The organism is Yersinia bercovieri ATCC 43970, assembly GCF_013282745.1.
In the GTDB taxonomy this organism is placed as follows: Bacteria; Pseudomonadota; Gammaproteobacteria; order Enterobacterales; family Enterobacteriaceae; genus Yersinia; species Yersinia bercovieri.
Genome location: NZ_CP054044.1, coordinates 1,149,856 through 1,207,526, shown reverse-complemented (window position 1 = coordinate 1,207,526; position 57,671 = coordinate 1,149,856). Strand labels below are relative to the sequence as shown.

The window sequence follows — 57,671 nt, the reverse complement described above, 5'->3', positions numbered from 1 at the left end:
AAAAAGGCCAGTGCTACAAGATGTCGCTGATATGGTGGGAGTCACTAAAATGACTGTCAGCCGCTATTTGCGTAATCCAGAACAGGTTTCCGCACTCTTGCAGGAAAAAATCGCGCTAGCACTAGATGAACTGGGCTATATCCCCAACCGCGCCCCCGATATCCTTTCAAACGCGACCAGCCATGCCATTGGTGTGTTGCTGCCGTCATTAACTAATCAGGTTTTTGCCGAGGTGTTGCGCGGTATTGAGAGTGTGACGGATGCCCATGGTTACCAAACCATGCTGGCACATTATGGCTATCAGAAAGAGCGTGAGGAGCAGCGGCTGACCTCACTGCTCTCCTATAATATTGATGGGCTGATTCTCTCCGAGCGCCACCATACTGCCCGCACATTGAAAATGATTGAGGTTGCGGGCATTCCTGTTATTGAGCTGATGGATTGTTCTTCGCCGTGCATTGATTTGGCTGTGGGGTTTAATAACTTTGAAGCCGCGAGACAGATGACGCAGCAAATTATCGCCAAAGGCCATCAATACGTGGTCTATTTTGGTGCGCGTCAGGATGAGCGGACGGTGATTAAACAGCAAGGTTATGAGCAGGCGATGCGTGAGTCAGGTCTGGTGCCGATGAGTGTTATGACCAGCCGATCCTCATCCTATTCCGCCGGGGCTGAGCTATTGATTGAGGCACAGGCGAGTTATCCGCAGATTGACAGTATTTTCTGTACCAATGATGACTTGGCAATTGGTGCGGTATTTGAGTGCCAGCGCCAGGGTTTATCTATCCCCCGTGATATGGCGATAGCCGGTTTCCATGGTCATGATATTGGGCAGTCGATGGTGCCGAAGCTCGCCAGTGTGCTGACCCCGCGCGAAAGAATGGGGCAAATCGGTGCCGAGCGTTTGTTGGCACGGCTGCGCGGAGAGGTGGTCACACCCAAGATGGTTGACGTAGGTTTCACCATCCTCCCCGGCGGCAGTATTTAACTCACTATTTGCTAAGCTATTATTGCCTAGATCACCATCGACAACAGCAGGCAACCGACCAGACCACAGACTGAAATAATGGTTTCCAGCACCGACCACGATTTAAAGGTTTCGACGATGGTCAGGTTGAAGTACTCCTTGAATAGCCAGAAACCCGGATCGTTTACGTGAGAGAAAATTACACTGCCGGAACCGACGGCAATCACCATTAGCTCAGGGCTGGCGCCGGTGGTGGCGATTAAAGGTGCTACGATACCGCCTGCGGTAATAGCCGCAACTGTCGCCGAACCCAGCGCGATACGCAGAACTGCCGCAATGGTCCATGCCATCAGAATTGGTGATAAGCCGCTGCTATTCATCATGCCAGCAATGTAATGGTCAACGCCGCTGTCGACTAAAACCTGCTTGAAAGCTCCGCCCCCGCCAATCACCAATAGCATCATCGCGATGATTTTAATGGAGTCGCTGACGGTATCCATCACTGATTCCATTGAGCGGCCACGGTTTAAGCCAAAGGTGAAAATTGCGATCAGCACAGCAATCAGTGTGGCGATGACCGGGTCACCGAAGAACTCTGCATAAGAGAGAATTGGGTGGCCTTTTGGCAAAATCATCTCTGCCACTGCCCGCAGCGCCATCAGAATGACGGGAACCAGCGCGGTACTGACACTGACACCAAAGCTCGGCATCTCTGCGTCGGTGAAGGTTTTCGGGTTATACAGCCCCTCAGGAACCGGCTTATCAATCCCTTTCAGAAAACGCGCAAATACCGGGCCGGCCAGAATCACCGTTGGGATGGCCAGTAATGTCCCGTACAGCAGGGTTTTACCCATATCGGCGTGGAAAATGGTGGCAATGGCGGTGGGGCCTGGGTGAGGTGGCAGGAAACCGTGCGTCACTGATAGTGCTGCGGCCATTGGCACGCCTACATACAGTAGCGGAATACGTGCTGAGGCTGCGATACTGAATACTAATGGCAGCAACAATACGAAGCCGACTTCATAGAACAGGGCAAAACCCACGGTGAAACCGGTCAGTACCACAGCCCACTGAATGTGTTTCTTACCGAATTTATCAATCAGGGTGGTCGCAATTCGTTGAGCGCCGCCGCAGTCGGCCAGTAATTTGCCGAGCATGGCACCGAAGCCCATAATCAGCGCCAGACTGCCTAGTGTTCCGCCCACCCCAGCTTTGATTGAGCTGACCACTTTATCGACGGGCATCCCTTGCATGACACCTACCGCCAGCGCGACCAGTATCAGGGAGATAAATCCGTTGAGCTTGAAACGGATCATCAGTAACAGCAGCATGGCAACGCCAACCGCAACAATGACTAATGGCATGGTATTTCTCCACTTACGTTAGATAGGTATCTATTTTAGTTATCGTTTTTAGCCATCTTCACAGGTAGTAGGGGAAGGAAGGTGACCCTTGTTTTATTATTTACACTCAGCCTTTTTGGCCTGCGTGATGGTGCGATTGAGTTTAATAACGATGCTCTATTCGGTGTGATAAAAGTTCTATGTGATAAAAGTCACACCGCCATTTGTTACCGGTATCATGATACCGGTAACATGGTAAAGTACGGAACCATAGAGAGCGGTAAAATTCCCATTCTGAGATAGAGATCAAAATTATGGCAGGACATAGCATTATCGTGATGGGCGTATCGGGCAGCGGTAAAACCACGGTGGGAGAAGCTGTGGCCCGCCAAATTGATGCCAAATTTATTGATGGCGACGACCTGCATCCTCGCGCCAATATTCAGAAAATGGGCAGTGGGCATCCTCTCAATGATGAGGATCGTATGCCGTGGCTGGAGCGCCTGAGTGATGCGGCCTATAGCCTGAACCATAAAAATGAAACTGGCATTATTGTCTGCTCAGCACTGAAACGCCGCTATCGCAATCGCCTGCGGGAGGGTAATCAGGGAATGGTATTTTTATACCTAAAAGGCAGTTTTGACGTCATCATGGAGCGGCTCAAAGCACGGTCCGGCCACTTTATGCCAACCGACCTACTGAAAAGTCAGTTTGAAGCACTGGAAGAGCCAGGTGCAGAGGAGCCGGATGTGGTTTGCGTGGATATTGATGCAGATATTGATGAGGTGGTGCGGCGCTGTGTGTCAGCATTGGAAGGGCGGAACTGAACCACTCTCACCGTCAACGGCTGAAAATTCAAAGCGGGCAGTGCGCCCCGCTTTGGTTATCACATTGGTGGGTAGAGCTTATTTGCTCAAATACGCCCGCACGCCATCTAAAAACATCTGCGTCGATAGCATCACCAAAATTAACCCCATCAGCCGCTCCAGCGCACTGACCCCTTTATTCCCGAGCAAGCGCAGGAACAGATTCGACATCAATAAAATCGCAGCGGATAAACCCCAGGCAATCATCAATGCCAGCACCAAGTGGCTGAGTTGATTAGGATATTGATGCGATAACAGCATCAGCGTCGCCAAAATGGATGGGCCTGCGACTAAGGGAATGGCCAGCGGCACCAGGAAGGGTTCCTCCCCAGCCGATAGCCCGGTGACACTGCTTTCGGGTGAAGGGAAAATCATCTTAATGGCGATTAAAAACAAAATGATACCGCCAGATATCGACACAGTTTCGGTTCGCAGATTCAGGAACGCCAGAATCTTCTCACCCGCAAACAGGAAAATCAGCATCAATACGAGTGCGATTAGCAATTCGCGGATCAATACCACTCGCCGCCGTTTCGGCTCCAGATGCTTGAGCACCGACATAAAAATCGGTAAGTTTCCTAGTGGGTCCATAATCAAAAACAGCAATACAGTTGCTGCAATCATCTCTGTCATTATTACCTCAAAATAATCAAAACGACTGGCGTTTCCAGCCAGTCAAAGTCACATATTAGGAAGATTGCTTTGAATCATTCTGGTATCGAATAATTTAACTTGCCACTTTGTCCATATTTTGTAAGGTGGTATGACGTCTATCTTAGTCAGTCTGCTATACCCTATACAACGTGTAGATGACAAGAGAGCTATCCATTAATCGGTGTCACCCTCCAAGGCAGGACAGTAAACATGAAAAACGTTGGTTTTATCGGCTGGCGCGGTATGGTCGGCTCAGTCCTCATGCAACGCATGATTGAAGAACGCGACTTTGACGGTATCCGCCCGGTCTTTTTCTCTACCTCTCAACACGGTCAGGTTGCGCCGACATTCACCGGCCAGCAGGGCACGTTGCAAGATGCTTTTGATATTGATGCATTGAGTGCATTGGATATTATTATCACCTGCCAGGGGGGGATTATACCAACGAAGTTTATCCAAAGCTGCGTAAAGCGGGCTGGCAGGGTTATTGGATTGATGCGGCTTCTTCACTGCGGATGCAAGATGACGCGATCATCATTCTTGACCCGGTTAACCACGATGTAATTAAGCAGGGTCTGGATAAAGGCATCAAGACTTTTGCTGGTGGTAACTGTACTGTCAGCCTGATGCTGATGTCTCTGGGGGGGCTGTTTGCGAATAATTTGGTTGAGTGGGCATCGGTTGCCACTTACCAGGCGGCATCCGGCGGCGGCGCGCGTCATATGCGCGAGTTGCTGACGCAAATGGGTATGTTGCATGCTGGGGTGGCAAAAGAGTTGCAGGACCCTGCATCGGCCATTTTGGATATTGAACGTAAAGTGACCGCCGCCACCCGCAGTGGTACTTTGCCGACGGATAACTTTGGTGTGCCGCTGGCTGGCAGCTTGATCCCATGGATCGACAAAGCGCTAGATAATGGTCAGAGCCGCGAAGAGTGGAAAGGCCAGGCTGAGACAAATAAAATTCTGAATACTGGCAGCGTGATCCCGGTTGATGGGCTGTGTGTTCGCATCGGCGCACTGCGCTGTCATAGCCAGGCATTCACCCTGAAACTGAAAAAAGATGTACCATTGCCGGAAATCGAGCAACTGCTAGCGACACACAATGATTGGGTTCGCGTTATTCCGAACGACCGCGAGCTGAGTATGCGTGAACTGACCCCTGCGGCCGTCACCGGTACACTGAACACCCCAGTTGGCCGCCTGCGTAAACTGAATATGGGGCCGGAATATCTCTCCGCCTTTACCGTCGGTGACCAGTTGCTATGGGGCGCTGCAGAACCACTGCGCCGTATGCTGCGGATTTTGCTGTAATCAGTTGTTCAGCGTGATCGGATAGCAAGAAATCACCCAAAAGCCCTGATCCAATGGTCAGGGTTTTTTTAACTTAATTGATGGTATGAATATATAGCTGGCATTTGATTTTTGCATTGAATATATATATTTAAATCATGTGTGATTAGATATGGTGGTATTATCTCGAAATATAGGGAAGAAGATGTTTATGATATAGGATGTCACCATGAAAAAAATCTATTACACATTCATTGCAATAGTAATATGTGTTATCTATTTGATTAAGTCATCACCCAAAATAATTATTCCACCACAGAATTATAATATTTTGAATCCAGGCACGGTAAAACAACCCGATTATTATCAGCAATAACCCGAGTGATCACTGCTCATCAACCATTGCTTCAGTTGATCGTGTTATTACCTTGGCTTGAGTGGGAGAGGTCACTCACTCGCCGTAATAAAGGGTAATTTAATAATAATCCGAGTGAATTTTTCCACCTCACTAATAACAGTGACGCCATACTCCTTGCCATAGCGGACTTTAATTCGCCGATCGACCAGATTCATCCCCAAACCATCACCATTAGGGCGCGGTTGATACAATCCGGCATTATCTTCCACCGCCAATATAAGTACGCTGTTATCCAGTTTACCGTGCAAGGTAATTCGCCCATGGCTGAACATCTGTGATGTCCCGTGCTTAATCGCATTTTCGACCACCGGTTGCAGGGAGAATGCGGGTAAGCGGGCCTCCATTAATTCATCCGGCAATGCTATTTCAACACTCAGACGATCAGCAAAGCGCGCCTTTTCTATTTCCAGATACGCCTTCACATGTTCAATTTCATCACTCAGCGTCACCACATCGTGGCTGCGTTTAAGATTCTTGCGAAAGAATGTCGACAGTGAGAGCACCAGCTTGCGGGCATGGTCTGGATTACGGCGGATTACCACTGACAAAGTATTTAATGCATTAAACAGAAAATGAGGATTGACCTGCGCGTGGAGCAATTTTATTTCGGATTGCGCCAGTAGCTGTTTCTGCTGTTCAAATTCACCGGCCAGAATCTGTGCCGATAGCAGGTGAGCAATGCCTTCGCCCAGTGTGCGGTTAATACTGGAGAACAATTTACTTTTTGGCTCATACAGCTTGATGCTGCCAATCACCCGATGCTCTTCGCCCCGCAAGGGGATAACCAGTGTGGAGCCAAGCTTGCAACTGGGGGAGATGGAGCAGGTATAGGGCACCGCGTTGCCATCGGCATAGACCACCTGATTCAGCTCAATCGCCCGGTGGGTGTGGTCTGAGGTGATAGCACTGCCGACCTGATGATGGTCAGAACCGGTGCCGATAAAAGCCAGCAGCTTCTCACGGTCAGTGATGGCAACTGCGCCAACACCCAGCTCCTCATACAAAATACGCGCCACCCGCATACTGTTTTGCTGGTCAAAACCATGACGTAGTAACCCCTCCGCCCGCGCAGCTATTTGCAAGGCTTTGGCTGAAAATGCGGTGGTATATTTTTCGAAAATAGCTCGCCTATCCAATAAGATGCGCATAAACATGGCAGCACCAATGGTATTGGTGATCATCATCGGCAGGGCAATGTTCTCGACCAGTTCGACGGCCTCATTGAATGGGCGGGCAACGGCCAGAATAATCAGCATTTGCAGGACTTCAGCCACCAGTGTCACCCCAGCAACTACCAGTGGTTGGAACAGCAGATCAAGGCGGTTTTTACGGATCAGATAGCTGTGAAGCAAGCCGCCTAATAGCCCTTCGGCGACGGTGGATAGCATACAGGCGCTGGCCGTCATCCCGCCCATGGAGTAGCGGTGTAACCCGCCAGTCAACCCCACCAGAAACCCGACCGACGGCCCTCCCAGAACACCCCCCAACACCGCACCAATGGCACGGGTGTTGGCGATTGAGTCCTCAATATGCAAGCCAAAGTAGGTGCCCATGATGCAAAACATGGAGAAGGTGAGGTAGCACACCAGTTTGTGGGGCAACCGGATAGTCACCTGCATTAAAGGGATAAACAGCGGCGTTTTACTCAACAGATAGGCAATAACCAGATAGACACACATCTGTTGCAGAAGGGAAAAAATCAGTTCGACCTGGCTGACGCCCATGTTAGATGACCACAATATTGTCTGGGATGGGTTATTTTGGGCGCGATTATACCCACATTTTGGTGTGGAAAATTTTAACTGCCACCCTTTTTAAGTAAAAAAAGACCTTATCTCGCCAAACATTAGTCCAGTTCCCTATTTCCACTATTTCTTAGGACGAATGCTGACCCCGCTATTTTTATGTCATGACTTAGGATTTTTATGTTAGCGGCCCACTTCCTACGGAGTGTAAACGTCGTTTTTATGCCTGATTGACGTGAGAAAAAATTTCATTAGGCATTCGCCAATTTTTTTAGCGTCCTTTGACTATGCTTAGAGTTTGGGTAAGAAAACGCGGTTGATTGCGCATTAACCTTAGAGAAAAAACGTATTTGGACATTAAATCAACTTATTGGTTGATCATTGACCTTAATCACGCTTTAAACATTAAATGGATTGCATGATGAAAAGGGCATTTTCGAATTGAATTGTTCAGAATTTGTCCAAATATCATGCCATTAATCATAGGAAGAATGCCATGCCAGTACTTCCCGATCGTCAGGTGATTAATCAAATTATTTCCGGCCACTATGCCGATCCTTTTTCCATATTGGGAATGCATCAAACTGCGCAGGGGTTACAGATTTGCGCACTGCTGCCAGATGCTAAAGAAGTCTGGTTGGTCGAAACGGAAACTGGGCGCAACCTTGTTCAACTGACCCGTGAAGACCCACGCGGTTTTTTTATCGCCAAACTTCCTCGCCGTAAAAGTCCGTTTCGTTACCAGCTTGCCGTGACCTGGCAAGAAACTCCACAGATCATCGAAGATCCCTACCGTTTCGGCACATTATTGCAGGATATTGATAGTTGGCTGTTAGCCGAGGGCACTCATTTACGTCCTTATGAGCGATTGGGCGCGCATCTGATGACTCTTGATGGCGTGGCCGGTGTCAGCTTTGCGGTTTGGGCACCTAATGCCAAACGGGTCTCGGTGGTGGGTGAGTTTAACTTTTGGGATGGTCGCCGCCATCCGATGCGGTTACGCCGAGAAAATGGCATTTGGGAGCTATTCCTACCCGGTGTAGAGGTCGGGCAACTGTATAAATTTGAAATCATTGACAGCAATGATCAGATGCGGCTGAAAGCGGACCCTTATGCGTTTAAAGCACAGATGCGCCCAGAAACCGCGTCGATAATCAGCCCATTGCCTGAGGTGGTGCCCAATACCGCCAGACGGCAAAAAGCCAATGATTTGCGCTCACCGCTCTCTATCTATGAAGTGCACCTTGGTTCATGGCGTCGCCATACTGATAATAACTTTTGGCTCAGTTACGGCGAATTGGCCGATCAACTGGTCGAATATGTCAAATATATGGGGTTTACCCATGTCGAACTGCTGCCGATAAACGAGCACCCTTTTGATGGCAGCTGGGGTTATCAGCCATTAGGGCTGTATGCCCCGACCCGCCGCTTTGGTACGCCGCAGGATTTCAAAGATTTCGTCGCCAAATTCCATGCGGCGGGGATTAACGTCATTCTGGATTGGGTTCCCGGTCACTTCCCCAGCGACGAACACGGTTTAGCCCAGTTTGATGGCACTTCGCTGTATGAATATGCCGATCCGCGTGAGGGCTATCATCAGGATTGGAATACCCTGATTTATAACTATGGCCGCAATGAAGTCCGTAACTATCTGGCGGGTAATGCATTTTACTGGATGGAGCGTTTTGGCATTGATGCACTGCGCATTGATGCCGTGGCCTCAATGATTTACCGCGATTATAGCCGGGCCGAAGGGCAGTGGGTGCCTAACTATTATGGCGGGCGGGAGAATCTGGAGGCGATTGCTTTCCTGCGCTACACCAATCACACCATTGGTGTTGAGCGCCCCGGTGGCGTAACCATGGCTGAGGAGTCGACGGACTTCCCTGGGGTGACATTGCCGCCGGATGCCGGTGGATTAGGTTTTAACTACAAATGGAATATGGGCTGGATGCACGATACGCTCAATTACATGCAGTGCGATCCGGTTCACCGCAAATACCACCATAATTTGATGACTTTCGGGATGTTGTATGCCTATACCGAGAATTTCATCTTGCCTATTTCTCATGATGAGGTGGTGCACGGTAAGCGCTCTGTGCTGGATCGTATGCCGGGAGATGCATGGCAGAAATTTGCTAACCTGCGCGCCTATTACGCCTTTATGTGGGCGCATCCCGGCAAAAAATTGCTGTTTATGGGGTGCGAGTTTGCGCAGGGGCGCGAGTGGAATTTCGATACCAGTTTGGACTGGCATCTGCTGGATGATGAAAACGGCTGGCATGCAGGGGTGCAGCGCTTCGTTCGTGATCTAAACCATTGCTATCAACAACATGCGCCACTCTATGAGCTAGATTATCAACCCGCAGGTTTTGAATGGCTGGTGGTGGATGACCATGAAAACTCCGTGTTTGCCTTCCTGCGCCGCGATGCAAACGGCGGTGAATTGATTGCCATCAGTAATTTCACCCCGGTGCCGCGCTATAACTACCGCGTGGGCATTCCGCAGGGTGGCCATTATCGTGAAGTGCTGAATTCTGACTCTGAATTTTACCGTGGCAGCAATATAGGTAATCAGGGTGGGATTCATAGCCATGATGTGCGTAGCCATAACCACGCGCACTCACTGCTGCTAACCCTGCCACCACTGTCGACGATTTATCTGTTGCGGGAGGGGTAGGATGGTCAATCTGACTCAAGGTTTCCCGACCCCAATGGGCGCACATTTTGATGGGGCGGGGATAAATTTCACCCTGTTTTCAGCTAATGCTGAACAGGTAGAGCTGTGCCTATTTGATGATAATAATCAGGAGCTGCGCATCCCATTACCCGCTCGCACCGGTGATATTTGGCATGGTTATCTCCCCGGAGGGAGGCCGGGGCAGCGCTACGGTTATCGAGTCAGCGGGCCATTTGATCCACAGCGAGGCCACCGTTTTAATCCGCATAAACTATTGATAGACCCCTGCGCCCACGCCTTAGATCATAAAGTGGCTGATGACCCGCGCTTAAGTGGTGGAGTCAATCAACCTGATGAGCGGGAGAGTGCGGCCGCAGTGCCTAAATGTATTGTGGTGCATGAAGAATATGACTGGCAGGGGGATAGGTCTCCAACCATTCCTTGGGGCAATACGGTGATTTATGAAGCCCATGTGCGCGGCTTAACCCGACTGCATCCCGATATCCCCAGTGACCTGCGCGGGACTTATGCCGGTTTGGCCCATCCGGCTATGATTAACTATTTGAAAAAACTGGGTATTACCACGTTGGAACTGCTGCCGGTGCAATTCCACGTCGATGAACCACGGTTGCAGAAAATGGGGCTGAGTAATTACTGGGGCTACAACGTGCTGGCCCCCTTTGCCGTAGACCCTGATTATGCCTCGGGCCGTGAGGGCGTCTCTCCGCTACAAGAGCTGCGAGATGCCGTCAAAGCGCTACACAACGCCGGTATTGAGGTGATTCTCGATGTGGTGTTCAACCACACCGCTGAGTTAGACGTTTTCGGCCCCACGCTGTGTCAACGCGGTATCGACAACGCCAGCTACTACTGGCTCACCCCTGAGGGCGAGTACGACAATATGACCGGTTGCGGCAATGCGCTGTGCCTTAATCACCCTTATGTGACGCAGTGGGTGGTGGAGTGTCTGCGCTATTGGGTCGATAGCTGCCACGTTGATGGCTTTCGTTTTGATTTAGGGACGGTTTTGGGCCGTACTCCGGCGTTTGATCCCCACGCGCCGCTGTTTGCTGCATTAGCCGCCGATGAGCGGCTTAGTGGCTGCAAGATGATTGCCGAGCCTTGGGATATCGGCTTGGGTGGCTATCAATTGGGGCAGTTCCCCACCGGTTTTAGCGAGTGGAATGACCAATATCGCGACGCGATGCGCCGTTTTTGGTTGCGCGATGACTTGCCACTAGGGCTGTTTGCCCAGCATTTTGCCGCCTCCAGTGCGCTGTTCGAACAGCGGGCGCGCTTGCCCTCCGCCAGCATCAATCAAATTACCGCCCATGATGGTTTCACCTTGCAGGATTTGCTGTGTTTTAACCAAAAGCACAATGAGATCAATGGCGAAGAGAACCGTGATGGCAGTGATAACAATCTTAGCAATAATTTTGGCAGCGAAGGTTTAGTGGCTGACGAGGCTATTTGGCAACGGCGTCAATCGTGCCAGAGGGCTTTACTCACCACCTTGTTGCTGTCGCAGGGAACGCCGATGTTGCTGGCCGGTGATGAGCATGGTCATAGCCAGCAAGGTAATAATAATGCGTATTGCCAAAACAACATCCTCACCTGGCTCGATTGGGGCAGTGCGGATAAAGCATTAACGGCATTTACCGCTGAGCTTATTCGGCTACGCCAGCAAATTCCGGCCTTGATCAAAGATTCATGGTGGCAGGAGGGTGATGGCAATGTGCAGTGGCTGGATAGTCAGGGGCAAGAGTTGAGTGATGCCGCTTGGGAGCAGGGTCGTCAGAAACAGCTGCAAATCTTGCTGTCTCAGCGCTGGCTGGTGGTGATTAACGCCACTGACCAACCCTGTGACATGCACTTACCTGCGGGAGAGTGGGAGGCGATTCCTCCTTTTGGGCCATCAGAGCATGAGGGGCCATTAACCGTATGGAGTGGAGCCGCGCATGACATTTGCGTGCTCGTACAGAAATCTTAAGGAGTCAGCCATGGTTAAATTCGAAAATAAAGACCCGTTGATGTTAGCCAGACAATTACCGAATAAAACGGTGGCGCTGATTTTAGCTGGTGGTCGTGGTTCGCGGCTGAAAGATTTGACCGCCACTCGTGCCAAGCCGGCGGTACATTTCGGCGGCAAATTCCGCATCATCGACTTTGCACTATCTAATTGCCTGAACTCCGGTATCCGCCGCATTGGTGTCATTACCCAGTATCAGTCCCATACACTGGTTCAGCATATTCAGCGCGGTTGGTCATTCCTCAATGAGGAGATGAACGAGTTTGTGGATCTCCTGCCCGCCCAACAGCGCCTCAGTACCGAGCAGTGGTACAAAGGCACGGCAGATGCGGTTTACCAGAATCTGGATATTATTCGCCGCTATGATGCGGAATATATTGTCATTCTGGCTGGTGATCATATCTACAAGATGGATTACTCGCGCATGTTGATAGATCACGTGGAGAAAGATTCAGAGTGCACCGTCGCCTGTATTCCGGTTCCCATTAGTGAGGCCTCTGAATTTGGGGTGATGGAGGTAGCTGACGATTTTCAGGTGACCGCTTTTTATGAAAAACCGGCTAATCCACCCGCCATGCCCGGTCGCCCTGATATGGCGCTGGCGAGCATGGGGATCTATATTTTCAATGCCGATTATCTGTTTAAGTTATTAGAAGAGGATCGGAATACCCCCGGTTCTACCCATGATTTCGGCAAAGACTTGATCCCGAAAATCACGGCGCAAAAAGCCGCGTGGGCGCATCCGTTTGATCTCTCCTGCGTCACCTCCAATGCGGATATGCCCCCTTACTGGCGTGATGTCGGCACCCTGGATGCCTATTGGCGGGCTAACCTCGATTTGGCTTCGGTCACTCCTGAGCTGGATATGTATGACCGTGCCTGGCCAATCCGCACCCATATGGAACCCCTGCCGCCCGCCAAATTTGTGCAAGACCGCTCTGGTAGCCATGGCATGACGATGAACTCACTGGTCTCCGGCGGCTGTATTGTCTCCGGCTCAGTGGTGGTGCATTCGGTGCTGTTCCCTCGGGTGCGGGTGAACTCATTTTGCACTATCGACTCCACTGTGCTGCTACCGGATGTCAATGTCGGGCGCTCGTGCCGCTTGCGCCGTTGCATTATTGACCGGGCGTGTCACATTCCCGAAGGGATGGTGATCGGGGAAAACGCCGATGAAGATAGCGCCCGTTTTTACCGTTCAGAGGGGGGGGTGGTGTTAGTGACTCGGGCGATGCTCGCCAAGTTAGCCGCCAAATAGGGCTATTTTTTATCCGATTAGTGGGAGTGAAAATGCGGGTACTACACGTATGTTCTGAGCTATTTCCTTTATTAAAAACAGGGGGATTGGCGGACGTGGTTGGTGCTTTACCTGCCGCCGAAATTGCTGAGGGGGCGGATGTGCGGGTCATGCTACCCGCCTTTCCTGACTTGCGCCGCGGCATTCCGGATACCGTGTTAGTGAGGGAGATTGATACCTTTGCTGGCCGGGTTTCATTACGTTACGGCCAGTTCCAGGGTATTGGGATCTATCTGATTGATGCCCCCGGTCTCTATGATCGGGCCGGTAGCCCTTATCACGATCAATCGTTGCATGCTTATTCCGATAACTATCGCCGTTTTGCATTGCTGGGATGGATGGCTTGTGAGCTGGCGTGCGGACTGGATGGCTACTGGCGTCCGGAGGTGGTGCATGCCCACGATTGGCATGCCGGATTGGCCTGCGCTTATCTGGCGGCGCGGGGTCGCCCGGCACGTTCGGTATTTACCGTCCATAATTTAGCCTATCAAGGGCTATTTTCACCACACCACTTGGCTGAGTTACAGCTGCCTGCTGCATTTTTCCACATGTATGGGCTAGAGTTCTACGGCCAAATTTCCTATCTGAAAGCGGGGTTGTTCTTTGCTGATCATGTCACCACTGTCAGCCCGACCTACGCCAAAGAGATTACCCAGCCTGCGTTTGGCTATGGGATGGAAGGATTATTACAAGAGCGCGCCAGTCAAGGGAGATTGACTGGGATACTCAATGGGGTAGACAGTGGTATTTGGGATCCACAGACTGATACCTTGCTACATGCATGTTATGACGCGGAGAACCTGCAAGAGAAAGCGGTGAACAAGGTACACCTGCAAACCACGATGGGGTTAGAGGTGACGGAAAAGAGGCCTATTTTTGCGGTGGTCAGCAGATTGACCGCGCAAAAAGGGTTGGATTTAGTGTTGGAAGCCTTGCCCGAACTACTGCAACTGGGGGGACAGTTGGCGGTTCTTGGTGCAGGGGATGCAATTTTACAAGAGGCATTTTTGGCGGCCGCAGCAGACTACTCCGGCCAGGTTGGGGTACAAATTGGTTATCACGAGGCATTTTCTCACCGAATAATTGCCGGTGCAGATGTGATTCTGGTGCCGAGCCGTTTTGAGCCATGTGGGCTAACGCAGCTGTATGGTTTGAAATATGGCACTTTGCCACTGGTCCGGCACACGGGCGGGTTGGCAGATACCGTGGTGGATTGCGCGCTGGAAAATCTAGCCGATGGCAGCGCCTCGGGATTTGTGTTTGATGAATGCGATGCGCAGGCATTAGTTCGGGCAATACGCCGTGCTTTTGTCTTGTGGAGCCGGCCAAAACATTGGCGTCATGTCCAGCGCCACGCCATGGGGTTAGACTTTGGTTGGCAAGTAGCAGCGGCAGAATATCTGTCACTTTATCGGCGTCTCTGATGGCCGATTTGTCGTCACCACGATTTGTTATCACCACGAATGGGGAAAACCGCTATGACATCACCGTTCAGTTATACCTCACCCGTTGTCAGTGTGGATGCACTGAAACACTCCATTGCCTATAAATTGATGTTTATTGTGGGTAAAGACCCCACCATTGCGACTCAGCACGACTGGCTGAATGCCACTCTATTTGCAGTACGTGACCGGATGGTTGAGCGCTGGCTCCGGTCTAACCGCGCACAGTTATCACAAGACGTCCGGCAGGTTTATTATCTGTCGATGGAGTTTTTATTGGGTAGAACACTCTCTAATGCACTGTTATCGATGGGGATTTATGAAGATATCGAGCAGGCACTAGATGAGATGGGCCTCAATCTCTCCGAACTGTTACAGGAAGAGAATGACCCCGGTTTAGGTAATGGGGGCTTGGGCCGTCTGGCGGCCTGCTTCCTGGATTCGCTGGCCACATTGGCACTGCCGGGGCGCGGTTATGGTATCCGCTATGAATATGGCATGTTCAGCCAGAAAATAGTGAATGGCCAACAGATGGAGTCGCCGGATAACTGGCTGGAGTATGGCAATGCCTGGGAGTTCCCACGGCACAATACCCGCTATAAAGTGCGATTTGGTGGCCGAATTCAGCAAGAGGGCAGCAAAACCCGCTGGCTGGAAACGGAAGAGATTCTCGCCTGCGCTTATGATCAAATCATCCCCGGTTTTGATACTGATGCAACCAATACCCTGCGTTTATGGTCTGCGCAGGCCAGTAATGAGATCAATCTGGGTAAATTTAATCAGGGCGATTACTTTGCGGCAGTTGAAGATAAAAACCATTCAGAAAACGTATCGCGGGTGCTCTACCCCGATGACTCAACCTATTCCGGACGCGAACTGCGCCTGCGGCAAGAGTACTTTTTAGTGTCAGCGACGGTGCAGGATATCCTCAACCGCCACTGGACCATGCACCAGACATTCGACAATCTGGCGGATAAGATTGCCATTCACCTGAATGATACTCACCCAGTGCTTTCTATCCCTGAAATGATGCGTCTGTTGATCGACGAGCACAAATTTAGCTGGATGGATGCGTGGGATGTGGTGCAACAAGTCTTCTCCTACACCAACCACACTTTAATGACTGAGGCGCTGGAAACCTGGCCAATCGACATGATCGGCAAGATCCTGCCACGGCATTTGCAAATTATCTTTGATATCAATGATCATTTCCTCAAGCTGGTGCAGGAGCAGCATCCGGACGAACCCGAACTGTTAGCGCGGGTATCCATTATTGATGAAACCCATGGTCGACAAGTACGCATGGCCTGGCTTGCGGTGATCGCCAGCCATAAAGTGAATGGCGTATCAGCCCTGCATTCGGAGTTGATGGTGCAGTCACTGTTTGCTGATTTTGCCCGCATCTTCCCTAACCGCTTCTGCAATAAAACCAATGGCGTCACGCCACGGCGCTGGCTGGGGCTGGCTAACCGACCACTGGCGGCGGTACTGGATGACAGTATCGGCCACAACTGGCGCACGGATTTGAGCCAACTTAGCGAGCTGGAAAAGAACCTCGATTACCCCAGTTTTCTGCTGGCGTTACGCAAAGCCAAGCTGGAGAACAAAAAACGGCTGGCGATCTATATCGCTCAAAAATTGAATATTGTGGTGGACCCGGCGGCGTTGTTTGATGTCCAAATCAAGCGAATCCATGAGTACAAACGGCAATTATTGAATGTGCTACATGTGATCACCCGTTATAACCGTATTCTCGAAGCGCCTGACGAAAAGTGGGTGCCACGGGTGGTGATTTTTGCCGGTAAAGCGGCATCGGCGTACTACAACGCGAAGCAAATTATCCGTCTGATCAATGATGTCGCGAAGGTGATCAACAGTGATCAGCGGATCAATAATCTGCTGAAAGTGGTATTTATCCCGAACTACAGTGTCAGTCTGGCACAGCTGATTATTCCGGCGGCTGATCTCTCTGAGCAGATTTCGCTGGCGGGCACTGAGGCATCGGGGACCAGTAACATGAAATTTGCCCTGAACGGGGCGCTGACCATCGGCACACTGGATGGGGCGAACGTCGAGATACGCGAACATGTCGGCGCGGATAATATCTTTATCTTTGGCAACACGACTGAGCAGGTGGAGGCGCTGCGCAATAGCGGCTATAACCCACGGAAATATTATGATGAAGACCCGGAGTTACATCTGGCTCTGACGCAGATTGCCACCGGCACCTTCAGCCCAGAAGAGCCTCAACGCTACACCAGCCTGTTTGATTCGCTGGTGAACTTGGGTGATCACTATCAATTGCTGGCGGATTATCGCAGCTATGTCGACACGCAGGATAAAGTCGATGCGCTCTATCGCCACCCTGATGAGTGGACGCGCAAAGCCTTACTCAACATTGCCAATATGGGCTATTTCTCTTCCGATCGGACCATTCAAGAGTACGCCGATGAGATTTGGCATATTAAGCCTATCCGCCTGTAGCGATACCCTTGCTGCTTGAAGCGGTAGGCTGTTCACTTGCCCAATAACAAAAACCCTCTTCAGCCATAAACGGTGAAGAGGGTTTTTTTGAGCCTAAATAAAGCTTAACTATTTGAATTCGCTATCAGGAAACCAGCGAAAGAGTCTGCTGTTTCTTCCCTTGCTCTGCGGCTAACCACTCAGCAACGCGCTGTTTTTGTGCTTCATCCAGGGTCATGCCCAGCTTAGTGCGACGCCAGATAGCATCATCCAGTTCGACTACCCACTCTTTCTCGACCAAATAGCGCAACTCAGCTTCGTACAAACCATGGCCGAAGTGTTCACCCAGATTTTCGATGCTGGTGGCATCTGCCAAAATCAGCTCGCTGTGGCTGCCATAGGTGCGGATATAGCGGCGGGCTAGCGCTTCGGGCAACCAATTGTAACGGTGGCGCAAATGCACGGTGTAGGTATCACGATTACCGCCAATATCGCCGCCCGGTAACGCGCCAGTTTTAGTCCACGCGGGGCCAACATTCGGATAATAGGCCGATAGTTTTTCCAACGCGTGCTCTGCCAGTTTGCGATAGGTGGTCAGTTTGCCGCCGAATACTGACAGCAGTGGTGCTTTGCCATTTTCGTCCGCCACATCCAAGGTGTAATCGCGGGTAACCGCTTGCGGCGCATCTGATTCATCGTCACACAGCGGGCGCACACCTGAGTAAGTCCAGACGATATCGTCGCGGCCCAACGGCTTCTTAAAGTGGTCGTTATAGACTTTAAGCAGGTAATCAATCTCCTGATCGTCGATCTTCACATCTTTCGGATCGCCGTGGTACTCGACATCAGTGGTGCCGATGATGGAGTATTCGTCCAACCAGGGGATCACGAAGACAATGCGATTATCTTCGTTTTGCAGAATATAGGCTTGCGGCTGGTTATGAACCCGTGGCACCACAATATGGCTACCTTTGATCAAGCGGATACCATAAGGCGATTTGAGCTTCAGGCCATCGTCGAAGAACTGCTTAACCCATGGGCCGGTCGCATTCACCAAGCCTTTAGCGCGCCAGGTAAAGGTTTTACCGCTGTTCACGTCGACGGCTTCAACCATCCATAAACCTTGCTCGCGCCATGCGCGGGTCACTTTGGTGCGGGTACGAACTTCACCACCACGCTCGACCACTTCCTGCGCATTTAGCACCACCAAACGGGCATCATCTACCCAGCAGTCAGAATATTCGAAACCGCGCACCAGCTCGGGCTTCAATACTGATTCTGGCCCAAAACGCAGCCCTTTACTGGCGGGTAAAGTGGTGCGTTTACCCAAATGGTCGTACAGGAACAGGCCCGCGCGAATCATCCAGGCGGGGCGCAGATGGGGCTGATGCGGCAGGCGAAAGCGCATTGGGAAGGCGATATGGGGGGCCAGTCTCAGCAGCACTTCACGCTCGGCCAGCGCTTCACTCACCAAACGGAACTCATAATGTTCCAGATAGCGTAGGCCACCGTGGATAAGTTTGGAGCTGGCGGAAGAGGTCGCACAGGCCAAATCTTGTGCTTCCAGCAGCAGAACGGACAGGCCACGCCCTGCAGCGTCAGCAGCGATACCGGCACCATTAATGCCGCCACCGATCACGATCAAGTCTTTGGTTTCCATGCTTCCTTCCTCCAGATGTTCGAAACAGCTCTTTAATGTTCGTTTTCGCTCACGATTGTAATCAAAAACCAACAAACAAGCCAAGAGTTAACCAAAAAAAAACATTCACCCGTGATGGAGGTAACAGTTTTGTTATCAGGATGTGGGGGGGAAGTGGGTTTTGATCGGTTGAGTTGAAGTTTGGCTTGGTGATTGGTTCGGTTGTTATAGCTTCACGGCTCACCTTGCCTGCGCAATAGATCGGCGTTCACTTGGCCTCCAGCGCCTCAACCGCCAATGGGGTTACAAGCGCGTAACCCCCTTGGAACCCCTGCGCTAGCGCACGTATCGCTTGCCTGCTTCGCAGGTTCCCTCGACTCATCCTTTCGCTGGCGGGACGGCTTTATTCGCATCCCTGCTCATGACGCCTAAATCCGCCGTCCATGGCGGATTTCCCTTGCTCCACTCTTCGCTCGGCAGCTCAAATGTGCTTTTAACTTCAAAACCTAAAAACAGGGTTTTGATTTTGACTTTCTCTTTTGACCTTGAGCGCAATCAGGAATATTGCCGACGAGGATAGAGGGTAGAGTGAGCGGGCAGGACGCCCGAGAAAAGCGCGCTTGGGCAGGGATGCCCATCGCGCTGGCTCGTCAGCCCGAAAGACGTGGGAGGTTTACCCGCAGGGCAATATTTCGCGCAAGCCGCAGGTGCAGGAGGGCCGGCCTGCCCTCCTGCTCGGTTGAGGCGGCGAGGGTCAGGTGATCACCAACCGAATATCAACCGCTAACATAACTCCAATTGAACATCATGCTGCTCAATAATCTTCATCACACTGGCGGGGGGCATTTGATCCGTGAACAGATAATCAATCAAATTCATATTCCCCAAATTCACCATCGCGTTACGGCCAAATTTAGAGTGGTCAGTCACCAACATCACACAACGGGAGTTTTCGATAATCGCCCGCTTAGTGCGCACCTCATGGTAATCAAACTCTAACAGCGAGCCGTCCATATCGATGCCGCTGATACCAAGGATGCCGTAATCAAGGCGGAACTGAGAGATGAAATCCAGTGTGGCTTCGCCAATAATCCCGCCGTCGCGGGTGCGGACTTCACCGCCAGCCAAAATCAGGCGAAAATCCTCTTTGGCAGTCAGCAAGGTGGCCACGTTAAGATTGTTGGTCACCACCCGCAGACCTTTATGGTTCATCAGCGCGTGAGCAACCGCTTCAGGTGTGGTGCCGATATCAATAAAGAGTGTCGCTCCATCGGGGATCTGGCTGGCAACACGTTGCGCAATGCGGGCTTTCTCTTCCGACCACATCACTTTGCGATCGTTATAAGCGGCGTTAACCGAACTGGACGGTAGCGCCGCACCACCGTGATGGCGGTGGATCTTGTTTTGGTCCGCCAAATCATTCAAGTCGCGGCGGATGGTTTGCGGGCTAACGGTAAAATGCTCCACTAACTCTTCAGTACTGACGTAACCTTGCTGGCGTACCAGTTCAATAATCGCATCATGCCGCTGCGTTTGCTTCACGATAATCCCCTAATGCGCCTAGTTATTCCAGGCAGTTATTGTGCGGTTCTTACGCTGCTGCGCGTATCCCAGAATGCCATTAATAAGCCAATAATCAAACCTGAGACATGAGCGGCGTTGGCAATCGATAAACCTAAAATGTCGAAATATCCGGCAACCAGCCAGAGAACAGAAAAAGCCATCAAGCCGCGGGGTAGCGAGATACCACGCTCGGGTGCGCGCTCGCCAGTCAGCCAGACATAGCCCATTAAGGCATAGACCACACCAGAAAGACCACCAAAGTTCACGCCACTAAACAGCGACTGCCCCCAACCACTGAACAGGGCGGAAACGATAGTTAATACCAGCAACTTGCTGGTGCCAAGTCGTTTTTCCATCTGCCCACCGAGATACCACCACCACATCAGGTTAAACAGGATATGCAGCAGTGAAAAGTGTAGGAAGGCATGGCTGACCCAACGCCAGATTTGCAGATATTGGCTACTATCGCGGGGCCAGGCAAGGTAGGACATCACGGCATAATCGCCGAAGATCTGCATCAATATATAGACGGCGATACACAGCACCATCAGGCTGAGAGTCAGTGGCCCGGCCTGGCTGCGCAGTGTCTGGAGGTAGGAGAACCGCTGATAGGGCAAATTAGAGTGCAAATTCCCCGATTGCCAACTGGCGGCTTGATAGCGCGGATTCAGCGGATCAAGCAAAAACTGCTCCAGCTCATGCTGCACCAGGGGGAGTTGCTCATCATCAGCTAACCAGATCTCAGCGCCCTGAGTCTCGGGCCGGAGTTCCAGCGGCACATTGCGGGTGGCCATATAATCAACAAAGGCCTGCGCCAGACGTAGATTAGAGATTGCTATCACACGGATCATATTTTTTTCATTCTAACGTGAAGTTATAAATCTTATAAATGCGATTAAGGCGCTTAAAAATATCACAATTGGGCGAGTATTAGCTAACGGCAGACACCACCTCTTGCGGATAGCTTCTGGCCCAGGCTTCAAAACCACCGTCAATGCTGTAAACCGCATCAAAACCTTGCTGGAGCAAATACTGCGCAGCACCCTTGCTGCTGTTGCCGTGGTAGCACATCACCATCACCGGTTGTTCAAAATCGGTCTGCTGCATAAAGGTATGCAGGCTGCTATTGGTCAGGTGGAATGCGCTTGGCGCATGACCTGCTTCATAACTTTGTGGGTCACGAATATCCACCAATACCGCGTTATTTTCTTTCAAACGGCTGTACGCCTGCTCAACACTGATTGTTTCAAACTGTTCCATATTGCTATTAAGCCCTGATGCAGATGAGTGATGTTAACGCACTATTGTAAGCGATTTTCGCCAGACAAAAACCAACAACTTATATAGGGGTATAGCTGCTCTTTTAAAAGGGCATACTTTATAAAATAGGGTGTTATATAAAAGAAATTTTTATTGCAGGAGGTAGAGTTATACAAAATTGTATAGGAGGATCTCTATGGGCGATATTACGGCAGGGTATTTTTCCAGTAATAAATTAAGTGAAAATGATTTATATTCTCTTCAAGTAAAACCTCATGAGTTTAAAGCTCAATTAACACTGTGGGAAAAATTTATAGATTTTATTAGATTGATAACTTGCCAAGAAACGAAAGGTTGTGCGCTAGCTAAGTTAAATAGCCTTACACATGAAAACCATTTGACAAACAGCCCGGTTGAAATGTTGACTGTATTAGAAGAAATACTACCAGATGAGATAAGAGAAAAAGTTAAGTATTGTTTTCACTGCGAGGTTGAGTGGGATGAGGAAAAACTTAAAATCAAGGGTGGGAAAAAAATTAAAGCTATAGATATAAAGTACAATGACAAGTCTATAACGATAAATCCCGAGCAATGTTGGTTAACAGATTATGATGAAGAGATAATAGAAAGATTAAGGTTAAATGGTTTTGAGAAATATGGTGATGAAAGTAATAATGATGAAATCAATGAAATTGACTGGAATAAAAATAGCAATGGAGTAAACAGCAGAGAGGATTTCATTTACAACACGATAAGTAACGGAGTCATTAACTCCTCAACGGAGAAAAAAAACTGTTTCGTTAGAATAATCTACAATAATGATGATAAGCTAGTTAAGCTAGAGCGGGTTGTCCTGATGGCTGATGGCTATCCTCATTTGGCAATACAACTCAAGCCAGGAGAAGAAGGAGGAATACAAGAATTTTGTAATGATTCTGGTATCAGGATAGTAAAAAAATACACGACTTCGCCATATGTAAAAACAATTGATGAATTAAAGTCTCTTGACAAGATATTGGCATGTTTAGATTATGATAAAATAGTTGCGGACTATAAATTAATTGATGATGCTATCAATATAATAGAAAATTTAAAAGGGTTAATTCAGCTTAATGAAATAGTTAGACAGATAGATATTCATACTAATGTTGAGAAAATGAAATGTGGAAATCTTATTTCCACTGCTTTAGATGCAGTTAAAGACATTAAGAAAAATAAGTTAGAACGTGAAGCAGTCAGTAATAACATTGAAAATATAAAGAAAAAAATATTTTTCTTTAAAAATAACATAGTATTTCAAAGTTATCTTGATTCGAATGACAAAACGTTAAGCATTAATTATGCTGAAAATATTATTGAATCTGCGAAGAAAAAGTTAACACCTGATGAAAATAAAGTAGGCTTAACTGATACTGATTTAGACATACCTAATATGGAGAAGTTTGTTAAATATTGTAAGAAAAGTCTAAACTTAAAACCTACCGTGCAGAATACTAAGAACATTGCCAATGAAAAAGACATCGTTAACATTCAGCAGATTATCTAATCTTGAACGTAAAATAGATATGTATAAAGCGTTTAATAGGCTGTATTATTTCGCTTCGAATGATGGCAAAAGTTCGACCATTATCACAAATTGTGAAATTGAAGATTTATTATTAGTATGCCAGCAACCTGATTTTATTAATAATGAAAAGAAAAAGGTATCAAAATTAGTCGATGAGCTTTGGGTTTTTAATCCCAAGTTATTTATTCCAGGGGATTTTTATAATGAGTATTTATGTGCTAATAAAACATTGGTCGAAAAAATTAAAACCAAGCTAAGCTTGTCACGCAACGAACCGGAACTATTTAAAACTGAGGTTATGTCCATCTTGGATGAAATATATACAATGAAATCAGAGTTTTTAGGTGATTATATGAAATACTTTGATGCCGAACGAATGAGTGAAAGCCAGGATGGGTTAACGATGTTTAAGTCTATTCTAAGTCGAATCAAACAGAACAAGGCTATCGATGAGGATAAAAAATACACATGGCTTTTACGGGCTAATAAATGATTACTGGATGAAGTCAACCGCCAAATAGAGGCAAGCACCACTATACCGAAATAATGAAATAGCAGGGCATATTCGCCCTGCGGCTTAAATATACCCCATCATCTGTAATAACCGCTGCGCTTGCTGTACTGCTTCCTGTCGGTGGGCGACACCCAGCTTTTGATACAAATTACGGATATGGGTTTTAATGGTGGTGGCCGCCACCTCCAGCTCACCGGCTATTTGGTCATTACTGTAGCCAGAATAGATCAGCCCCAACACCTGCCATTCACGTTGGGTCAGCGGGCTGGTACGAATCAATTCCGGTACTTGCGGGTGAGTAAGCAACTTATCGACGAAGATCTCATCAAAATGGGCGAACTTATGTCGATGGTGCTGGTTAAGGTCTTTCAGAATTCGTTGGGCGCGGAACTGTTCTAATTCGGGCAGGGCATTAAGCTGAATCAGTTGGCGCAGCTGTTGTGCCATGGCTTCACCTTCAATCACAAAATGGCTGATAAAGCCAGTGCGATTGGCCAGCGACAGTGATTCAATCAGCGCTTTCTGTGCTTCACCTTTACGTTCGGTTTGCCAGTATAAGGTGTTGCTTAACAATAAATTACGGTTGAGATCGCTGGTTAGGCGCAGGCGGCGAGCATTCTCATTTAGCTCGTCCAACACCACTTCAGCTTCATTAAAGCGCCCCAACATAATCTGAATTCGGGCAATATTGCGCCATTGACCCTGTAAAAAGTGGTTATCGGCCATGCCCGGTTTTTCCGCCTGACGCAGCCAATTCGCTGCCGCGACTTTATCTCCGGTCATCTGCCAGTGGATCACTCGTGGTTTATCGGCATTGGTTACCCAGTCGAGATGATACTGGCTGCCATGTTGCAACGCCTCGCAGCGCTGGATATACATATTGGCGTTATCCAGATCCCCACGAGCCAATGAACACTTCGCCAGCATCGCCAAACACTGCAGCTGCTGTTGTGGCTGGTAGTTCACCAGGATTTCGATGCCTTTACGCGCAGCCTCCTCTGCCTCATCCAGCCGTGACCATGACCACAATACCTGAGAGCGAATACGCAGCAGGAATTCATGCATCGGCAGTTGCTCAAGATGCTGCTCATGAATCAGCTCAAAGGCTTTATCCTGAGTCTCATAGGCCGCCTGTAGGAAGCCCTGAGCAATCAGAATTTCGCTCTGTTGCAGCAGCGCCCATAGAGCGTAGTGATAAGCCTCATGGCGGCGCGCCATCTGCTCGGTTTGCTGCATCATCGGCAGTGCACGGCTCAGCTCCCCCTTGCAGTGATGCACCTCTCCGGTGACGGAGGTGGCGACGATCCGGCTGTAAAAATTCGCCATCGGCAGATATTTCAGGGCCTCGGTAGCCAGTTTTTCGGCTTCGTCCGGTTTACCGGCATTGATTGCCACCTGAGCACGCAGCGCATCAAATTCAGCACGTAAAATTTCATCAATCGGAATTTTACGCTCCTGCATTGCCGCCTCTGCGCGCTCAAGCAGAGTATTGACCTCGCCGTAGCGGTGCTGGCTCTGGGCCAGCCAGGCTTGCAGCAGCGCCAGTTCTGGATTTTGTACCAATAACGAGTAAGGCAGGGCGACCAGACACTGCTCCAGTAGCGCCAGCTCACTGTGGTTAAATAAGGTCCAGGCGTGTTGCAGCAAAATATCGCGTAACATGCCGACATCACCGGCCGCCAGCGCGTGGTGAATCGCCTCTGCGGGGTAGCCCAGCGCCATCCACCCCTCCGCTGCCGCGTGATGTAGCTCCGGCAGCTCTAGCGCCAATTCCCATTGACAGCGCTGACGCAGGAAGGTGGCAAATAGGGGGTGGAAGCAGAACCATTCGCCGCTGTCATCCATGCGATGAATGAATAATCCCTGACGCTCTAGCTCTTCCAGCCGCTGCTGACCATTGTCTTCTCCGGTCAGGCGCACAATCAGGGCATCATTCATGGAGCGTAATACCGAGCACCGCAGCAGGAAAGCACGGGCATTGCTATCAACCTGATCCAGTACTTCATCGACCAGATAGTCTGACAGATGGCTGGCATTCAGCCCCGCGAGGCGCTTGGCCGATTTTTGCGCCGAGGAGTTGGGTTGACGTGATGATAGCGCAATCAGTTGCAGCGCCGTGGCCCAACCTTCAACTTCATCACACAGGCGGCTGCTATCACCCTGCTCCAGTGGCGTGGACAGGCGGCAATCGAAAAATTGCTGTGCTTCCTGATGATTAAACGCGAGCTGCTGCATCCCCAACTCCAGCAGTTGATCGCGCACCCGCAGGTTAGCAATACCCAGTGGCGGCAAGGTGCGGGAGAGTAAAATCAATGTCAGATTTTCTGGCTGATGGCGCAAGAAGAAGCGCATGGCCTCATGAATGGCGTCATTAGTGATCAGATGATAGTCATCGATGACCAGATAAAGTGGGCCATCCCAATCGGATAATTCGATGAATAATTGAGCAAATAGTGCGGAGAGGCTGGCATATTGATGCTTCTGGCTGAGGGCTTCACTTTTGCTGCAATGGCCGCCAGTCGCTAGCTGCACTGCGGCGACAAGATAGGTGGCGAAGCGTTCCGGCTGATTGTCACTTTCATCCAGAGAGTACCAACCGAGACAGGATTGGTCAGCTGCCCATTGAGCAATTAGCGTGGTTTTACCGTACCCCGCCGGGCAATTTATTAAGGTCAGGCGATAGTTCGCCACACCTGATAACTTAACCAATAGGCGGTCACGTATCACGGTATTTTGTAGCCGTACCGGGCGGCTCAGTTTTGATGGGATCAGCATACTGTATCCGGTTTTAAAGAGATCCGGTGAGAAGACGTCCTGGTGATTGATATGTCCATTTGTAATGAGTTGTTACAGGCATTCATAAGAGTAATTATTTTTAGCCTCGTAATTAATCAGCACTGCTAAGGTCTGATAACAGCCATCGTATTGCAATAGAGTTAATGTTTCCTATGGCTGTAAGTTGCACCGGATCACAATTTTAGCTACGCCCTGCGACTCATCCCCAGCTAATCCTCCGGCAGGATGATGCCCTTGCCGCTTCTCCTTGGCAGGATAAGGGTAAAATTACCCAACCCACAGGATAGAGACCTCCCTATGTCACAGCCTATGCTTAAAAAGGATGATTTCCTGGCTGCACTGACCCGCCAGTGGCAGCGCTTTGGCTTAACCTCCGCTCAGCAAATGACCCAACACCAATGGTGGGAAGCGGTCAGTGCGGCGTTAGCCGAACAGTTATCTGCCCAACCTGCGCCAGTGAAAGCCAAAAAAGTACAGCGCCATGTTAACTACATTTCGATGGAGTTTTTAATTGGTCGTTTGACGGCAAATAACCTGATTAACTTGGGTTGGTACGACCAGGTGGAAGCCGTGTTGGCTGAACAGCAGATTAACTTGAGTGATCTGCTGGAGCAGGAAACCGACCCGGCACTGGGCAATGGTGGACTGGGGCGTTTAGCGGCCTGTTTCCTTGATTCGATGGCGACGGTTGAACAACCTGCCACCGGCTATGGCCTGAATTATCAATATGGCCTGTTCCGTCAGTCTTTCAGTGAATGTAAGCAGCAGGAAGCGCCAGATAATTGGCAGCGCGAGAGCTATCCGTGGTTCCGCCACAATGCCGCACTGGCGGTGGATGTTGGTTTTGGCGGCAAGCTGGAAAAACAGGCGGATGGCCGTCAGTTATGGCGTCCGGCGTTGACTTTGCGCGGCGAGGCCTGGGATTTACCGGTGTTGGGCTATCGCAATGGTGTCACCCAGCCACTGCGCTTATGGCAGGCGACTCATCAGCATCCATTTGATTTAACTAATTTTAACGACGGCAAGTTTTTGCTGGCAGAACAAAATGGCGTTGAAGCTGAAAAGCTGACCAAGGTGCTGTATCCCAATGATAACCACCTGGCCGGCAAGCGCTTGCGACTGATGCAACAATACTTCCAGTGCGCCTGTTCGGTGGCCGATATCCTGCGCAAGCACCATCTGGCGGGCCGTAAATTGGCTGAACTGCCGGATTATGAAGTCATTCAGCTCAATGATACTCACCCGACGATCGCTATTCCTGAAATGCTGCGCGTACTGCTCGATGAGCATCAGCTAAGCTGGGATGCTGCCTGGGCGATTACCAGCAAAACCTTTGCCTACACCAACCACACCTTGATGCCAGAAGCCCTTGAGTGCTGGGATGAAAAGTTGGTTCGCAGCTTGTTGCCGCGCCATTTTGTCATCATCAAGCAGATCAATGCGCAGTTTAAAAAGCTGGTTGATAAGCAGTGGCCGGGCAATGATGAGATTTGGGCCAAACTGGCGGTGCATCATAATAAGCAGGTGCGCATGGCCAATCTGTGTGTCGTCAGTGGCTTCGCTGTCAATGGTGTCGCGCAATTGCACTCAGATCTGGTTATCAAAGATTTGTTCCCTGAATACTATGAATTATGGCCAAATAAATTCCACAATGTGACTAATGGTATTACGCCGCGCCGTTGGTTGAAGCAGTGTAATCCGGCGCTGTCTGGCCTGATTGATGAAACGCTGAAAGTGGAGTGGGCAAATAATCTGGATGCATTAGCCGGTCTTGAGTCTTATGCCGACGATAAAGCTTTTTGTGAACGCTATCAGCAGATCAAATATGACAACAAAGTTAAACTAGCTGAATATGTTAAGCGCGTGATGGGGCTGACCATCAACCCAGACGCCATCTTTGATGTACAGATTAAGCGGCTGCATGAATATAAGCGCCAGCATTTGAATCTGTTGCATATTCTCTCTCTGTATCGCCAGATTCGCGATAACCCGAATTTGGATATTGCGCCGCGCGTGTTTCTGTTTGGGGCCAAAGCTGCGCCCGGTTACTATTTGGCCAAAAATATCATTTATGCGATAAATCAGGCCGCCGATAAGATCAATAACGATCCGATCGTCAAAGATCGCCTAAAAGTGGTGTTTATCCCCGATTATCGTGTATCAGTCGCGGAATTGATGATTCCAGCGGCGGATGTATCTGAGCAGATTTCAACTGCGGGTAAGGAAGCCTCCGGCACCGGCAACATGAAATTGGCGCTGAATGGTGCCTTGACGGTAGGCACGCTCGATGGTGCTAACGTCGAAATTGCCGAACAGGTGGGCGACGAAAATATCTTTATTTTCGGTAACACCGTGGAGCAGGTAAAAGCCATTTTGGCGAAAGGCTATCAGCCACAAAAATACCTGAAAACCGATGCACACCTGAAAAGTATTCTGGATGAACTGGCCAGTGGGGCATTCAGCCAGGGTGATAAACACGCCTTTGACATGATGCTACACAGCCTGCTGGAAGGGGGTGACCCTTATCTGGTGCTGGCTGACTTTGCCTCATATTGTCAGGCACAGCAGCAAATTGATGCCCTGTACCGCGATAAGGATGAATGGACCCGCCGTACCATTCTTAACACTTCGCGGGTGGGGATGTTCAGTTCTGACCGTTCAATTCGCGATTACCAATCGCGGATCTGGCAAGCCAAACGTTAAGGAGAAGACTGCATGGATCGTAAATCGCTCGATCAAGCAGCGACACTGGCAGGGATCGCCGCCAGCTATATTAATGCTCATGGTAAGCCGCAAGCCACTTTGCCGGAAACCAAGCAGCAGTTGTTGGCGGCCATGGGGCGTATGAATGTATCCCATGTTACCCAGACAGAAAAAGCACCATTACCGGTGGTAAAAGTATTTATTTTTGGTAGCCCGATGCAGCTGCCAATGGCGGGGTCAGGCGATTATCATTGGCAGTTGCAGACAGAGAAAGGTGATTTATATCAAGGGCGTATCAGTGCGAATAAAACACTGACCCTGCCCACGGCCCTACCACAGGGTTATCACCGGTTGATGCTGGAGCAAGGTTTACAGCAGTGGCAGTGCTCGGTTATCGTCGCGCCGAAGCGCTGCTATGAACCGGATGCATTACTGGCCGGGAAAAAACTGTGGGGAGCTTGTGTGCAGCTCTATACCCTGCGCTCTGAGCGCAATTGGGGTATCGGCGACTTTGGCGATTTAGCCCAGATGTTAGGGCAAGTTGGGGAGCGGGGCGGCGCTTTTATTGGCTTAAATCCGATTCATGCGCTCTATCCGGCGAATCCACAAAGTGTCAGCCCTTACAGCCCCTCATCCAGACGCTGGCTGAATGTGATTTATATCGACGTCAACAGCGTGGATGAATTTAAGCACAGCGAAGCGGCACAAATTTGGTGGCGTCAGCCCGAGACGCAACGCACTTTGGCTGAGATTCGCGCCAGTGAATGGGTTGATTATCCGCAGGCGATGCAGCTTAAACTGACCGCTTTGCGTTTGGCGTTTCCACTGTTTACCGCGCGGAAAGCAAAAGATACGCGGGTGCAGGCATTCCATCAGTTTGTTGAGCAGGGTGGTGCTAGCCTGCATCAACAGGCTACCTTTGATGCCCTTCATGCCCATTTGAGTGAAAATGACCCCATGATGTGGGGCTGGCCGGTGTGGCCTGCCGAATATCGTGATGGGCATAGCCCCGCCGTGGCTGATTTTTGCCGTAAGCACGCGGATGACGTGAACTTCTATCTGTGGCTACAGTGGCTAGCCGCCAGCCAGTTTGATGACTGCTTCCGTGACAGCCAGGCGCGTAAAATGCCGCTGGGTCTGTACCGTGATTTAGCGGTGGGTGTGGCTGAAGGTGGGGCTGAAACTTGGTGTGATCGCGAGTTATATTGCCTGAAAGCCTCGGTGGGCGCACCGCCTGATATTTTAGGGCCGCTCGGTCAGAACTGGGGCTTGCCGCCGATGGACCCGCACGTGATGGTGGCTCGCGCCTATCAGCCGTTTATTGACCTGCTGCGCGCCAATATGACCAGTTGTGGCGCGCTGCGTATTGACCATGTGATGGCGCTATTGCGTTTGTGGTGGATCCCTTACGGTCACACGGCGGATCAAGGGGCATACGTTAAATACCCGGTCGATGATCTGCTGGCGATATTGGCGCTGGAGAGTCAGCGTCATCACTGTATGGTGATTGGCGAGGATTTGGGCACAGTGCCGGTTGAGATTATCGGTAAGTTGCGTGATAGCGGCGTGTACTCCTATAAGGTGCTCTATTTTGAGCATGACAGCGAGAATACTTTCCGTGCACCGCAGTCTTATCCGGTTCAGGCGATGGCGACCATTACCACTCATGACCTGCCGACACTGCGAGGCTATTGGCAAGCAGATGATCTGACACTGGGCAATAAGCTGGGGTTATATCCGGACCAACAGATATTGAAGCAGCTCTATCTCGATAGGGAGCGTGCCAAGCAAGGGTTGTTGGAAGGGCTGCATCATTATGATTGCGTGCCTAAGAAGGTGGGTCATAAAGCTTCGTTACTGGCGATGAGCCCGGTACTCAATCGTGGGTTGCAGCGCTATGTTGCTGATAGTGCCAGCGCGTTATTGGGCTTGCAGCCAGAAGATTGGCTGGATATGGCGACACCGGTCAACATTCCCGGCACTAGCGATGAGTATCCAAACTGGCGGCGCAAGTTGACGGTTACGCTGGAAGAGATGTTTGCTGACAGCCAGGTGAATCGCCTATTGAAGGATTTGGATAAGCGCCGTAAGAGTGTTTCTGCGGGGTGATTTTTTAGGTCGCAAAAAGGATGATTAGGTGATGGGTTCGGTTGACATGAGATTATCGTCCACCGAACCCTTGATGCCTCAACCGATTAAGGGTGTATGGGCGCACACCCTTAACAATCCCGCGCCTTGCGCGAAATATTGTGGCTGCGCCATTCCCTCCAGCCGCCGCTAGCCTTGTCGGGCCATCGTCTTTGTCGGCAATATTTCTGATTGCGCTCAACGTCAGAAGATAAACTCGTCACATGCTTCAAGTGCATGCATTCGAGCGAAGCTAACACCGCTGTAGCGGCAAGGGCGCAGGATAAGGTCTGTTAACCGTCTAATATTAGCCAAAGTCATTGGTGTTACAGCAAGGCAGCAAGCGAACAAATCCCGATGAGCTGACTTGAGTCAGTGATTCGGGTGAGAGAGCGAAGCTAACACCGCTGTAGCGGCAAGGGCGCAGGATAAGGCCTGTTAACCGTCTAATATTAGCCAAAGTCATTGGTGTTACAGCAAGGCAGCAAGCGAACAAATCCCGATGAGCTGACTTGAGTCAGTGATTCGGGTGAGAGAGCGAAGCTAACACCGCTGTAGCGCCAAGGACGCAGGATAATTAGTAGTAAGAGTGCTCGCCGCGCTGATGCTCGGTCAAATCCCTCACGCCCTTCAATTCTGGGAATTTCTGCAACAGTTCTTTCTCGATACCCTCTTTCAGGGTGACATCGACCATAGAACACCCGTTACAGCCGCCGCCAAATTGCAGGATAGCCAATGCATCTGGCGTGATTTCCATCAAGGTGACTCGACCACCATGACCGGCCAGTTGCGGGTTAATCTGCGATTGTAGGACATACTCGACCCGTTCCATCAGCGGCGCAGTGTCATCCACTTTGCGCATTTTGGCATTTGGGGCTTTCAGTGTGAGCTGTGAACCTAGCTGGTCGGTGACGAAGTCGATTTCCGCGTCTTCCAGATAGGGTTTGCTCAGTTCATCAACATAGGCTGATATCTGCTCGAATTTCAGTTCAGTATCTGTTGCTTCAACCGCATCCGGTGGGCAGTAGGAGACACCGCACTCAGCGGTTGGCGTACCGGGGTTGATAACAAATACACGGATTTGGGTGCCTTCTTCTTGATTTGCCAACAGTTTGGCAAAATGAGATTGTGCTGCGTCTGTTATTGTGATCATGGCATCTGCTCAATAGTTGACTACTCTTGTCGGCTATAATACGCCCATTGTTAGGGTGACTACAAGGTTCGGCAAATACACCAAACCTGCAATGAGGCAATCCCCTCCGCCCATAATAGCTTGGCAATCTCATTCAGCGTACTGCCTGTCGTCACTACATCATCCAGCAGGGCAATATGTTGACCACGAATAGGCTCCATACAGCGAAATATTCCCCGTATATTTTCACGCCGCGCTGTGGCGTTGAGTTGCCGCTGGGGTGACGTGGCACGAATGCGCTGTAAGGTCATATTACTGTAGTGGCAGTTAAGCCAGCGGGCTAATGGCTGGGCTAACAGGTCCGTTTGGTTATAGCCACGCCGCCAATGACGCCAGCGGTGTAGCGGTACACTGATCACTCTTTCTGGTTTGATAACCTTGCCCTGACGCCACGCATCGAGCCAGTGTAGTAGTAGTAGGCGCGCTAATGCTGGGGCCAGTTGTGTGGCGCCATTAAATTTGAGTTTTTTTATCAGCCCATTCAACGGCGGGGCATAATCACTGACAAAAGTGAGGCTCCCCCACTCTGGTGGTGCGCGCAGGCAGCGGCCACAGGGGAGCTCAGTGTTGGTGCAGGGCAAACCACAACGTGGGCAACAGGGTGGTAACTTGGGCAGATGGCGACGGCAGTAGCAGCAGATGCCGTGCCATGGATGGTATAATCGTTGTTGGCATAGCCAGCATTGGCTAATGATTGTTAGCATATCCATCTCCTTATCCCCTTCGTCCTTGAAGCTGCAGGGGTGTTAGCTACACTCACTCACCCGAATCACTTACTGATGTAAGCTCATCGGGATGCGTTCACTTGCTGCCTACCTGCAACATCAATGACCTTGGGGATAGTCTTCGGCCTTGAAGCTGCAGGGGTGTTAGTTACACTCACTCACCCGAATCACTTACTGATGTAAGCTCATCGGGATGCGTTCACTTGCTGCCTACCTGCAACATCAATGACCTTGGGGATAGTGTTCGGCCTTGAAGCTGCAGGGGTGTTAGCTACACTCACTTACCCGAATCACTTACTGATGTAAGCTCATCGGGATGCGTTCACTTGCTGCCTACCTGCAACATCAATGACCTTGGGGATAGTCTTCGGCCTTGAAGCTGCAGGGGTGTTAGCTACACTCACTTATCCGAATCACTTACTGATGTAAGCTCATCGGGATGTGTTCACTTGCTGCCTACCTGTAACATCAATGACCTTGGGGATAGTCTTCGGCCGGGGCATTGCTCTATTTTCGTTAAGTCATTGAATCAGGCAAGATGCCTGACAGGATTGAGGCGATAGGATATTAGCGTATGAAACAACTTTATTGGAACATCTGCGGTGAAGGCGATCGCGATCTTGTGCTGTTGCACGGATGGGGGCTGAACGCGGGAGTGTGGCATTGCATCATTGATCGACTCTCCCCGCATTTTCGACTGCACTTAGTGGACCTTCCCGGTTATGGGCGCAGCAAAGAGTTTGGGGCGATGTCATTGCCTGAGATGGCCGCTACTGTTTTACAGCAAGCGCCACAACAGGCCTTGTGGCTGGGTTGGTCAATGGGCGGGCTGGTTGCCAGCCAGATAGCGTTGAGCCATCCAGAGCGCGTTGGTGGGCTGATCACGGTCTCTTCCTCACCCTGTTTTACCGCCGATAATGAATGGCCGGGTATCAGGCCAGAAGTGTTGGCTGGCTTCGAGCAGCAACTTAGCGAGGATTTTCAGCGCACGGTTGAGCGCTTTTTGGCGTTGCAGACTTTGGGAACGGAAAGTGCGCGGCAGGATGCCCGCTTATTGAAAGCGGTGGTGCTGCAACACCAGATGCCGGAGGTGGAGGTGCTGACCGGCGGGTTGGAAATTTTGCGCACCACTGATTTGCGGGAAGCGCTGAGCGCGTGCAGTCTGCCATTTTTGCGTATTTATGGTTATCTGGATGGGCTGGTGCCGCGCAAAGTGGCGTTGTTGTTAGATAGCGCATGGCCGCGCACGCAATCTGTGGTGATGAAAGGGGCCGCACATGCGCCATTTGTCTCTCATCCTGATGATTTTTCAAATTTAATTTTGGAGTTCGCACAACAACATCAGTGCTAAAACGGCGAGTAGTATCTTGGCTCACTGTTCAAGGTCGCATCATCGGGGTTTGTCAGTTGGCTGAGATGCCCGTCTGGGCATCTTTTCCCAAGATTAATGCTGATCTTTTAACTGATAAATCACGGTATGACATTGATTCTGCCCCTCAGGGCAACTTTTGCAACTGCCGGTCAGACACCCGCTATTATCTTGCTCAATACGTTCAATTTTGCCCATCGCCGTCAATCTCTCCAGCATCGCCTCAACCAGCGGTAACGGCGCTGCCAATTGTTGGCTGAGCTGATGGGCGTCCGCGCTGCCACTGAGGGCGATTGCATCGCGTAGTTGCAGTAAGCTTGCCATAGCACCTCCTCTTTTAGGCCAAATAGCCGTTAATGGTGATCATCGGTTAATGGCAGTCACTGCCTGAGCTTTGGCAACAACTGGCCGGGGTGCTGCTCTGTAATCTCATGGTGACTCGACTGCGCGCCCGCCGTAAGCCAAATAGAATCAGCGCATTAACCACAATCACTAATGTAATGATAGTTAGGCTCTGCTGTGGATGTTCGCGGAAAGTGGCTGCCTGATAGAACAGGGTTGCCAGTGAGTAAGCCACATTCAGCCCCCACAGAATCGAGAAGGTCATCCAGCCACGGCTGGTTTCACGCGCAATCGCTCCCATCACCGAGACACAAGGCACATACAGCAGCACAAATATCAGGTAGCTATAGGCGGCAATACTGGAGCCAAATTTGCTGCTCATCATGCCCATTGAACCGGCCGCCATTTCGCCATCACCTTTGCTGGCTTCAATCGGGTTAGATAACACACTGAGACTAAAGGTATCTTTTAACCCCTGCCAGGTGGTTTGCGCTGCGCCACCCAGTGCAGCCAGCAGGTTGAAGTTCTCTGCGTCAAAAGGCTGATTCTTGATCTGCTCAGCGGTGTAGAGGGTATTGAGTGTCCCCACCACCACCTCTTTGGCCATCGCACCTGTCACTAGCCCGACGGTGGCTTGCCAGTTATCACTATGCACCCCCATTGGCGTGAGCAAGGGCGTTAGCACTTTACTGACCGAGGCCAGCGCCGAGTCATTGATGCTATCCACCGCTTTGCCGCTGAAGGAGAAGCTATTCAGGCCGCCAATGAAGATACTGGCGATAACAATGACTTTCCCCGCCCGCAGGACAAAACCTTTCAGCCGCTGCCAGGTTTGCAATAACAAGCTTTTCAGATGCGGGACATGGTAAACCGGCAGCTCCATGACAAAGGGGGAAGCTTCACCGCGCATAATGGTGTATTTCAGCACCAGCCCGGTGAGAATGGCGACCGCGATACCCAACAGGTAGAGAGAGAAGACAATGCTAGCCCCCTCCTGCCCGAAGAAGGCGGCAGCGAAGACGGCAAAAATCGCCAGCCGCGCCCCACAGGACATAAAGGGTGCCATCATGATGGTAATCAGGCGCTCACGTTGTGCATCCAGTGTGCGTGCGCCCATAATGGAGGGCACGTTGCAGCCGAAGCCGACAATCAGTGGCACGAAGGATTTACCCGGTAATCCCAGCGCTTGCATTAAGCGGTCCATCACAAAGGCGGCGCGGGCCATATAGCCGGAGTCTTCCAAAAAGGAGAGAAACAGATACATCATGCCAATTTGCGGTACTAACGGCAGCACGGTATTAATCCCACCCCCCACGCCTTGGGCGAGGAAGATAGTGAGCCACTGCGGGAAATGCAGAGTATAACCGACCCATTGCAGCCCCTGAATAAAGATAGCCGCCGAGCCGATATCAAATATTGGCTGCAATGCGCCACCGATATTGATGGCCAATACGAACATTAGATACATCACAAACAGAAATATCGGGACACCTAACCAGCGGTTAAGGATCACCTTATCCAGCGCTTGCGTCAGGCGATTGGGTTCCGCCTGTTGCGAGTTGCCGACCATATCGCAGATGCGGGCAATGCTTTGATAGCGGGCATCGGCAATCACCAATTCCGGGTCTTCGTGCTGCTGCTCTCGCAGATTATTACGCGCCTGCTCAACCATCGAGGGGGCAATATTCGCGCGGGCTAAACTGTAGATATCACCTTCCAATATTTGCAGCGCGAGCCAGCGGCGCTGCTGCTCGGGCCAGGATTCAGGCATGGCCTGTACCAGCTTATCCACCTCATTGAGTAGCACGGCTGGATAGTTAACCAGTGCCTTGAAGGTGGCGGGCTGAAACTCATCAATACTACTTTTTAATTCATTGATGCCATGCCCACGGGTGGATACCAGTGGAATGACTGGGCAGCCTAATTGCTGCGATAACGCATTGATATCAATCTCGATATGCTGGCTTTTGGCAATATCCAGCATATTGAGTGCCACAATGCAGGGGATACCCAACTCGACCAATTGCAGTGTGAGATAGAGATTGCGCTCCAGATTCGCCGCGTCAATCACATTAATCAGCAGGTCAGCTTCGCCGCTCAGGATGTAGTGGCAGGCAATTTGCTCATCCAGCGAGGTTTGCTCGGAGATGGTCGTCAGAGAGTAAGTCCCCGGCAGGTCAACCAAGGTCACCTGATGTTGCGGGGTGGTGAAGTGGCCCTCTTTGCGCTCGACAGTGACCCCGGCCCAGTTACCTACCCGTTGACGGGCGCCGGTTAACTGGTTGAAAAGGGTGGTTTTACCCGCATTGGGATTGCCGATCAGGCCGATTGTGAGTGCTTTCATGATCCAACGTGTATCAGTAAATTTAAATTGAGCGGCAGCAAGGCATTTTCACCCGCCACAAGGCAGAAAAATAAGCAGGTGACCTGAGCTCTAGGGTTGTAGATCCAGTGTTAGCAGGTCTAAATCTTTTTTGCGGACCACCAGACTGACCCGACGGGTCTCTATCTGGATGGGGTCACCTAAGGGCGCGAGACGAACAACATTAAATGAGGAGCCGGGTAACATACCCAGTGATAACAATTTCTGCCGGTAAGCCGGGCTGATTTCAGGTGAGAAGCCGACTATTTTGTAGGAACGCTGCGGAATAAGATGCATAGGAGCCTCTTGATATATCGTTATTGGCTTACCAGAGTTCAGAGTAATGGTGATCTAAAAACTAATTGATAGAATAATGATAGTAATAATCGTTTTCATATTCAACTAACAGCAAATAATCAAAAGTAAATATTCGTTACGATTCTATTTTTAGAATTAATTAGTCTGATTTCTATTTGTGCCTGTTTTACCATCAAACCGCCGTGATCGCAAATGCGAATGATGAGTTAAATCAGTTAACTAAATGTTCTCTCCCGCACTGGCGCTACCGCTGCGTAACATAATTAGTCCGCTCTATTTTTAACTGAATAATATTTTCATTTTAATTAACCTACAGAATGCCATGGTAATTATTGATAATTTGAGGGTAATACCGGATGGAATTAAGTGTCATGTTAAGTGGGTTGTTAAATAAGTTCGGTTAATTGGTGATTCAAGCAGGTAACATGTAGCAAGATGAATGGCCTGCTAATTAATTTAAAAGATAAGTCCACGGTGTTATAGAAGAAAATAATATGAGAATAGGCGGCTACCACCGAGTGGGCACCCATCGGGAGTGAGAGAAAGGGCCACCGATGTGACCCTGAGGTCATTAACAAAGCCGCCTGAGCGGAGAGAACAGGCAGATCGTAAAGACGCCGTAAATCCCTCCCTGGAGGCTCGAGCCGCGCCCTCCCTGGCGCGGACGCTTTACTCTTCTGCCTATCCTCACCGTTATCGATCAAGTCATCAGAGTTTGTCAGTAGTCTGAGGGCCACCCATGTGACCCTGAGTAGACAAATCAGCGTTTTTTAAATGCCGCCGCCAGTGCATCGCTCATCGCGCTGTTGCCGCTTGAGCTACTCTCGGCGCGCCCTTTAGCTGGTGGGCGATTATTGGGTTCATTACTACTCCGTGGGCGGCTGGCACCACGGTTATCACTATTGGTGGTGGCGCGGCTTTCACCACTATTACCACGGCGCGAACCACTCTCACCCGGCTGCTCATCAAGACGCATGGTCAGGGCAATACGTTTACGCTGCAAATCCACTTCCATCACTTTCACTTTGACGATATCACCCGCTTTCACCACTTTATGCGGATCATCGACAAACTTATCTGCCAGTGACGAGATATGCACCAAACCATCCTGATGAACACCGATATCCACAAAGGCACCAAAATTGGTCACGTTAGTGACCGAGCCTTCGAGGATCATCCCGGGAGTCAGATCATTCATCGTTTCCACGCCTTCGGCAAAGGTCGCCGTTTTAAATTCCGGGCGCGGGTCACGGCCCGGTTTTTCCAGCTCGCGCAGGATATCGGTGACCGTCGGGACACCAAAACGTTCGGTGGTGAAATCACGGGCGTTGAGATTGCGCAGTGCGGCGGCATTCCCCATTAAATCCTGCAAGGCTTGCTCGGTGGCGGCCAAAATGCGCTCAACCACTGGGTAAGCTTCCGGATGCACAGTGGATGCGTCCAGCGGGTTATCGCCGTGATTGATACGTAGGAAGCCGGCACACTGCTCGAAGGCTTTTGGCCCAAGGCGGCTGACTTTTAGTAATTGCTCACGGTTATGGAAGCGGCCATTCTCATCACGCCAGTTAACGATATTTTGCGCCATCATGCGGGTCAGGCCGGCAACGCGGGTCAGTAATGGCACCGACGCGGTATTTAAGTCCACCCCCACGGCGTTTACGCAGTCCTCCACCACCACGTCCAGCTTTTTCGCCAGTTGGCTTTGGCTGACATCGTGCTGATACTGACCGACCCCGATGGATTTCGGATCAATTTTGACCAGTTCAGCCAGTGGATCTTGTAACCGGCGGGCAATCGAAACAGCGCCACGGATGGAGACGTCCAGATCCGGGAACTCCAGCGCCGCTAATTCAGAGGCGGAGTAAACCGAGGCACCCGCTTCGCTGACAATCACTTTTTGCGCGGTGACCGCCGGATACTGCTGTTGCAGCTCAGTAAAGAAGCGCTCGGTTTCCCGCGATGCTGTGCCGTTGCCGATAGCCACCAGTTCAACCTGATGCTTCATGCACAGGGCGGCCACAGTGGCGGCGGCTTTGGCGGCCTGCCCGGTGTGAGGGTAGATGGTATCGTAGGCGACCAGCTTGCCGGTGGCGTCCACCACGGCCACTTTCACCCCAGTACGCAACCCCGGATCGAGGCCCATGGTGGCGCGCATCCCAGCCGGTGCGGCCATCAGTAGATCTTGCATGTTACGGGCAAACACGTTGATGGCTTCGTCTTCGGCCCGCTCGCGCAGGGTGCTCATCAACTCGGTTTCCAGATGCATCAGCACCTTGATGCGCCATGTCCAGTTAACCACTGCTTTGCGCCAGGTGTCGGCGGGGGCGCTATTTAACCGCAGATCCAGATGATTGATGATGATCTGCTCGCCCTGACTCTCGCGTGGGGGTTCGTCAAACTGCGGATCAGGGTTCAATGCTAACTGCAACACGCCCTCATTACGGCCACGGAACATTGCCAATGCGCGGTGAGAAGGTACTTGGGAGATAGGCTCATGGTGATCAAAGTAGTCGCGGAATTTAGCGCCCTCCTGCTCCTTACCCTCTACCACTTTCGCCACCAGATGCGCGTTTTTCCACAAATATTGGCGCACTTTCGCCAGCAAAGTGGCGTCTTCAGCAAAGCGCTCCATTAGGATATAGCGCGCGCCATCCAGTGCGGCTTTGGTGTCCGCGACGCCTTTATCAGCATCGACATAAGCCAGCGCCACCTGTTCTGGCTCTTGCTGCGGGTCGCTCCATAAGCTGTCCGCCAGGGGTTCCAGACCCGCCTCAATGGCAATCTGCCCACGGGTGCGACGTTTCGGCTTATAAGGAAGATAAAGGTCTTCCAGCTCGGTTTTACTCATGGTGCCGTTGATGGCCCCGGCGAGCTGTTCGGTGAGCTTGCCCTGATCGTCAATGGATTTAAGAATGGTTTGGCGGCGATCTTCGAGTTCACGTAGATAACCCAAACGGCTTTCCAACTGGCGCAACTGGGTATCATCCAACCCGCCGGTAACTTCCTTACGATACCGCGCAATAAAGGGCACGGTATTACCTTCATCTAACAGGCTGATGGCGGAGCTAACTTGCTCCGGTCGGGCCTGTATTTCGCTTGCAATAATGCGGCTCAGTTGTTCATTCATAAGTCTAATATCGATTCTGATAGAGGAGTAGGGGAAAAATCACAGGGATAGTTATACGGATTGCGGCAAAAAATTGCCAGTGCTGCGGTGAGACCTGCGAGCCAGAGAAAGTATTGTTGTATCTCACCACTTTGTAGCAGGAGAGCTATCCCCAGCATACTATGTGAGGTGGTCAACTTAAGCTGGCCACCACAATGCCATTCACCAAGGTCGGCAATCATCAACAGAATCTCTGCTCGTGAAGCGGTATGGGTTGATAGCGGGGGCAACTCACTGGAGAGTAATGAAATCAACTTATTGGCAGAAAGTTGCGCTATATTGCGGTGGTAGGGAACCCAACCGAGATTGATTGGATAATTTTATGGCTAAAAGCAACTATATTACCCGTGAGGGCTGGCAGGCGCTGGATCGTGAGCTGCATTATCTGTGGCGAGAAGAGCGTCCGGTGGTCACGCAGGCGGTATCTGAAGCGGCGGCGATGGGTGACCGCTCGGAAAATGCCGAATATATTTATGGTAAGAAGCGGCTGCGGGAGATTGATCGCCGGGTGCGCTTTCTTACCAAGCGCCTGGAGGTGCTGAAAGTGGTCGATCCGGACCCGCGTCAGGAGGGCAAAGTCTTTTTTGGCGCTTGGGTACGGGTAGAGAATGAAGCCGAAGAGCAGCGTATCTTCCGTTTGGTCGGGCCGGATGAGTTCGATCCCGCGAAAAAATGGATTTCTATCGACTCACCAGTGGCCCGCGCTCTGATTGGCAAACAGGTGGATGATGAGGTGACGGTTCAGACACCCAATGGTGAGGCGACCTACTGGATTTTAGAGATTCGCTATCGCCCATTCGACGAAAGTGTTGATAATTAGGCACAACAATAAGCTTTGTAACAATTTCGACTAGAATTTATACCATAAATAGCTGTCTCTTAGAGTAAGTATTTCTAACAATGTGCAGATTCGGGCAATACGGCCTTTGGGAGTAATAAAATGCAAGAGAATCACAAGATTCTGGTCGTTGATGACGATATGCGCCTGCGTGCGCTGTTGGAACGTTACCTAACAGAGCAAGGTTTCCAGGTGCGCAGTGTCGCCAATGCTGAACAGATGGATCGCTTGCTGACCCGTGAGTCTTTCCACCTAATGGTACTTGATCTAATGCTGCCAGGCGAAGATGGCCTCTCTATCTGTCGCCGTCTGCGGAGCCAAAGCAACCCGATGCCAATCATTATGGTGACGGCGAAAGGTGAAGAGGTTGACCGTATCGTTGGGCTGGAGATTGGTGCGGACGACTATATTCCGAAGCCGTTCAACCCACGCGAGCTGCTGGCACGTATCCGCGCAGTATTACGACGTCAGGCTAATGAATTACCGGGCGCACCATCGCAAGAAGAAGCCATTATTGCATTTGGTAAGTTCAAACTGAATTTGGGCACCCGCGAGATGTTTCGTGAAGATGAGCCTATGCCACTGACCAGCGGTGAATTCGCGGTGCTGAAAGCTTTGGTGAGTCATCCTCGCGAACCGTTATCCCGCGATAAACTGATGAATTTGGCCCGTGGCCGTGAATACAGCGCGATGGAACGTTCCATCGACGTGCAGATTTCGCGCTTGCGCCGCATGGTGGAAGAGGATCCGGCGCACCCGCGTTATATCCAAACCGTATGGGGCTTGGGTTACGTATTCGTGCCGGACGGCAGTAAAGCATGAGGCGTTGGCGCTTTTCTCCCCGTAGCTCATTTGCCCGCACCCTATTACTGATTGTGACCTTGCTGTTTGTCAGCTTGGTCACTACCTATTTGGTGGTGCTGAATTTCGCTATTTTGCCCAGTTTGCAGCAGTTCAATAAAGTGTTGGCCTACGAAGTTCGTATGCTGATGACTGATCGGCTGCAACTGGAAGATGGCACGCTACTTGAAGTCCCGCCGGCGTTCCGGCGTGAGATTTACCGTGAATTGGGGATTTCGCTTTATACCAATGCCGCGGCAGAGGAGAGTGGCCTACGTTGGGCGCAGCACTACAAATTTCTCAGTGATCAAATGGCCCAGCAATTGGGGGGCCAACCGATGTTCGCGTCGAAGTTAACAAAAACTCGCCAGTTGTCTGGCTGAAAACCTGGTTGTCGCCAGATATCTGGGTGAGGGTGCCCTTAACCGAGATCCATCAGGGCGACTTCTCGCCACTGTTCCGTTATACCCTCGCCATTATGTTGCTAGCTGTTGGCGGCGCCTGGTTGTTTATCCGTATTCAGAATCGGCCCTTGGTGGAGCTGGAACATGCTGCTTTACAGGTCGGGAAGGGGATTATTCCGCCGCCACTGCGAGAGTATGGTGCCTCGGAGGTGCGCTCGGTCACCCGGGCATTTAACCAGATGGCCGCTGGCGTCAAGTTGTTGGCAGATGATCGAACCTTGCTAATGGCCGGGGTTAGCCATGATCTGCGTACCCCATTGACCCGCATTCGTTTGGCGACGGAAATGATGAGTGAAGCCGACGGCTACCTCTCTGAGTCGATCAATAAAGACATTGAAGAGTGCAACGCTATTATTGAGCAATTCATTGATTATCTGCGCACCGGACAGGAGATGCCGACAGAACCGAGCGATCTTAATTCAGTTTTGGGTGAAGTGATTGCGGCGGAAAGTGGTTATGAGCGGGTCATTGAAACGGATCTCTGCGCAGGCGAAGTGCTGGTGGATATCCATCCGTTATCCATCAAACGCGCCTTGGCAAATATGGTGGTGAATGCGGCTCGCTACGGCAATGGCTGGATCAAAGTGAGCAGTGGCACCGAGCTTCAGCGGGCGTGGTTCCAGGTAGAAGATGATGGCCCTGGCATCAAGCCAGAAGAGTTAAAGCATCTGTTCCAGCCTTTTGTCCGTGGCGATAGCGCCCGTAGCACTAGCGGGACTGGGCTGGGGCTGGCGATTGTGCAGCGGATTATTGATGCCCACGCCGGCTCGTTGGATATCGGCACCAGTGAGCGGGGTGGGTTACGGATTCGGGCGTATATTCCTCAATTAAATTATTTAACACTATCTAATAAGTCGTAGATTCGTATTTAAATCATCTTTAAGAATAATAGAATACGCCGTTAATTACGGGGTATTCTATTATTTAATTAGATTACTCCCCTTATAGTTTACTTTCTATTTAACCAATTAACCTATATATCGTTATAATTACTTGGCTATTGATAACAATAAACAAATGTAATCTTGCTTATATAACTGCCAAGGAAATATAATGGAAAGTAATAATTATGATGTGAACGCTAATAACGATGAGATTTCAACCATTTCATTGTCTCGTAATGATAGAAATATTAAATATCAGGATTATAATAATCTTGGTGATACAGATATTCAACCACCCCCCCATACACTTGATACTTGGAGCAAGATAAATACAAGTGATATTACAAATGCGAATAATACTGACCTTGATGGTATGAATTACGATTATCAAATTATTATTGAATTATCAGGCGAATCAGAAATAGTTCGTGGTGATGAACGTCTGGCTAGTAAACATCCAGATAAAACAGTCATCATGCAATATGATATTAACAGTGGTGAGTTGAAAACGGTTTATGGTGATTTGGACAAAATGCAGGGTGATAATGTCCGTTGGATATTAAGTTCCCATGGAAGTAAAGAAGTTAATGGCAAAAATACACTTTTTGCTGGCTATACACCGGAACAGTTGGCGGCGGGTTTAGCAAAATTAAGAATAAAAAATACTCAATTAATTAATCCCAATAGAATTGTTCTGGCTGGCTGTAGTTTAGGTAGTGACGGGAGTGTCGATCATTACGGATTAAATGCCGCCAGGCTGTTATGGGATAATGGATTTACAGCTTCTGTTCGAGCCTATACAGAAATCATTGAAATTGATGAGACTGGAGAGCGGCATACTTTCGAAAGAGGAAATATACAAAGGAGAAAATATAAACGTCATCGTGTTGACTACAGCAAAAAAGACAACCAGCCCATAATGGTTAATGAGGTTGCAGCAGTACAACTATTAGTTAATGATATTAGTAATGAGAGAATAAGTATTGACCAAGCATTAACAACGTACGCAGATATTCTTGACCATTTTCTTCCTGGTAATAATAAAGAAACTTCATTATCATTATTAAATGAGGTTATTAATAGTGATGAGCACTATGTTGAATTTAATGATTATGTTGATAAAATGCTGGATGGTGAAGTAGAAAATACAGTTAAATTCTCTGACTATTTATTAAAAAGAGGATCTTCCGATAGAAATAGAGTAATCAATACGTGGAAAACACCTGACCCAGAAGCTATTTATGCAAATCCTTTAGCAAAACCAACCAACATGAGTTATGACTACCAAGTAATAATTGAGTTTGCTGATGATGATATCCTGATACAGGGTGATGAACAACTTGCCAGTAAACACCCAGATAGAACACTTATTATCCAGTACGACATTAAGAGTAAAGAGTCACGGATTGTTTTTGGGGACCCGAATAAATTGCAGGGCAGCCGTGTTAGGTGGATATTAAGTGGGCACGGTAATGGTGAACAGCACTTGTTGGAATATTACTCAGCTGAGGAGATATATGCGGGTGTTGATTTTCTGAAAAAGTCTAGAAATATGATAGAACCAGAAAGAGTCATATTGCTTTCTTGTGAATTGGGAGTAAATCCAGATGATGGAATAGAAAATCATTTTGCTTTAGAATATGCTGAATTAATGCAGAAAAATAAAGATAAAGCATCATTACGTGCTTACAGTCAAGAGATCGTTATTGATGATAATGGACAGCGTCTTACAACTGTACATAAATCTGAAGAATTTCACAGTAAAAATAGTGAACATCGGATTGATTACTATACTACATCTGATGGGCAGTTAACAATAAATGACATGCCAATTGTAACCTATATTCTTCTGGATATTGTTTCTGAGAGAATAAATGCAGTTGAGGCAGCTGAAAAATATAAAAAACATCTGGAATATTACTTTTCTGATAGTGACGGTGAAATAGATATTAAAATGTTGTCACAAACGGCTAATGATCCACTTAAATGGCAAAAGTTCATTGATCATATTATCAATAGCCAAGATAACATTGAACCACAGAAAGGCAATACGTGGTTCTATGATGGAGATCATCGCTCACGAAGTTTAAAGGAAAAGATAGACGTTCCAGTGACATTATTCGATTATATTTCTGAATATCCTGATAAATATAATAAACTCAGTGAAACGTCTCAACATGAATTATCTTCGTTAAAAGATACCATGGAAAATAGTGGGTTATCTCTGATGAGTAATAATAGACTGGTTAAAATAACAAATAAATTAGGACGAGCTAATCAGGCTATTGCTTTTACCCGATTATCTATATCGACCTCAGTGATGATGAATATATATAACTCACCAGAAACTACTGAACAAGAAAAAAAAGAAATTGATGAGCAATTGGCTTTAAATTGGAGTGAGTTTTCGGTTGATTTTGGCATAGATGTTATGCAGCCCTATTTTGAAAAAGGGGCTATGTTCTTTGCCAAAAAAGTACCCTTAACCAAGGGAATTAGCCAGATTGGTTCCCGTGTAGGAAGTCAAATTGCAAAATCTGCCGGGGCGATACTTAATATTGCTTCTGCCGGGTTCGATACTTATAACGTTGTTAAAATATATGGCCAGTTAGAAAAAGAAACTGATCCAGATAACGCAAGGGATCTTATTGTAAATGGGACATTCTCTGCGTTAGGTGCTGGTGTGGGTATTTTAACTGCTGCCGCCTTAGCCGTAGGCTTTGCTATAGCGGGGCCAATAGGCATTCTTGCTGGTATCGGTATCTCATTGGCCACAATGATTTATAATGCAGCCTCGACAATTGCAAAAATAAAAGAGCAAATTGATTTAACACCTTGGGAAGAAATTAATAATGGTACGCGGCTGGCTTTTGGCGCAGACCTGGAGAAGAGTGTTGCGGCTCGGTTAGATGAAAAGCAGAAGCGTCTCATGCGTGAAAGTATAGATCAATATGCACAAGAAATAGCGAATAAGAGATTAATTCCCTCAGGAGTGACAGAGTATTATTATGCTTATGATAAATATGGTGAAGTTAAAAAAATACAATATTATTATATAAACAAAGAGAAGAACGATTATCTTCTTGATATTTTAAATTTTAAAGTTGATGGCTTTTTTATGCATAAAGGGGAATTGATAAATAAAGACACTGGTCAGATAGTATCTGAGAGCTATTATAAAAAAAGCTGGATAAAGTGTAGTTACAAAGAGTATGAAGAGTACGGAGAAAATAAAGAATATATTGTTGAAACAAGGCTGGAAGATGCCTTTGATGTCAGTGAAAATACCGATATTGCCATTATCCTTGATAAGGAGGTATTTGAAAGTAAATATTCAGATGATTATGTAGAATATAATAATATTCTAGCCTTGGATAAAGCAAGATCAGAACGTATGGGACATTTATTACTTAGCTCTTCTGCTAACAAAAAAGAGCATTTTAATACTGGTGTGGGAGATGCCTATATCTTTGCTGATCGTCATACACAAAACAGCTTTGATATTACTCAAGGTAGAAAAGTGTTTTATGGCGGTGATCTGGATGATGTATTCTATCTCCATGGTAATGAATTAATAGAAACCTCCCAGCCAAGTCAACTTGATGGTCGGAAAGGAGAGGATACTATTTCTGTTTTGGGTGTTAATCATCACAATGTTATTGGATATAAAATTGATTTAATGTCCGGAACAGTTCACTATAATTTTAAGCATCCATCGATAAACAAAACTAATGCAACACGATTGCTGGCAAATATTTCTAATATTGAGCATATACACAGTTCTGAAGATACCGATGATATATTGATTGGTAATGATCAGGTCAATGTCATCAATGGGATGGGGGGCTGGGATATCTTGAAAGGTTATGGTGGAAATGACCTGCTCTCATTACAATCTGGTGAAGCTTATGGTGGTGCAGGCTTCGATAACTATAAGATTTTACAAAATAAGCAGGCTAATTCGGTTTCAGTCACCCTATTCGAACAACCGAGAAATGAAACTAGCAATGTCATATTAGATTATTCTTTACAAAACATAGACGATATTTATTTGTCTGGGAATGATGTTTACATTTTATTAAATAATGAGAACAATACAGTTACCACTTTGATGCTTAAAGATGTTTACAGTGATATTGAGAGTGGTGATAAGATAAGAAACAATGACTTCATATTTTATACCAAAGATGGATTTATTTTACAGCCTCAGTGGCAGACGACGTTAGTCAATAAGAGTAGCTATAATGATGGGGACTTTAATTCAACTTTAACTACCTATCAATTTTCAAATAAGTCATCTACTCTATCGGACGCTAATAATCATGTTCAGAATTCATTTATCTCTAAAAAAGGTGGCGTGAATACAGTTAAGATAGATAATGTTGATGTGGTATTAAAAAAATTCATTGATCCAATGTTGATCGGGCATAAATTTAGCTCAGATACATTGGAAGGGAATGTACAAGATAATATATTTCATCAGCTAGGTGCAGGTGACAATATATATGTGTCAAGTGGTGATGATGAATATATTATTGATACTATGGTGCTACCCGATAATGCTAAGCACGACACATTAACGTTATCGAATAATGGGCGGCATGATTGGACTATAGGGAATGAGCAGACCTTTTACCTTAATGATATCAGTGGGGATGATCTACAGATAACTTTAAATATATCTTATGGTGAGCAAGAAGCTATCATTAGCCACAAATACTTACCTGATGATTACTTGAAAATAAAATTACCTATGCCAGAAGATTGTAATATGGTCCTTAATGAATTTTTTGTGGTCGATAAGGATAAAAAATGCTTTATCGTTAAATATAATTTTCTTGAGGCTATTATTTCACACCAGCCTCCGTTTGAAATTCCTGGCCACAGAAATCTCACTAAAAATAATGACTATTTCACTATTCCGAAAGGTGATTATTTGACTGATTCGTTAGATGTATTTGTGGATAATGATATTGATCAGTTAATTATTGATATAGCTAACATGCAGAATCAAATAAAAAAAGATTCAGCCGTCTCTAATGATTATAGTTATCTTAGCTCATCAGGTATGCCTATGATTGTTGCTTCCCAGTAATAATTTTTGCATATCAGAGGGGCGCAATTTGCTCTTCAGGAGTAGTAAAAAACAATGGCGACTTTTGTAGGTCGCCATTGTTCGCATAAACGACTTAACTATTTTATTAATGCTAGATCTTCGGCCCTGCGCTCATCAACGCTGCCCCTGCTGGGGTATCGGTATATTTATCAAAGTTGGTGGTGAAACGTCTCGCTAAATCTTCCGCTTTCTCCTGCCATTGCGCGATATCCGCGTAAGTGTCACGTGGATCGAGAATGGCGGGATCCACACCCGGTAATGCCATTGGCACCGCCAGATCGAAGATTGGCAGGGTGAAGGTTTCTGCCTTGTCAATTTCGCCGTTCAGGATGGCATCAATGATGGCGCGGGTATCCTTGATGGAGATACGTTTGCCGGTCCCATTCCAGCCGGTGTTGACCAGATAGGCCTGTGCGCCCACTGCCTGCATACGTTTAACCAGCACTTCAGCATATTGCGTTGGATGCAGCGATAAGAAAGCTGCACCAAAACAGGCGGAGAAGGTTGGGGTCGGCTCGGTGACACCGCGCTCAGTACCGGCCAGCTTAGCGGTAAAGCCAGAGAGGAAGTGATACTGGGTTTGATTTGCGGTCAGACGTGATACTGGCGGCAATACGCCAAAGGCATCGGCAGTCAGGAAGATGACCTTAGTGGCATGGCCCGCTTTGGAAACTGGCTTAACGATGTTTTCGATGTGGTAGATCGGGTAAGAAACACGAGTGTTTTCAGTTTTGGAGCTGTCATTGAAGTCAACAGTGCCATCTGGCAGCACCACCACGTTTTCTAGCAGAGCATCGCGTCTAATGGCGTGGTAAATATCTGGCTCAGCTTCTTCGGATAACTTGATGGTTTTCGCGTAGCAGCCACCTTCAAAGTTAAAGACGCCGTCATCGTCCCAGCCGTGTTCGTCATCGCCGATCAACTTACGTTTCGGGTCGGTAGATAGCGTGGTTTTACCGGTGCCGGACAGGCCGAAGAAGATAGCGACATCGCCTTTTTCACCGACGTTGGCCGAGCAGTGCATGGAAGCAATGCCCTTCAGTGGCAGCAGGTAGTTCATCATCGAGAACATACCTTTCTTCATTTCACCGCCGTACCATGTGCCGCCAATCAGCTGCATACGTTCCGTCAGGTTAAAGGCAACAAAGTTCTCGGAGTTCAGGCCCTGCTCTTTCCAGTTCGGGTTAGTGCATTTAGCGCCATTCATGACGATAAAATCAGGCTCGAAATCGGCCAGCTCTTCGTCTGTCGGGCGGATAAACATGTTTTTGACGAAATGCGCCTGCCAGGCCACTTCAGTGACAAAGCGAACTTGCAAGCGACTGTCGGCATTAGCCCCGCAGAAGGTATCAACAACAAACAGGCGCTTGCCAGAGAGTTGCTCGGTGACCAGCCCTTTCAGGTGGCTCCAAGTCTCTTGGCTCAGCGGCTTATTATCGTTTTTACCTTTGCCCTGATCGGCCCACCACACGGTGTCCTGTGTAATAGCATCGCGGACAATATATTTATCTTTTGGCGAGCGCCCGGTAAAGATGCCGGTATCGACCGCTATTGCTCCTGTGGTGGTGAGGGTTCCGCGCTCGTATCCTTCCAGCGTGGGTTTGGTCTCTTCTTGGAACAGTAAATCATAGCTTGGGTTGTAAACAATCTCGCTGACGTTATGGATGCCATAGGCGGCGAGCTCCTGCGGGGTAATTCCTTTAACACTCATGTCATAACTCCTGGATCGTCAATTTTCTACCAGCGATTGTAAATCCTCATCCCTGATTAACAGCGATAGCGTTCAAATATTTCAACATATGACCTATTTTTCGCTAGGTTATGAGAGATAGAACACGGATTGTCGCAAGTATGAAACGGCAGAAGCGCTGGGCACGAGTCAGCACCCAGCTAAATATTACAATAATTAATGAATTTGTTCAGAAGATGCACTATTGCCGCTCTTGATTGAGGCGATATCTACCGCATCAAAAAGGTAGTGATTGCCGCAATACTCGCAGTGCATATCAATATTGCCGTCCTGCTCCAGCATCTCTTTGATGTCATCTTCCGATAACGTGACTAATGCATCCGCACAACGTTCGCGCGAGCAGGTGCAGCGGAAACTCACGTTTTGTGGCTCATAAAGCGTCACTTCCTCCTGATGGTATAAACGATACAGCACCTCATTGGCCGGCAGAGTGAATAACTCCTCGGCTTTGATGGTGGTGGTCAGTTGTGCCAGATGATCAAACTCATCTTCATTGCGCTCTTGCGCAGGCATAACTTGCAGCAGCATACCGCCCGCCGCCGCTTTACCTTCCACTTCGCCGGTACGGATAAATAGGCGAGTCGGGAGCTGTTCAGATTGCATAAAGTAACTTTCGAGGCAAGCGCCGATGGTCTCGCCTTCCAGTGCCACCACGCCCTGATAGCGCTCACCTTTTGCTGGCGTAATGGTGATCACCAGATAGCCGTTGCCGACCATCTCTTTTAGTGTGCTTTCATCACTGATTTCGCCTTTGAAACGGGCGACACCGCGCATCTCTTGCTGGTTATTCCCGTTAATTACCGCCAGTGTCAGGGGGCCATCGGTACTCTGCAATTGCACGGTGATATCACCATCAAATTTCAGGGTGGCGGTCAGCAAGCTGGTCGCGACCAACATTTCACCCAGCAGTTTTTTTACCGCAGGAGGGTAATCGTGATTGGCTAATACCTGCTGGTAGGTTTCATTGACTGAAACCAGCTCACCGCGCACAGCATGGTTAGTAAACAGATAGCGGTGTAATTGGTCATGATTAGACATAGGGTTCTCTCATTTAGGCCGCCGTTTGGGTTTACTCAGGCTCGCCTTGTTTAAATTTGATTAGGTCGCGACGCTCTTTTTTATCCGGTCGCCTATCTGGGTGTGGCATGGTCAGGGCATTCAGTTTGCGCGCTTGCGCTACTTTCTCGCGGTTGACGATACTGGCCTCGGTCTCTTCATACATGGCCTGCGCTTCGCTAGCACCACGGCGCTGACCTTGTAACGCCAACACCCGTACCGTGCGCTCGTCATTGCCCTGACGCAGACGAATTTCAGCATTGAGTTCAACCAGCTTGCTGGGTTTCCCGCGCTGGCCGTTGTAATGGACTTTACCGCCATCCACCATGTCACGAGCGATGGCTCTGGTTTTATAAAACCGGGCCGCCCATAGCCACTTATCCAGTCGAATCGATTCGTCCGCGGCTCTCTTATCCTTCATGAATACTCCTGCCATTGGGCTGATTGACTCTTTGCGTCACTATTGCCCATCACGCCACACTATTCACATCGTAACTTTAATGCGGGCAATAGCTTACGGTAGTCATTGATTGCCGGGTGGCGGTGAAAAATTTTGTCAGCACAGCTGGAGTCTGGGTTCTCTATCCCCAAACAGTAGCGAATACCAAAAGTGTGCGCGGCATCCAAAATGGCTTCACTGTCATCGACAAAGAGGGTTCTGGCCGGAACCAACCCGGTATGCTGCGCGACAGCTTGCCACAGCCGTTGATCTTCTTTCGGATATCCAAATGTATGGGTGGAAAGTAATAAATCAAGGTGCTGATCCAGCGCGGTATGCTCAATTTTTACCGCGAGGCTGTGTGGATGGGCATTGGTGAGCAAAATTGTTTGCAAACCGCGCTCCCGCAAACTGGATAAAAACGGCTCGGTATCCTGACGCAGCCGGACGCGGCTACCCGCCTCAGTGGTCATGGCGTAAATATCTAAATCCAGCCGTTCACTCCAGTAATCGAAGCAATACCAATTTAAGGTGTGCTGCACCGCCAGATATTCATCGTGAATAATTTTGTGCGCTGACGCCAGCGGAATTCCTCGGTGTTGGCTGAGTCTCTCCGGCACCTGCTTTAGCCAGAAATGGCTATCGAACTCCAAATCCAGTAGGGTGCCATCCATGTCGAGCAGCACAGTATCAATTTCTTGCCAATTAAGTTCAGGGGGCATAAAGACTCCACGATCACCACAGTGGTGATAAATTATACGCGTAATAGACGAAAAAGGGCTAACGCAGGAGAGCGGTTGGAGTGAGGGTTTGGTTAAAGCAGTTATCATAATAGCGCTGAATATTATCCATGCGGCTGCGGTTTTGCAGTATTCGCTGAATGAGTAAAGTGGTATTCACCACTAAGCAGATAATCAGTGCCAGCAGCAGCAGACAGGTGCCCAGATAGCGGCTGAGTGTCATAATGTCCGGCTCGCTGTGCAGCGCAATATGGCGGGTGCCATTGGCGTCGACAGTGATATTGGTAATGATGCCTTCGGCCTTAAACGGGGTATTGAGCAGTAACCCAGAGAGCCGCTGCAACTCCCGCCACTGTTCCAGCGCGCTGTAATCAAATAGTGGCACGGCGGGTGCTGGGTGATTCACTAACTGCTTACCTTCATCGCTGGTGATCAGGAAGCCGCCCGGCGGTGGGCTGTTTAATGCTTCAGTCGCCAGATGTGTTTCACGGTAAACAAAGGATGAGGTGGCGGTCTTAACCAGATTTTCTAGAGTATCAGCACTGACGGGGCGTAACAGCACATTCATGCCTTTTAAGGTGCCAGATTGCGCACGTTTGACCAGCCCCGGCCAATTCTTGGCATTGCCTAAATTCACCAAAGCATTCTTTAGACGAATACAATCACTATCAGCACCACATAATGCCTGCGTTTTTAATACGATATCCGCAAAATCATTCAGCAAAATCATGCCAGATTTCTCAATCGCGGTTGCTAACTGCGGGTTGACGTTGGCATCACTGCCCTGTGGATGCAACTGCTGATTGACAGTCGCCATCAGTGACGCGGCTTTTTCAATCGTGTCAGATTCAGGGAGCGGCAGGGGGGCGGCGCTATTCCAATAGATGCCGGAACAATCAAACGGCGTAAACACAAAACTGTGCGGATTTTGCGTATTCGGCGGGACATAACACATCCCTGTCCCCTGCGCTTTCAACATATCGCCGATGCGCAGTGGCATTTTTTCTAAGGCTTCGATACTGGTTACCTGCTGGCTTTGCGCACCTTGCAACCAGGCAACACTCAATTTCAGTGGCAAGCTGAGGGGGACGTAGATCAGTAACAGGGTCATCACCAGTAGGGAGCCGGCAATCAGCGTCAGGTTCTTCCCCCAGCGCTGCAATGGGAAGTGTTTCATCTCATCGTGCAGGGATAAAAAACGCCCCTGGCGGATAACCTGACGATTGAGGTAGATATCAATATTGGTTTTTTTACCCAGATCATGGGCAAAATATGGCCCCCAATGGGCCGGATAGATCAGATCGACAACCCCGAGGGAGATGTTACTCATCTGCCCCTGATTCGATTCACCAAACAGCCCCCAGCGCTTTGGCGTGCCACTCAAACAATGGACTTCACGTAAATCTTTTTCAGACAGCGGGCGGAACATATTCCAGCATGCCCAGCCAGTTAATGTCGCGGCGACAATGACTAGCCAAGGAAGAGTTACCGCGGGGCCTATCAGAGCGAAAAACAGCAGGAGCAGCGCCAGACAAATGGCCACGGCTTCTTTTAAATCATTCGCGCTATGTAGAGCATACTCTTCTGCTGTTTCCTTACGGATATTCAGCAGCTCAATGTGTTCACTGTCTGCTTTGCGAATCGAGGCATTTTGCGCGCTGGACGGCGATATAGGCTGATAGCTGATCTCCGGCTGATGATTTTTCAGCGTGTGACCATTGAGGGAGATCACCAAAGGAATGCTCTGGGTTTGGATAAGTTCTACGTCATTATCCTGAGTGATGTATTGCTCCCACGACGAGGGCAGATGGACTTCAATCGAATCAAGGTAATAGCGCCATTTATTGGGTTCGTCACTCGCCACGCCATAGCGGGTAATGGCGCGGGTAACCGAATAGACCTTTTCGCTTTGGGGCGTTAGAACGAGTTTTTCTGGCGACAGATCACGGTTGATTAGGGTGTTGGGATCAAAGGCTGACAGGTTTTTGAGACCAGAATTTTCGTGCTGGCCAAGCAGATAATTCTCAATGTTAACCCGCTCTTCCGGCGTCAGTAGGCGATGAGTGGGTTTCACGAATGGCAGTGTTGCAGCTATACGCGGGCTATGGCGGAATTTAAACCACCACAGCAAGCCTACTGCGATCAGACTGGTCAACAGTAAGGCCAATATTAAAACTATTGTGCTCATCCCATCCCCATCCGAGCGCCTCTGACTTACGTCAACTCTATGAAAGAATGCATATTATGCGTAAATACAGTGCAGAGGCGTATAGCAGAGTCATTCAGTGAATTAGCATGACATTCGCTATCATTCATCAAAATAACTAATACAGTGCTCTTAAACTGCTCGTAGACTGATAAGGATAGCAAGGTTAAAACATCGGTAATATCAGCATAATCCTATTTTCAAACACAATTTTTAACGTGCATTGAGTGGGGATTGGGTGAGATTCCACCGATTGAATCTTGACTAAACTCGCCTTCATGTTAAAAACAGATAAATTATATCTAACTGACATTGCGATAAAGGTTCTCACTAACGCACAATGTGATCAAGTTCTAATAAATTCCAGTACAAAGTATCAGGTTAATCGCGGTGGGCAGCAAATGGCTGATTAAATCACCATAATAAGACCCAGATTATCCCAGTGTGAGTCCGATCGGCAGTGAGTTTTAAATTTGGGGCTATCATGAAACACCTGCAAAAACCTAAAATTCTTAAAATAGAAACGGTTGCCCGCTCCCGCTTGTTTACTGTCGAAGCGGTGGATTTGGCATTCAGCAATGGCGTGCAACGTGTTTATGAACGTATGCGCCCATCCAATCGTGAAGCCGTGATGATTGTGCCGATTATCGGCGATGACTTGTTGCTGATTCGCGAGTATGCAGTCGGTATTGAAGAGTATGAGTTGGGCTTTCCTAAGGGGCTGATTGATCCTGGGGAGGGGGTGCTGGAGGCCGCGAATCGCGAGCTAATGGAGGAGGTGGGCTTTGGTGCTGAGCGTTTTGATTATCTCACTAAGCTGACGATGGCACCTTCCTATTTCTCTAGCAAAATGAATATTGTGGTCGCCCATAACCTCTACCCGCAAAGTTTGGAGGGTGATGAGCCGGAACCTTTGCCACAAGTACGTTGGCCGATTGCCAATATGATGGCGCTGCTCGACGAACCTGATTTCTGTGAGGCCCGTAATGTCAGCGCACTGTTTTTAGCGCAAGCATTCCTTAATCGCGCCGACACGGCTTAATCAGTGACACCCGAATAATTTGTTGCTGCATATAAAAAGCCGGGATTATCTTGCGATCTCCCGGCTTTTTTATTTGTGACGATCAGGACTCTTTCGTCAGAACAACTCGTGGGTCTGACCATTATCCATCAGTGTCGTCCCCGCCTCATGTACCGAATACTCAGTAGGTTGAGTGCCTTCGATAAAGAACTCTGGGCGGCTACCTGGCCCGCCAGTAGAGAGCTTACCGGTTTGCTTATCAATCACTACGCTGACGATACCCGGCGGTGGTGTGACAGGTTTTTCCGGCAAGCCCTCTAGAGCCGCCTTCATAAAGTCATTCCATGCTGGCTGAGCTGTCTTCGCCCCACCTTCAGCCCCGGCTATCTGGTCTGGTATTGCACCTGATGCCGAGCTGCGACCTAAATCGCGGCGATGGTCATCGAAGCCAATCCAGACTGATGTTACGGTATCCGGGCCATAGCCAGAGAACCAGGCATCTTTCGAGTTATTGGTAGTACCGGTTTTACCGCCAATATCTTTGCGTTTCAAATCACGCCCAGCCCGCCAGCCCGTCCCCATCCAGCCAGGTTCCCCGAAGATGTTGGAGTTCAGTGCATCACGGATCAGGAACGCCAGCGGGGTACTTATTACATGTGGTGCATATTGCTCATCGCTATTGAGTTTCGCCTGCGCAGGGGTGACTTGTTCCAGCTCCGGCATTGGCACATTGCTGGCGCTGTTGGTTTGTGATGTCGCGACATTTTCGATGTTATCGTCCGACAGCACCACCGAGCGTTGAGTGTCGCCATAAATGACCGGTAAGTTACACTCTTGGCAGACAATTTTGGGTTTTGTCTCAAACAGCACATTACCGACATCATCGGTGATTTTGGTGATGAAATAGGGGTCAACCAAATAACCGCCATTTGCCAGCACCGCGTAACCACGGACTAACTGCAATGGCGTGAACGAAGCTGAACCCAATGCCAGTGACTCCGAATGCACAATATTTTGTGCCGGGAAGCCAAAACGTTGTAGATATTCAGCGGCATAATCCACACCCATTGCGCGCATTGCCCGCACCATCACCACGTTTTTTGACTGACCTAAACCTTGGCGCAAACGAATCGGGCCATCGTAAGTGGGTGGTGAGTTTTTTGGCCGCCAGTCAGTTCCGGCACCGGCATCCCAACGGGTAATGGGCAAGTCGTTGAGGATGGTTGCCAGTGTCAGCCCTTTATCCATCGCGGCGGTATACAGGAACGGCTTAATATTCGAACCCACCTGACGCAGCGCTTGGGTAGCACGGTTGAATTTACTTTGGTTAAAGTCAAAACCCCCCACCAATGCTTTAATCGCACCATTATTCGGGTCGATAGAAACCAGGGCTGAATTGACGTCCGGCACCTGCGCCAGCCACCAGTTATCCTCGACTTTTCTGACCCAAATCTGCTGACCCGGTTGCACCACATCTG

At 49.2% G+C, this 57,671-nt stretch carries 36 protein-coding genes and 2 pseudogenes (2 of these 38 only partly in view); 18 read left to right on the top strand and 20 right to left on the bottom strand.

Features of this window, described 5'->3' with window-relative positions; genetic code table 11:
- A protein-coding gene (gene gntR, locus HRK25_RS05500) for a gluconate operon transcriptional repressor GntR (RefSeq protein WP_032897578.1) crosses the window boundary here: on the top strand, positions 1-988 show its 3' portion. Its footprint begins 8 nt before the window's first position; only the last 988 of its 996 coding nucleotides appear in the window; its start codon lies off the left edge, out of view; the stop codon is at positions 986-988.
- A gap of 26 nt (positions 989-1,014) precedes the next feature.
- On the opposite strand, the gene gntT is transcribed toward gntR, so the two are convergent.
- A complete protein-coding gene (gene gntT, locus HRK25_RS05495; protein ID WP_005273570.1) occupies positions 1,015-2,331 on the bottom strand; it encodes a gluconate transporter in 1,317 nt (438 codons plus the stop codon).
- 293 nt (positions 2,332-2,624) lie between these two features.
- On the opposite strand from gntT, the gene HRK25_RS05490 reads away from it, so the two are divergent.
- Positions 2,625-3,137: a gluconokinase gene (locus HRK25_RS05490; RefSeq protein ID WP_005273573.1), complete on the top strand. Its 513-nt coding sequence runs from the start codon at positions 2,625-2,627 to the stop codon at positions 3,135-3,137.
- Positions 3,138-3,215: 78 nt separating this feature from the next.
- On the opposite strand, the gene HRK25_RS05485 is transcribed toward HRK25_RS05490, so the two are convergent.
- Positions 3,216-3,809 carry a YhgN family NAAT transporter gene (locus HRK25_RS05485; protein WP_005273576.1) on the bottom strand — a complete coding sequence of 198 codons (594 nt, stop codon included), beginning with the start codon at positions 3,807-3,809 and terminating at the stop codon, positions 3,216-3,218.
- A gap of 231 nt (positions 3,810-4,040) precedes the next feature.
- Here HRK25_RS05485 and asd point away from each other — a divergent pair.
- Positions 4,041-5,143, top strand: a pseudogene (asd, locus tag HRK25_RS05480) (aspartate-semialdehyde dehydrogenase).
- A gap of 426 nt (positions 5,144-5,569) precedes the next feature.
- Here the strand turns inward: asd and HRK25_RS05475 are convergent.
- Positions 5,570-7,264 carry a sensor histidine kinase gene (locus HRK25_RS05475; protein ID WP_005273586.1) on the bottom strand — a complete coding sequence of 565 codons (1,695 nt, stop codon included), beginning with the start codon at positions 7,262-7,264 and terminating at the stop codon, positions 5,570-5,572.
- A 517-nt stretch (positions 7,265-7,781) separates the two neighbouring features.
- Between HRK25_RS05475 and glgB the strand changes: the two genes are divergently transcribed.
- The 5 genes from glgB to glgP are packed head-to-tail and all read left to right on the top strand — an operon-like array spanning position 7,782 to position 17,217.
- Entirely contained in the window at positions 7,782-9,965 is a 2,184-nt protein-coding gene (gene glgB, locus HRK25_RS05470; RefSeq protein ID WP_032897581.1) for a 1,4-alpha-glucan branching protein GlgB, read from the top strand.
- A gap of 1 nt (position 9,966) precedes the next feature.
- Entirely contained in the window at positions 9,967-11,955 is a 1,989-nt protein-coding gene (glgX, locus tag HRK25_RS05465; RefSeq protein WP_005273590.1) for a glycogen debranching protein GlgX, read from the top strand.
- A 10-nt stretch (positions 11,956-11,965) separates the two neighbouring features.
- Positions 11,966-13,252, top strand: coding sequence for a glucose-1-phosphate adenylyltransferase (gene glgC, locus HRK25_RS05460; RefSeq protein ID WP_005273593.1), 1,287 nt, complete (start codon positions 11,966-11,968; stop codon positions 13,250-13,252).
- A gap of 32 nt (positions 13,253-13,284) precedes the next feature.
- On the top strand, positions 13,285-14,715 hold the full coding sequence (gene glgA / locus HRK25_RS05455; RefSeq protein ID WP_032897584.1) for a glycogen synthase GlgA: 1,431 nt from the start codon (positions 13,285-13,287) through the stop codon (positions 14,713-14,715).
- A 54-nt stretch (positions 14,716-14,769) separates the two neighbouring features.
- Entirely contained in the window at positions 14,770-17,217 is a 2,448-nt protein-coding gene (gene glgP / locus HRK25_RS05450) for a glycogen phosphorylase (RefSeq protein WP_032897587.1), read from the top strand.
- A gap of 124 nt (positions 17,218-17,341) precedes the next feature.
- Here the strand turns inward: glgP and glpD are convergent, their stop codons facing one another.
- The 4 genes from glpD to glpE form a co-directional block, all read right to left on the bottom strand.
- Positions 17,342-18,856: a glycerol-3-phosphate dehydrogenase gene (gene glpD / locus HRK25_RS05445; protein ID WP_005273602.1), complete on the bottom strand. Its 1,515-nt coding sequence runs from the start codon at positions 18,854-18,856 to the stop codon at positions 17,342-17,344.
- Between the two features lie 762 nt (positions 18,857-19,618).
- Complete coding sequence (locus HRK25_RS05440; RefSeq protein WP_004878022.1) at positions 19,619-20,377, bottom strand: DeoR/GlpR family transcriptional regulator; 759 nt, start codon at positions 20,375-20,377, stop codon at positions 19,619-19,621.
- 35 nt (positions 20,378-20,412) lie between these two features.
- Positions 20,413-21,249, bottom strand: a complete 837-nt coding sequence (gene glpG / locus HRK25_RS05435) for a rhomboid family intramembrane serine protease GlpG (RefSeq protein WP_005279434.1) — start codon at positions 21,247-21,249, stop codon at positions 20,413-20,415.
- 79 nt (positions 21,250-21,328) lie between these two features.
- Complete coding sequence (glpE, locus tag HRK25_RS05430) at positions 21,329-21,658, bottom strand: thiosulfate sulfurtransferase GlpE (RefSeq protein ID WP_005279432.1); 330 nt, start codon at positions 21,656-21,658, stop codon at positions 21,329-21,331.
- Between the two features lie 196 nt (positions 21,659-21,854).
- Here glpE and HRK25_RS05425 point away from each other — a divergent pair, with 196 nt between their 5' ends.
- Both HRK25_RS05425 and HRK25_RS05420 read left to right on the top strand, forming a co-directional pair.
- A complete protein-coding gene (locus HRK25_RS05425) occupies positions 21,855-23,204 on the top strand; it encodes a hypothetical protein (RefSeq protein WP_005279430.1) in 1,350 nt (449 codons plus the stop codon).
- Entirely contained in the window at positions 23,167-23,718 is a 552-nt protein-coding gene (locus HRK25_RS05420) for a hypothetical protein (RefSeq protein WP_143707652.1), read from the top strand. Before HRK25_RS05425 ends, HRK25_RS05420 begins: the two co-directional genes overlap by 38 nt.
- 84 nt (positions 23,719-23,802) lie before the next feature.
- On the opposite strand, the gene malT is transcribed toward HRK25_RS05420, so the two are convergent.
- Positions 23,803-26,514, bottom strand: a complete 2,712-nt coding sequence (malT, locus tag HRK25_RS05415; RefSeq protein ID WP_005279425.1) for an HTH-type transcriptional regulator MalT — start codon at positions 26,512-26,514, stop codon at positions 23,803-23,805.
- Positions 26,515-26,832: 318 nt separating this feature from the next.
- On the opposite strand from malT, the gene malP reads away from it, so the two are divergent.
- Complete coding sequence (gene malP / locus HRK25_RS05410; RefSeq protein ID WP_032899050.1) at positions 26,833-29,238, top strand: maltodextrin phosphorylase; 2,406 nt, start codon at positions 26,833-26,835, stop codon at positions 29,236-29,238.
- A gap of 12 nt (positions 29,239-29,250) precedes the next feature.
- Positions 29,251-31,347, top strand: coding sequence for a 4-alpha-glucanotransferase (malQ, locus tag HRK25_RS05405; RefSeq protein ID WP_005279421.1), 2,097 nt, complete (start codon positions 29,251-29,253; stop codon positions 31,345-31,347).
- A gap of 595 nt (positions 31,348-31,942) precedes the next feature.
- Here malQ and nfuA read toward each other — a convergent pair.
- Together nfuA and gntX are read right to left on the bottom strand one after the other, a co-directional pair.
- The gene (gene nfuA / locus HRK25_RS05400) at positions 31,943-32,518 is read right to left on the bottom strand and encodes a Fe-S biogenesis protein NfuA (protein ID WP_004875174.1); all 576 of its coding nucleotides are present in this window, start codon (positions 32,516-32,518) and stop codon (positions 31,943-31,945) included.
- A 59-nt stretch (positions 32,519-32,577) separates the two neighbouring features.
- Positions 32,578-33,261, bottom strand: a complete 684-nt coding sequence (gene gntX, locus HRK25_RS05395) for a DNA utilization protein GntX (RefSeq protein WP_049601219.1) — start codon at positions 33,259-33,261, stop codon at positions 32,578-32,580.
- Positions 33,262-33,856: 595 nt separating this feature from the next.
- Between gntX and bioH the strand changes: the two genes are divergently transcribed.
- Positions 33,857-34,633, top strand: a complete 777-nt coding sequence (gene bioH / locus HRK25_RS05390; RefSeq protein ID WP_032896744.1) for a pimeloyl-ACP methyl ester esterase BioH — start codon at positions 33,857-33,859, stop codon at positions 34,631-34,633.
- A 93-nt stretch (positions 34,634-34,726) separates the two neighbouring features.
- Here bioH and HRK25_RS05385 read toward each other — a convergent pair whose 3' ends face one another.
- From HRK25_RS05385 to HRK25_RS05370, 4 genes are all read right to left on the bottom strand, one after another.
- Positions 34,727-34,975 carry a FeoC-like transcriptional regulator gene (locus HRK25_RS05385; RefSeq protein WP_005271652.1) on the bottom strand — a complete coding sequence of 83 codons (249 nt, stop codon included), beginning with the start codon at positions 34,973-34,975 and terminating at the stop codon, positions 34,727-34,729.
- 46 nt (positions 34,976-35,021) lie between these two features.
- Positions 35,022-37,337: a Fe(2+) transporter permease subunit FeoB gene (gene feoB, locus HRK25_RS05380; protein WP_005271653.1), complete on the bottom strand. Its 2,316-nt coding sequence runs from the start codon at positions 37,335-37,337 to the stop codon at positions 35,022-35,024.
- 90 nt (positions 37,338-37,427) lie between these two features.
- Positions 37,428-37,652 (bottom strand): ferrous iron transporter A, encoded by a 225-nt coding sequence (gene feoA, locus HRK25_RS05375; RefSeq protein ID WP_004702177.1) that lies wholly within the window; start codon positions 37,650-37,652, stop codon positions 37,428-37,430.
- Positions 37,653-38,433: 781 nt separating this feature from the next.
- Positions 38,434-40,800: a Tex family protein gene (locus HRK25_RS05370; protein ID WP_005271657.1), complete on the bottom strand. Its 2,367-nt coding sequence runs from the start codon at positions 40,798-40,800 to the stop codon at positions 38,434-38,436.
- A 361-nt stretch (positions 40,801-41,161) separates the two neighbouring features.
- Here HRK25_RS05370 and greB point away from each other — a divergent pair, with 361 nt between their 5' ends.
- From greB to HRK25_RS05350, 4 genes and pseudogenes are all read left to right on the top strand, one after another.
- On the top strand, positions 41,162-41,659 hold the full coding sequence (greB, locus tag HRK25_RS05365) for a transcription elongation factor GreB (protein ID WP_005271660.1): 498 nt from the start codon (positions 41,162-41,164) through the stop codon (positions 41,657-41,659).
- 120 nt (positions 41,660-41,779) lie between these two features.
- A complete protein-coding gene (ompR, locus tag HRK25_RS05360) occupies positions 41,780-42,499 on the top strand; it encodes an osmolarity response regulator transcription factor OmpR (protein WP_004393220.1) in 720 nt (239 codons plus the stop codon).
- Positions 42,496-43,841, top strand: a pseudogene (gene envZ / locus HRK25_RS05355) (two-component system sensor histidine kinase EnvZ). The gene ompR and the pseudogene envZ overlap by 4 nt, the downstream one beginning before the upstream one ends.
- A 193-nt stretch (positions 43,842-44,034) precedes the next feature.
- The gene (locus HRK25_RS05350; protein ID WP_005271667.1) at positions 44,035-48,960 is read left to right on the top strand and encodes a C80 family cysteine peptidase; all 4,926 of its coding nucleotides are present in this window, start codon (positions 44,035-44,037) and stop codon (positions 48,958-48,960) included.
- A gap of 112 nt (positions 48,961-49,072) precedes the next feature.
- Here HRK25_RS05350 and pckA read toward each other — a convergent pair whose 3' ends face one another.
- The 5 genes from pckA to HRK25_RS05325 all read right to left on the bottom strand — a co-directional run bounded on the left by pckA (position 49,073) and on the right by HRK25_RS05325 (position 55,154).
- Positions 49,073-50,692 carry a phosphoenolpyruvate carboxykinase (ATP) gene (gene pckA / locus HRK25_RS05345; RefSeq protein ID WP_005271669.1) on the bottom strand — a complete coding sequence of 540 codons (1,620 nt, stop codon included), beginning with the start codon at positions 50,690-50,692 and terminating at the stop codon, positions 49,073-49,075.
- A 195-nt stretch (positions 50,693-50,887) separates the two neighbouring features.
- Positions 50,888-51,769 (bottom strand): Hsp33 family molecular chaperone HslO, encoded by an 882-nt coding sequence (gene hslO, locus HRK25_RS05340; protein ID WP_005271672.1) that lies wholly within the window; start codon positions 51,767-51,769, stop codon positions 50,888-50,890.
- 31 nt (positions 51,770-51,800) lie between these two features.
- Complete coding sequence (gene hslR / locus HRK25_RS05335) at positions 51,801-52,208, bottom strand: ribosome-associated heat shock protein Hsp15 (RefSeq protein WP_032896752.1); 408 nt, start codon at positions 52,206-52,208, stop codon at positions 51,801-51,803.
- A gap of 59 nt (positions 52,209-52,267) precedes the next feature.
- Positions 52,268-52,948, bottom strand: coding sequence for a GMP/IMP nucleotidase (yrfG, locus tag HRK25_RS05330; RefSeq protein ID WP_005271677.1), 681 nt, complete (start codon positions 52,946-52,948; stop codon positions 52,268-52,270).
- Positions 52,949-53,006: 58 nt separating this feature from the next.
- Positions 53,007-55,154: an intracellular growth attenuator family protein gene (locus HRK25_RS05325; protein WP_005271680.1), complete on the bottom strand. Its 2,148-nt coding sequence runs from the start codon at positions 55,152-55,154 to the stop codon at positions 53,007-53,009.
- A gap of 502 nt (positions 55,155-55,656) precedes the next feature.
- Between HRK25_RS05325 and nudE the strand changes: the two genes are divergently transcribed.
- The gene (nudE, locus tag HRK25_RS05320; protein ID WP_005271683.1) at positions 55,657-56,214 is read left to right on the top strand and encodes an ADP compounds hydrolase NudE; all 558 of its coding nucleotides are present in this window, start codon (positions 55,657-55,659) and stop codon (positions 56,212-56,214) included.
- 96 nt (positions 56,215-56,310) lie between these two features.
- Here the strand turns inward: nudE and mrcA are convergent, their stop codons facing one another.
- A protein-coding gene (gene mrcA, locus HRK25_RS05315; protein WP_032896755.1) for a peptidoglycan glycosyltransferase/peptidoglycan DD-transpeptidase MrcA crosses the window boundary here: on the bottom strand, positions 56,311-57,671 show its 3' portion. 1,195 nt of this gene lie beyond the right edge of the window; only the last 1,361 of its 2,556 coding nucleotides appear in the window; its start codon lies off the right edge, out of view — the gene reads right to left on this strand; it ends in the stop codon at positions 56,311-56,313.

Coding starts and splice junctions, on each gene's coding strand:
- gntT (WP_005273570.1), bottom strand. CDS start 2,331: ATGCCATTAGTCATTGTTGCGGTTGGCGTTGCCATGCTGCTGTTACTG.
- HRK25_RS05490 (WP_005273573.1), top strand. CDS start 2,625: ATGGCAGGACATAGCATTATCGTGATGGGCGTATCGGGCAGCGGTAAA.
- HRK25_RS05485 (WP_005273576.1), bottom strand. CDS start 3,809: ATGACAGAGATGATTGCAGCAACTGTATTGCTGTTTTTGATTATGGAC.
- HRK25_RS05475 (WP_005273586.1), bottom strand. CDS start 7,264: ATGGGCGTCAGCCAGGTCGAACTGATTTTTTCCCTTCTGCAACAGATG.
- glgB (WP_032897581.1), top strand. CDS start 7,782: ATGCCAGTACTTCCCGATCGTCAGGTGATTAATCAAATTATTTCCGGC.
- glgX (WP_005273590.1), top strand. CDS start 9,967: ATGGTCAATCTGACTCAAGGTTTCCCGACCCCAATGGGCGCACATTTT.
- glgC (WP_005273593.1), top strand. CDS start 11,966: ATGGTTAAATTCGAAAATAAAGACCCGTTGATGTTAGCCAGACAATTA.
- glgA (WP_032897584.1), top strand. CDS start 13,285: ATGCGGGTACTACACGTATGTTCTGAGCTATTTCCTTTATTAAAAACA.
- glgP (WP_032897587.1), top strand. CDS start 14,770: ATGACATCACCGTTCAGTTATACCTCACCCGTTGTCAGTGTGGATGCA.
- glpD (WP_005273602.1), bottom strand. CDS start 18,856: ATGGAAACCAAAGACTTGATCGTGATCGGTGGCGGCATTAATGGTGCC.
- glpG (WP_005279434.1), bottom strand. CDS start 21,249: ATGATCCGTGTGATAGCAATCTCTAATCTACGTCTGGCGCAGGCCTTT.
- glpE (WP_005279432.1), bottom strand. CDS start 21,658: ATGGAACAGTTTGAAACAATCAGTGTTGAGCAGGCGTACAGCCGTTTG.
- HRK25_RS05425 (WP_005279430.1), top strand. CDS start 21,855: ATGGGCGATATTACGGCAGGGTATTTTTCCAGTAATAAATTAAGTGAA.
- HRK25_RS05420 (WP_143707652.1), top strand. CDS start 23,167: ATGAAAAAGACATCGTTAACATTCAGCAGATTATCTAATCTTGAACGT.
- malT (WP_005279425.1), bottom strand. CDS start 26,514: ATGCTGATCCCATCAAAACTGAGCCGCCCGGTACGGCTACAAAATACC.
- malP (WP_032899050.1), top strand. CDS start 26,833: ATGTCACAGCCTATGCTTAAAAAGGATGATTTCCTGGCTGCACTGACC.
- malQ (WP_005279421.1), top strand. CDS start 29,251: ATGGATCGTAAATCGCTCGATCAAGCAGCGACACTGGCAGGGATCGCC.
- nfuA (WP_004875174.1), bottom strand. CDS start 32,518: ATGATCACAATAACAGACGCAGCACAATCTCATTTTGCCAAACTGTTG.
- gntX (WP_049601219.1), bottom strand. CDS start 33,261: ATGCTAACAATCATTAGCCAATGCTGGCTATGCCAACAACGATTATAC.
- bioH (WP_032896744.1), top strand. CDS start 33,857: ATGAAACAACTTTATTGGAACATCTGCGGTGAAGGCGATCGCGATCTT.
- HRK25_RS05385 (WP_005271652.1), bottom strand. CDS start 34,975: ATGGCAAGCTTACTGCAACTACGCGATGCAATCGCCCTCAGTGGCAGC.
- feoB (WP_005271653.1), bottom strand. CDS start 37,337: ATGAAAGCACTCACAATCGGCCTGATCGGCAATCCCAATGCGGGTAAA.
- feoA (WP_004702177.1), bottom strand. CDS start 37,652: ATGCATCTTATTCCGCAGCGTTCCTACAAAATAGTCGGCTTCTCACCT.
- HRK25_RS05370 (WP_005271657.1), bottom strand. CDS start 40,800: ATGAATGAACAACTGAGCCGCATTATTGCAAGCGAAATACAGGCCCGA.
- greB (WP_005271660.1), top strand. CDS start 41,162: ATGGCTAAAAGCAACTATATTACCCGTGAGGGCTGGCAGGCGCTGGAT.
- ompR (WP_004393220.1), top strand. CDS start 41,780: ATGCAAGAGAATCACAAGATTCTGGTCGTTGATGACGATATGCGCCTG.
- HRK25_RS05350 (WP_005271667.1), top strand. CDS start 44,035: ATGGAAAGTAATAATTATGATGTGAACGCTAATAACGATGAGATTTCA.
- pckA (WP_005271669.1), bottom strand. CDS start 50,692: ATGAGTGTTAAAGGAATTACCCCGCAGGAGCTCGCCGCCTATGGCATC.
- hslO (WP_005271672.1), bottom strand. CDS start 51,769: ATGTCTAATCATGACCAATTACACCGCTATCTGTTTACTAACCATGCT.
- hslR (WP_032896752.1), bottom strand. CDS start 52,208: ATGAAGGATAAGAGAGCCGCGGACGAATCGATTCGACTGGATAAGTGG.
- yrfG (WP_005271677.1), bottom strand. CDS start 52,948: ATGCCCCCTGAACTTAATTGGCAAGAAATTGATACTGTGCTGCTCGAC.
- HRK25_RS05325 (WP_005271680.1), bottom strand. CDS start 55,154: ATGAGCACAATAGTTTTAATATTGGCCTTACTGTTGACCAGTCTGATC.
- nudE (WP_005271683.1), top strand. CDS start 55,657: ATGAAACACCTGCAAAAACCTAAAATTCTTAAAATAGAAACGGTTGCC.